Below are 57,671 nucleotides of genomic sequence, written 5' to 3' on the forward strand. Positions count from 1 at the left end.
GAGGGTCACTACCAAGTCATTGGTCAATATCAGCACAACAATAGCCAAGGCTTAAAAGCGGGTGAAAGCTATACGGCGACCATTCAGGCTAAACTACCGATTGGCGGTAATGGCAAATACTATGTGTTTGTGATCACCGATGCCAGTGTCGATAGTGACGGCAAGGTAAAGATTAAAAAAGAATTTAATAATACTTCACCGACAAATCGTAATGACGAGGGGCTAAGCCACTTTGGTGGTAAAAACTTTGGTTCACCTTATACCGGGTCAGTCTATGAAGGGCTGTTAAATAGCAACAACAGCAAACGCAGTGAGCTTAATATCACCTATCGTGAGCCGGATTTAGTCTTTGAAGACATTAAACTATCCAACCCAACCCCAAAAGCTGGGGAAGAGATTACTGTGACATGGACGGTGAAAAACCAAGGCACGCGGGAAACACGCTCAGGCTTTTGGTTAGATGGTTTATATCTATCAAAAGATGACGCGCTTGATAGAACCGACTTTGCCTTGGTTGACCGTGGCAGTGAGATTGAACGCAATACCAGAACTCGTGTCACTACGGTTAGCAGTGTGGATAGCGATAAAACCGTCCATTTAAAACCAGGCGAAAGCTATACGAACACTGCGACCTTTAGATTGCCCACCAATATCGGTGGTGACTACAAACTGATTTTAAAAACCGATACCGAGTTTTTAAACGACTCTGAACATTACGGCATTACCAGTACGATTCGTCCCGATCTTAATACGATTAAGGCCGAAAATATCAACAATGTGCTGGAATTTGCTGATGAAGGCAATAATGTCAAAGTCGTCGATCTGCCCATTACCTATGTCACGCCCCCGGATTTACAAGTGGTCAGCGTCATGGCCGACACGGGTGTCATTGCCGGTCAACAATTTAACCTTCAATACCGGGTGGTCAACAAAGGCGGCGATGTGCCAAGTGATCAGTATGGTTGGTTTGATAAGGTCTACCTATCAAAAGACCGCTTTTTAGACACCAGTAAAGACACCTATTTAGGGTACGTGGCACACCAAGGTGGACTGACTAAAGATGGCAGCTATGACGCCAGCTTATCGGTTAAAGCACCGATTGACTTTAGTGGGGACTACTACGTGTTTGTGGTAACTGATGCCGGCAATGATGTGGTGGGTAAAGTACGTGAATTTGAAGGCGATACCAACAATGACACCGCCGCTGAACAACCAATATTAATTACCCTACCACCACCGGCTGACTTGGTGGTCAATGACATTCAGCTACCGACCACAGCCAAGGTAGGCGATGAAATTGCCATCACCTATACCGTTAAAAATCAGTCTGACAACCAAGCTTATGGCAGCTGGTCAGATGCCATTTATATCTCCAGTGACAACAGCTGGGATAAAGGTGACATCCTACTGGGTCATGTGTCCCATACAGGCGGTTTAGCAGCCGGCAGTGAATACCAAGCTACATTAAAAAGCTATATTGACGCCAGTGGTAAACCCGTCAAAATCACCCTTCCACCGCTAAAAGACGGTAACTGGCATATCGTGGTACGTCCAGATGCGTACAATGAAGTATATGAAGGTAACATCCGCTACACTGAAACCGGTCTTATCAGCGATTCGGCAGAGGCTAATAACGTCACCAGTTCAGCGGCAACCGTGGCAGTCACGGTGCCGAGTATCACATTAGGCACGGCGCAAGAATTAAACTTGGTCAGTGGCGAGACCAAGCTCTACAAATTAAATGTCCAAGATGGTAAAACCTTACGTATCTTACTGAATTCTGCAACAAATATCGCCAATAACGAAGTATACGTGCGCTACGGTGACATTCCAAACGGCTACAATTATGATGCGGCGTACACCCAAGGGTTATCCGCTAACCAGACTGTCCTGATTCCAGCGACCAAAGCCGGTGACTACTACATCTTAGTGAAAGCACGGGACACCGGTAAAGACGAACAGCCGATTACCCAACCGCAAGTTACCTTATTAGCCCAAGCGATGCCGCTCAGTATCACCAAAGTCACCCCAGACCAAGGCGGTAGTGGTGATGATGCCCATCGCTGGGTCACCATGGACATCTATGGTACCCACTTTGCCGCAGGGGCGGTGGTAAAAATTAGCCGTCCGGGTGTATTTGAAATGGATGCGACGTTGGCAGGTTATCGATGCCACCCATATCCGAGCCATCTTTGACTTACGCCAAGTGCCCTTTGGTCTTTATGACGTTGTGGTAAAAAACCCCAATGGTGATACCGTAACCGAAGCGTATCGCTACTTGGTTGAGCGCATGATTGAGCCAGATGTCACCATCGGTATTGGCGGTAGTCGCACCCTTGAGCCTGGGGATAAAAATGACTACAGTGTCAGCTTACAAAGCCTAACCAACGTGGATACACCGTATGTGCGCTTTGACGTTGGTAGCACCGAGATGGGCTACAGTGAGAATCTCATTGAAGGCTTAGCCCTACCGTATGTCATCTTTGCCTCTAACGTCGCGGGGCGCCCTGATGGTCAGGCGGTGGATATTGCCAATAACCAGCAATATGGTCAAACGCCATTAACCGGGCAGCTACGTCAAGATGTGCCTTGGGCAGCGCTTGACAATGCGTTAAACACTAGCGGCTATAACTTAACCCCAGGCTACGCCTTTGACATGAACGCAGGCGGCTTTGTGGGAGCGACCTTTAACGTACAGACCTACCCTGGGTTAAAAGAGTGGTTAGCGCAAGACTTTGCCGGCTTACGCGACAAGCTGTATGCCATTCGTCCAGAGTGGAAAGAACAAGGCTTACTTGATGGTGGCGTCCAAGATTTAGATAAAATCAGCAGTGGCTTAACCCATAAATTCTTAACCATTGATGAAGACACCAAAACCAATCTGACGAAAAAAGAGCTGCTATCATTACCGTTTAGATTTGATGTGTTTGGTAGTGCAACGCCGATTACCCGAGCGGAGTTTATAGCTGATCAGACAGCGCACGCTGAAAAACTGCGTCAAGCCATTTTAGCCGATAGCGGCGCCAATGATGCGTTAAAACTACTGGCTGCCGATCAAACGCAGTGGCAGATGGGGTGGCTTGCGGCCCTTGAGAGTGCAGGGTTATTACGTCCAGAGAATGAAGCGCCACCAATTCGTAACGACGTTAAGGTGGTGAGTTTAACTGCTACCTTAGCCACCGGTATCCTAGTAGGTAAAGCGGGCAGTGAATACACCACCCAACAAGATTTGCTGGCGTTCTTTGCCAAAGTACAAGCTTGGTATGGGGATACGGCACGTTACTCGGGTGATCCACAGGCACAAAAGGCGCCTATTGACTATTATGAATCCCGTCAAGATCAAGAAAGTAACTTTGTTGAAGTGCCGGTGTTTAAATCACCCACGGCTGAGTCATTTGACTTAAATGCCGCAAAAGACACCTATTTCTTAGATTTTAACGTGTATGCCGGTAGCCGATCTGAGCTTGAGTACTTACGTCACACGGGTCAATTAGATAACGAATTTAGACCGATTGGACCTAAAGCGCTCAGCCTTACCCAATACTTAATGCAGCTAGCTCAGCAAAACACCGGCAGCACGGTGAGTATCAAAGGACCTAAAGCACTGGCGAATACCGAAGGGGTCAGCTACTTACCAAGTGGGGTATCGCTGCCTTATCAAATTAATTTTACCAATACCAGTGAACAAGGCGTAAAACAAATTCGCTTGGTCAGCCAGATCGATGACAGTCTAGATCCGTATCGTCTGCGTTTGCAAGACATTAAAATCGGAGATATCAACGTTCACTTACCGGGTGATAAAGCCGTGTTCCAAGGTGACTTTGACTTTACGGCCAGTAAAGGCTTTATCTTACGCGTGAGTGCTGGGGTAGATGCGGTGAACCGAGTGACCACTTGGCTGATTCAGTATCGATCCAAACACTGGCAATGTGATTGATATCGACAGTAAAGCGTTGTTAGAAAAGGGTGGCGCAGGATTTGTCAACTACAGTATCAGTGACCATATTGATGCGGTGCAAGATGGTGTGATTACCAGTCAAGCGCGTATCTTCTTTGACAACCAAACCCCGGTGGAGGCTGCACCGATTAGCTATCGATTGGATAAAATTGCGCCACAAAGCCGTGTCGTTGCCACCACACGACGCACGAGCGATGTACCGAGCTATGATGTCACATGGCAAGCGGTCGACAGTGGCAGTGGCGTGAAACATGTTACCGTGTATGTTGCCAAAGATGGCGGCGACTTCAAGATTTGGCAAAAACAAGTCATGGGCGATCACGGCCAAGCGGTATTTACCGGAGAGGCCGGCAGCCAGTATGAGTTCTTAAGCATCGCAACCGATTTAGCGGGTAACCAAGAGCAAGCTCAAATCAGCAATGCGGTGTTACCGGATGATGGTAGTCAAGCCAGCTTACTTGAGCAGCTTGGTGTACAAGAGGAGTTGGTACAAACCGCCCAAACCCCAACGGCACCTAGAGATCGCACTTATGAGAGCAATACGTTATTTGCCGAAGTGAAAAAAGGCTTGCCTGGGTTTATCGCTGATAAAGTGGTAACAGGCCTTAGCAAAACACATGACTTACAATCAATACTAGCGCCGTTTAGCTTACGCGGCTTTGCCACTGGCTTTGCAAAAAGTGCGGCCATGGGTAGCAGTGCCATGGTACAGCTAGCCAATGGCAACTTATTGGTTAGTGGTGGTGAATTACGTAACAGCGTTTATCAATTTAATGGTAAAGAGGGCGGTTATCAAACTCAGCCATTATTTAGCCTAGATGAGCCGATTTTAGACATGGCACAAGATGCCTTGGGTCAACTGTGGGTCATGACAGGTCGTGCCTTATTGCTGGTTGACAGTCAAACTGGTAGCTTCATTGACACTGTCACTTTAACCAATGATGCACCGCTTACCCATGCGCTGGCGATTGAACCACAAACCGGTAAAATCTATGTCTCAAGCGGTGATGGCATCGAAATTTACGATCCAAAAGCGTTGGATAAAACCAAAGCTTGGCAGCACTTTAGCAACTATCAAGTGCGTGACTTAGCCTTTGGTCCCGATGGTCGTCTATGGGGCGTACAATGGGATGGGAAGGATATTACTGATAGCCAGTATGGTCATACCCAAATCGTCAGCTTCCCAATGACTGGTCGAGAAATCGGTCGTGCCCAGTTTGAATACAGCCTATCAGGGGTGATTGACAGTATCGCCTTTGGTCAAACCGGCAGTGAACTTGCCGGGCTACTGATAGCTGGTAGCCAAACGGACAATGTGGTGACGCAAGGTTCAGCGGTCAGTCACAGTGCCAACCTGTGGATGATTAACTTAACGACCCGTGAGCTTGTCAGCGTTGCTCAAGGGGGGACGCGCGCAGAAGCATTGGTGACCACGCAAGATGGGCGTATCTTGGTGGCGCAAACCGGGTTTGTCGATGAAGTGGCACCGATTAAAGCGCCGAAAGTCGTTACTAGCTCGATTGCGGATGGTGCGTTACTACCCTTACCAGTCAATCAAATCACAGTCAGCTTCGATCAAAGCATGTGGACAGGCAGCAATGGTCAAGACAGCCAAGACCCAAGCAGTGTGTTAAACCCCAATAACTATCGCTTAGTCTCTGTTAGCAGTGGTAGTAGCCAAGTGATTAACCCAACGCAAGTCACGTGGGATGAAGGGTCTAAATCGGTCATTCTCACGCTGGGTAACCTCAATTCTGATCAATGGCGTTTAGAAGTGGACTCAAACGTGGTCAGCCGTGCGAAAGTACGCCTTGATGGCGTGTATGTGGTTGGCTTTACCACGGTAAGCGACTTGACCAATCAACTCAAAATCGACTTTAGCAACACCCGAGCCGATCGTTTAACCGGTAGTATTAGCTATGATGTGAATATCACCAACCTAGGGGTGGATAACTTAAAAGGGCCGCTCATGCCGCTCATTGACCCCGGTCAATACTTTAGCGGCAGCATCGATGGCAATGCGTTATCAGGTGCACAGCAGGGGCTATGGGTGATCGATGCCAGCGCGGCACTCAAACAATCTGGTGGCAAGCTTGCCCAGGGTCAAACCTTGAAAAATATCACAGTGACCGTGGTCAGCCCCCAAGACCTAAGTACCAGCCAAGCCGGTGGTACACTGATTAAAGCGACTTTAAGTCATCAAGTGTATGGTTTACCGTACGCCAACCTACCGCCTACGATGGCGGCAATGACCACAACCACGGTCGTTGATAGTGCGGGTGTCTCACAAACGGTCAGTGACATCAGCACCAGCAGTGAGCTTAATGCAGCACAAATCAATCAAGCGTGGCAAGCGAACTTAGTGGCAACGGACAGTGATGGTCAAGCGTTTAGTTGGGTATTGGTGGATGCGCCACTGGGCATGACGTTAAGCCAATCAGATCAAATCAGTACAACGAGCACAGGCGACTATCAAAATATCGCCACCTTACATTGGACCCCCACGGCGCAAGATTTAGCAGATACCAGTATCTTGGTTAAAGTCATTGATAGCCGTGGCGGCGTGGCGTTAAAACGCTTTAATATTTCGGTCACGGGCGGTAACCATGCCGTGGTCATTACCCAGCCACGCAATGTACGCTTGGGTGAAAACACCACGCTCACCTTACCGATTGGGGTCAGTGATGCCGACGGCGATGTCATTACCGTCAGCTTTAACAACTTACCCGATGGCGCGCAATACGATGCGGCAACGCGTACCTTAACGTGGACGCCAAGCTATGATCAAGCAGGTCAATACAACAACATTGAAATTATTGCTAGTGATGGCAAAACCATCAGCAAGCAGGTGTTTAACGTTGAGGTAAGCCAAGGCTATGCCAAACCGCAGTTGCCTGCGATGCCTACCCAAAATTTACGTGAAGGCGAAGCCTTTGGTATGCAATTGCCAGGCTTTATGCCAGGGGGGTTGGTGCAGGCCGATGGCACCACGGTCAGCCTTGAGTATTACATCAATGTATTGCCGGCAGGGATGACACTTGATCGTCAAACCGGTTGGTTAAGCTGGACGCCGGGCTTTACCCAGCACGGTAAAACCGAGCTACCGATTCGTTTAATTGCCACCTATCAACCAGCGGACGGCAGTCGTCCGGTCACCACCGTGGCCAGCCAAACCTTGGTACTCGATGTCGCCAATGCCAATGGCGTGCCGGTGTTTATGGACAATCAACCTTGGCAAATCATGGAAGGTCAACCGCTGCGCATTAGCACCTTTGCCATGGATCCAGACAACCCAAGCTTTACGCCCAAAGTGCGTTTCGCTGAGGGCAAACCTGCGGTTAGTGAAGATGGCACCGACGTACCGGCAACGGTTCGCTACGAGATTAAAGGCTTACCTGAGGGGGCAAGCTTTGATGCAGAAACCCTACAAATTAGCTGGACACCAACCTATCAACAAGCGGGTACTTACTATGTTGAAGTAACGGCAACCGACGATGGCGACGGTACAGGGGTGCCAGCGGTTGCTAAAATGATTGTACCGATTCAAGTGAATAATGCCAATCGTGCCCCCGTGTTTGGCAAGCTTGACAGCGTGGTGGTGAAACGCGGTGAGGCTGTCGATATCCCAGTGTCAGTCATTGACTTGGATGGTAATGACATTAACTTAGCCTTATCAGGGCTGCCACGCTTTGCCAGCTTTACTCAAACCTCGGTGGAAAATACGACCAAAGGTCGTGTGATATCAGGGGTTATTCATTTAGCGCCAAGCGCTGGCGATCGCGGCAGTTATACCATAGGCTTAACTGCCACTGATGATGGCGATGGTGATAGCAATGCCGCTCAGCAAACCAGCACCGCATTTGTGGTCACGGTACAAAGTGAAACCGAGGCGCCTGTCATTGCGATGCCACGTCAACTGATAGCTGTCGCTGGCTAAAAACTCTCAATCCCCGTGAACGTCAGTGACCTTGATCAAGACGCATTAAGCTATGTACTCCAAGGGTTACCGGCGGGTGCTAAACTGGTTCAAGGTGTGCGTTATGGGGAGGCAACCATTGAATGGACGCCAACCACTGCCCAGATTGGTCAATATAACGCCACCTTGATTGTTAAAGACAGCGGCTTACCAGCCGCAAATTCTGGGTATGCCACACCCGAAAACCCCGTGGTCAATGTCACCAGTGTGGACTTTAGCATTCAGGTTAAAGCAAGCAATACCGTTCCTGGGGTGCTGAGTATCAGTGCCAATGGTCAGTTGGTGGAGGACACCAACTTAGCCGCCCCGTTGACAATTGCCGCTAAAGAGGGGGAAGCCCTCAATTTACAAGTGATTGCCCGTGATGGCGATGGTGATAGCTTATACTGGAGAGCCACTGGCTTACCCAGTGGTATGACCTTAGATAGCACGTCACAAAGTAATGGTCAAAGCACGCTAAGTTTAAACTGGCTACCAGGCAGCTTTGCGGCGCAGCTAGACAATGGTTTGGGTAAAGGTAGTTACCTAGTCACCTTAACCACCAGTGATGGTATGGCAAGCTACGAGCGTCAAGTGCGCATTGATGTCGCCAACACCAACCAAGCCCCGGTGTTACTACCGATGCCGATGCAGCTCGTATATGAAGGTCAAACCTTAGGCTTTAGTGTCATGGCGCAAGATGCCGATGGGGATGCCTTGCGTTATAGCTTGGTTTACGATGACACCACCCCCAAAGACGTGCAATTTAACCCAACCACCGGTTACTTTGAATGGACACCAACGGTTAACACCGTGGATAACGCCACAGCCAAAGATAAAACCTATCAATTTACCTTTGCCGCCACAGACGGACAAGCCCGTGTGTTACGCACGGTACAAGTGCGCGTACTCGATGTTAATCGTGCGCCGACGATTAGCGCCAGCAATCATGCAGTGGTGGTGGGTGATACCTTAAGCTTGCCGATTGTAAAAGGTACCAGCCAACCCACAAAAGCGGGGATTTACCTACAAGATGCGGACGGTCAGCGGCAAACACAGGGCTTAACGGTCAGCTTTAGCCACTTACCCGAGGGGGCAGTGTATGATGCCAGCCGTGGCGTACTTGACTGGACGCCAGACCCGGGCCAAATCGGGGATTATCAAGTGACCGCCACAGTCAGTGATGGTCGCAGCGAGACCTATCAAGTCTTTACCTTGCGAGCGGTTGCCGATAAAGACAGTATTCAGCCTGATATTTTAGTCAATCTCACCCCGCAAACCCCAATTCTACCAGGGCAGTTAGCGACGTCTACCATTCGTGCCCAAAGCTATGCCGCCATTGCAAGCGTGACAGTACAAGCACGAGGCGCCGGTATCGGTGCTAGCGACTGGCAAACCGTTGAGCTTGATAATGCTGGACGCTTACGCTTAACCCCCGCTTATCCAGGGCTAGTTGAACTGCAAGTCACCGCCACCGATATTGATGGCTTTAGTCACACCACCACCGAGCGACTAAGGGTGAAAGACCCAGCCGATACAAGTGCACCGCTACTACAATGGACAGGTGCCCTACAAGGCCTACAAGCAGGTAGTACGCCGCTGCGTATCAGTTACAGCACGGCCATCAGTGCACGGCTTCAAGATACCCAATTGATGGGTTATCGCTTGGAGATTGCCCCATCTGTTGTGGGTCAATCCGTGCAGAGCTTGGTATGGCAAAGCTTGGGTGAAAACGATTATGCTGCCCAAGCGATAGATGCACAAACTGCCCTTGCCACGCTGGACCCTCACACCTTGAATAACGGGGTGTATCAATTACGTCTCACCGCGTGGGATTTAGCGGGTCGTAGCACCACCCAAATGGTTTCGCTGCTCATTGACAGCAGTGAAAAGACTCAAAGGGTTACCACCACCGACAGCCTATTTAGTGTTGGTAATCATACGCTGGCGTTAACGCGTGAGATGATGCCGGGTAGCACGCAGCAGGATGCGGGAAATTGGCGATTACCGCTACTTGATAGCCAGCTCACCCATGACCAAGCACTTAAAGATGCGACAGGTGCTACCGCACCTTGGCGTCAGGGTACCAATGTTTGGTTACAACTGCCAACGCTGGCGAACAACGATCAAGCTGCTGTAAACTTAAGCTTTAGCTTAGGGCTTGAGCCGCTGGGAAATAATTTATACCGCCCGGTGTTTAGCCAAAGCCAAGGTTGGCAGCTCAGCGTAGGTGACTTAAATGCCCAGTCGGTGCAACTCACCTTACAAGGGGGTCGCTTATACAATGCCGCGACCGGTCTTGCTTGGGTGCCAAGCGGCTTTGTAGCGACCGATAAGGTAGGCAATCGTTACCAATTATCGGCGCAAGGTAAACTTAGCCAAGTGGTCTTTAATGACAATACCCAGTGGCTGGTATCCGACAGTGGCGTTACCTTGGTGGGCGATGCCACCCAGCAAGCCCGTGTCCAGTTGATTCGGGATGACAAGGGTCGTATTGAGCGGATTGTTGGTATGGACAGTCAAGGGCAATTACAAAGCATTGTGTATCGCTATGATGCACAAGGTCAGCTGGTGACGGCTCGAAGCCTCGTCGGCGATAGCGTCAATCAGCGGTATGGCTACCAAACCGACGGCAGTTTGCTGACAGCGCAAACGGCTGGCTATTTAGGTGCTGCGGTGAATTGGGGCGATACCACCCAAAATACGTGGCAGGGGACTCTAACGGCAACGCCTACGTATTTAACCTTTGGGGTGCGGGAGAGTGAACTCGCTTCAACCCGTAAAGCCCCTGGTAGCACGGGCAGTGTGATTGTTGCTGTGCATAGCACGGGCAATGCCAGCGTGGGGGTTGACGGCCAAGGCACGCATGTCTTAAGCCAGTCAACCAATGCCCAAGGGGTCACCACGACCTTAATCCGAGTCACTGAAGCAGGCTTTAAGCGACTTACCTTAACGGGCAGTGGGGAGACCCGCCTCGATCTGGTATTAGCGGGTGATATCAACCGTGATGGTAACATCGACGGTTTAGATTCTGCTACCTTGGAAAAAGCCTTAGCTTCTCAAGATGCGAGCTTAGACACCAACATGGATGTGAATGGGGATGGGGTCGTTAACGCCAGCGACCGTCAGGTGCTGTTTAGCAATTATGGCTTTAAAGCCAACCAAGCCCCGGTGAATGTGTTAACCAGCGAGCAGCAACAGCAGTTTGCTAAAACCCATACCGATTTGGGTAAACAAGCAAGCCTCGATGGGGTTGCCCAAGATTTAGAGGGCGACCAAATCTTCTGGCGCGTGGTCGGCGGCAGCCATGGGGTTGCTAGTCTCAATGCCGATGGTAAAACTTTAAGCTTTAAGCCAGAGGCTGGCTTTAGTGGTACGGCAACGGTGGTGGTACAAGCCGATGACGGCTTTAGCCGAGCAGCACCGATTGAATTAAGTTTTACTGTTAGCGATGCGAAGTTGGTACTGATTAATATTGAGCGCATTCAAGGCTTGGCCTTGGGTAGTGGCGATAAGCTGCATGTAACCGGTGATTTCGCCGATGAGAAAGGGGTTGCGCTGCCTGCCGATTATGTGCGCTTTGTGTCCAGCAATGATAAGGTCATATCGGTAGATGCACTGGGTAATGTCCGTGCCACTGGGATGGGTCAGGCGGTGGTAAAAGTGATTGCCCGGGGTATTGAGGCGGTCAATGTGTTTAGCGTATCGGTGGAGCAGCCACAAGCCTACAGCGGGATTGAGGTAGATGTGTATCCTCTGGCGGTGAGCCTGCCAACCAATGGTCAGCGTCAGTTAAAAGTGACCGAGTATGATGGCACCCGTATTGATGCGGCTAGCAAAGGCTCAACGTATTTTATTAGTGATAGTACAATCGCAGATATTACCCCAGATGGCCTTATCATCGCCAAAAAAGCGGGTAACGCGAAAGTGTCGGTGATTAACAATGGTCGCCAGTATGATTTGGTACTACATGTGCAAGAGCCTGTCGTGGGTACGGGAAGGGTTTCGGCTGCCGATGGCGCTGTGGTAAAAGACGCTAAAGGCAATCAGTTGATGGTGGCACCGGGGGCGTTAAAAGATGGCACGAAAGTGTCCATTAATGAGATTAGCTTGAGTGATGTGGGGATGCCGCTGCCGGCTCAAGGGGTTGTCACTTCACTTAAAGCATTTGAAATTAAAACAGGGAATGAGAAATCTGGTTTACCACTTCAACTAGCTATTAATGTTAGTGATTTGAAAGATGATAAAACAGGAAACGCTTATTCTGTTGGTACTGAGGTGATGTTCTGGCGTAAAGGCACGATTACCGATGCTGATGGTATTACCCATGATACTTGGTGGTTAGTCGATAATGGCTACGTTGGGGCTGATGGCGTAGCTCGTACTGCAAGTCCGCCTTATTCCGGCATTAATTACCAAGGCTCTTATGTTGTAACTAAATCTGAATTTGATGCTAAGACTGGTCAGATAAAAGTTAGTGGTGCGGCTCTTCGTTGGGATGCATTGTGGTCTCAGGCTGCTATGATTGCATTTGCACCCACACCAATTATGGCATTATCGGCAATTGGTATATTTGCTTCAATGGCACAGCCAATTCAAGCGATCAATTATACAATTTTGGGAGCATACCAAGCGGAAGTTCCTAAAGAGTCATTGACACCTGAAAAAATTTCATCTGATTTTCCAAAACCGCCTGAAGTTGACACATTAAAAGCTATTCCAAACTTAACGAGTTTTGAATATGACCCAGCTAATCAAAAAATCAAAGTTAAGGGTAAGTATTTTATACCTGAAGGACAAAAACCTGAAAACTTTGATTTAAAAGTTTATTTGGTACCTAGAGGTGAAGTTATTTCAGATATTCAGGAAAAGGATGCTGAACCTGTTAAAGGATTAATTTGGCAGGGATTTACTGGAGAGTATAAATATGACGTAAGCAATGATGAACATAGTATAGAATTTAAGGTTCCTGATCATGTTGCATTATCACAACATATGATATATGTTCAACGTATTGCTAAAGTTTCAAGTGATGCTCCGAAAGCCAGTGTTTCAGAATTACCAATTCAAAGTATTCCTGTACAATTATGGACAGTTGGTACGAATAATGTGGTTGTTACGCAGCTACATTCTATAGATATATTTAAAACTAATGAACCTGTACCTGTACCAGATAACAGCCATAACAATTCTACAGATACCAACAAAAAAGTAGTGATAGACAATTCATTGACTCAAGTGAATAAGATTACTAAAGATGAGAAAGGCAATGATATTGCTATGTGGGGTGCCTACTCCGATCAAATTGTTTTTAGTAACGATGGTAATTTAGCATTTGTTGCAACTGACAATGCTAAGATTTATGTCGTTGATATGATTAGTAATTCTATTGTCCATACTATCACTATACCTAAAGTAGACGATATTAGTGGCTTGTTGATACATAACAATCAACTGTTTGTATTAGAAAGAAGCCAGTCTAATGGTCGTTTATTTAGAGTTGATATTAATCCTTATAGTACTGGCTATTTAGAAGATATCCAAACAATTGATTTTGGTAAGAATATCAATAGTGGTTTTTATGATATGGCAATTAATAACGGTACTTATCTAGCCATTACGTCACCGACAAGGGGAAGGGTATTTGGTTGGGCAAGTAATATTACGCCTGGTAATGTTTATTTCCTTGATATTACTCATATTGATGATAAAGGTGTGTTAGACCCTAAATATGTATTAACACTTGATGCACCAAAACTTACTTCAACGAATAATGCAGGTAAGTCACCACGTTATATTACCAGTGGTTCGGATAATGGTGAATTTTTACTCTCAAATATCGAAGATAATAATAAAGGTTTTATGTCAATTAAGCTTAAAACTGACAATGACGGTAAATTAACGGGTGATTTCATTACTAAAACTTCTTTATTAACGCCTAGTGCTCAAGGTACAAACCAAGGTTGGTCTGCAAAACAACTTCAGTTGAATCTACAATCTGCATCAGGCAACGTATTGGTTAGAGCATATGATGCAAAAGAGAAAAAATATATTGAATATGCGATCGTAGCTGATGCCTATGATTTGATGCAAGACCCAAGTTGGAACTGGGATGATGGCTATGGCGTAGGTAAACAAATGGGCGGGAAGTTAGCTGTAATCAAAGACCCATTTGATAAACTCGGTCTTTACGAGTTCTTAGGTACAACAACGCCAATTCAAGGCGGTATGATTGAAAGTTTATCTATTAATCAAGATGGTAAAATTTTTGGTAAAGCTTGGATAGATGAGCCTATTGAGAATGGTTGGTCACTAGCACAGCATGTATTAGTTTGGGACGCTAGTAGCTTAATCACGGTAGCTGAAGCTAATAAAGAAATTTTTAAAAATTCAACAATCAAAGGGGCTAATCTTCTTGTGCCAATTGATAGACGACCTAAAAAAACATTAGATACTTATCAGCTAACACATCCAAATCCCTTAAATTTTGAGCAGATACCTGAAGCTACACCAATCAAGTACAGTGGTTATGGAAGTAAAGAAAATGGTGAGGAGGATAAATTTGGTTGGATATATGGTATTGGCTCTTACACACTGCCATCAAGCACAGTAACGGTATCCTACAATCCTGATATTGATTACAGCGTTTATAACGATATTGCAAAAGCCATGCAAGACCAAGCTGCAAAAGATGAGAAACAAAAAAATGCCTATGTAGAGAAAAACTGGATTACGGATTCATTAGGTATTGATGATGATACTGTTGAAGCCCAAATGGCAAAAGCAGAGCAAGGTGCGCTTAGTGCAAGTTGGTTTGTTGCTAAAAAGATGTTTTATGATGGAATTAATCTAGTCACTTTTGATTCTGCAAAAAGTCATGGTCAATTAACAGAAGACTGGTTAGATGGCAAAATTACGGATGACCAATATTCTAGTGGCAATTATGTTGTATTAGCAAAAGCCTTAGCAGGTGTAGCCATGACAACAACTGGCTTAGGCTCTGTAGGTACGGCGGTTAGTGGTGCTATGGTTAAAAAAGTGGGCACTTCTGCTCTTGGATTAGCGGTAGATGGGGCTATTTATGATATGACCTATCAGACATCAAATATCGCAGCAGATAGGGCGATATATGAGCTTACTAATGGACAGTCAGGTGCCAAAAAATCACTAGATGACTTCTCTGTAATTTCTGTTGCTCAAAGTGCGGCGATGGGTGCAGCTTTGGGTGTCGGTATTATGGGAATGAGTTGGTTTGGTAGTACTGCTTGGGGTAGTAAGGTTATTTTCAAATTAAGTACGGAAGGCAGTATTTCACCGATTACCATGGCAATGTCTGTTGCACAAAAGATAAAAGCTAAGTTTGCTAGTCCATTGGCTGATACGACAGGCTCGCAAGTGTTGCGTAATATTCATGGCACTTCATTTGCCATTAAAGGTTCTGAAAAAATTCTAAAAATCCCTGCTGTTAGGAATCAAAGCTCAATTGATGCCCTAGATTATGCGATTGAGAATATGCCTTTATTAAAAGCTAATATTAATAAAGAGTTGAGTAGCTATGAGCAACTAGCGCAAGCAATGAAAATCCACAATGACTTTGTTAGTACTTCACGTTTAAGTATTTTTGATGAAGATGTGGTGAAACAGCTTAATGATAGAGCTCCTATTATTAATGATATCGATGAGTTAATTAACTTTTATCGTACGGATAAGGCTATTTTAAAAAGACAACCTGATTTTAAAAATTGGCAAGGAGATAAACTTCACAAAGAAATTTTGGATGATTTATTCAAGAAAGATAATATTGAGTTTCAGTTGAAGTATCAAAAAGCTTGTTTTGTAGCGGGTACACTTGTTCATACGGATAAAGGTTTAGTGCCTATTCAAGACATTAAAGTCGGAGATATGGTGTTATCACGAGATGAGTTTAATCCACAAGGTGATTTACAATATAAACCAGTATTAAGTACCTTTAAATCTCAGCAGAAAGAAAGAATTTATAAGGTCGAATATCCAACTAATGATGGTATGGAATATATTTTCTGTAACGCACTTCACCCATTTTGGTCTGCCTATGATCCTAGTGGAAAAACAGGAAAGTGGGAAGCCGCAGAGGACTTGTCTGGGACATTCTTAGTTAATTTATCAGGTGAAACTTTTGGGCTAGATAATGTGCCATTTATGCCCGTCCGTACATTACCAAATTATCCTGAAGGCTGTGCATATGTGCAGTTTGTTGAAGACCCAGATTTTTGGGAAAATGGTGGTGGACTTATTGAGTTTGTAAAATTTGATTCAAATGGTTACCAATTTATCAGTTTAGCCGATAATGAAGAAGCCTTTGATGAAGAAATTAAAACCTTAAATCGCAAAACTTTAGATGCGAAGTTACGGTTGACGCCCAAAGCCAATTTTCTAGTGGATAAAGAACTATACAAAACCCTAAACGTAAGGCTGGGTCAGGATATAAACGCAGATACGCATACTGCTCAAAAATTCATTGAAGCAAGTAATAAGCCATTGATCTTTGAGGGTAAAATTGTAAGAGAAAATAGTATCGCAGATGAAGAACTATATAGAAAAGCATTAAAAAATATTGAAACCTATGGAGATGCAACAGGTTTAACAGAGATGAGCTTACATGAAGCCATGATAAGTTTTGATATGCCTGCACCAAACCCTTATGAGGATTTTGTCTATAATCTTGAAGTTGATGGAAATCATACTTATTTTGTTGGTCATGATGGCATTTGGGTTCACAATACAGACTGTCGGACAGAGCTTGTACCTTATAATGCTGGCGACAAAGCCAATGATTTTATTGAAAGTACCGTGCTTAAAGATAATGATAAAGCACTAAATGATAAACTTCATGAACAACTTATTACGACAGATGCTTATGGTACATCCAAAGCAGTCTTATTAAATAAAGATGGTGAAGTGATTTCCAAAGAGTTAAAAGATTCAGAGATTATAGGAGCAGATGTTAAATATGAATCCACTTCTCCAAGTAAAACCAGTGGACAATTATGGGACTTTGTCAAGAAATTTTTCTATAATACCAGTCAAGTCGTAAATGATGTAGGGGGGCTTTTTGTAAGACAAGAGAAGGTCAGCTCAAACAAGAGGTCATGGAATCTAGCTGAAGAAAATACTGCAGGTTATATGATATCTGAGACAGGCTCTAAGTTTGAAATTGTTGCCTTATATAGAGAATCAGATTTACCATTCCTTATAAAAAATGCTGAGGGTAATTTAGTTCCTAGAACAACAGCATTAGCACCTGGCAAAACATTTGAAGGACATCGTATCTATGTCAATGATAAAGGAGAAACAGTAGTAGAGTTGATTGATACAAAGAATTATTTTAGTTTAGGTAATAAAGAAAAAGGTACTACTGGCAATGTATTAGTAGTTGGTAACAAAGCTGGATTTTTCAAAGCTAATGAAAATGCCATTGGTGCAACTAAGTATTTAGATGAATTATACAAGATGGCATCCATTGTCAATACGGCACCTAAAGTTGGTAGTTTGGGTACAGTAAAACTGGAAGCAACTTTAAAATTTGATAGCACCAACTATAAATGGCAATCATCTGCAGACAATTTATCTAATACTGTTGGAAGTAATTTTGATGAGTGGTTATTACAACCCCTAAGAGATGGCTTAAAAACTGGAAAATATGAGGTAACTTTTGAAGTAGGAGGAAAAACTCAAACTCTTGACTTAACAACTTTAATGAAAGATATTGGTGTTAAGGACTCAAATGGAAATATTATAGTACGTACAGCCAAAGAACAGCTTGATATGATTGCAAAGGCAGTTGATGATAATTTGATTAAGGCTGTATATCCGAAGAAACCAGGAGTGGATTATACAAAATATCAATTGGTAAATGCTATTGGGACTCAAGCAGAAAAACAGCCTTTATCCCAGATACAGTTAGACACAGTTTCTTTAGCAGCAAAACAATATTGGCTTCAAGCTGGAGCAAATCCTGCTCAATTAGCTGATATTGAATTTAATATATCTGACTTAAGCAAGTTAGCCGAAACTGATAACTATGCCATCGCAATTACTCAAGGCAAAAAAATCACCATAGATAGTACTGCCAAAGGTACAGGTTGGTATGTGGACTCTACGCCGTTAGATAGTTCAGAATTCCAAAAACAGGATTCAGAATACCACTTAAAAGCATTAACAAATAATCAAAGTGCAAAAGGTATAGACTTATTAACAGTGTTGATTCATGAAATAGGAAATGTACTAGGGGTTGGACATCAAGTAGACAATGATGTCATGACGCTTCGTATAGAAGAAGGAGAACGTAGACTACCAAGCTTAGAGGATATGAATTACCTATCATGGGCAAATGGCAACTATACTTACTCCGCTATTAATCAGACCACAGGCAATATGCAATGGCAATCAGTTAATGCAAATTTAACCATTCGCAACAACGATTTTTCAAATGATAAAGAGAGTTGGTTAACAAGCGGTGATATTATCTTTAATAGAGATAGGCACAGTGCCACCCTCTCCGAAACGGCAAACACCCAAACCAGCCTACGCCAAGCCTTTAGCCTGACCGCTGACAACCGCATCCTAAGCTTCACCATTGCTGACAAAGACATCAAGACAAACGCAAACCAAGCAGGTGACGCCTTTGAAGCGGCTCTGTTAGATGCACACACAGGACAAGCCCTTAACAAAGTCACTGACCTCACCCGTACCGACAGCATGCTTAACCTCCAAGCTGACGGCACAGAGCATTTGGCCACAGGTATCAGCAAAGTTGCTAATGGCGATGGCACCAGCACCTACTACATTGACCTAACCCAATGGTACGCCGCCCAAACCACCGCAGGCAAAGCCACCGACGTCATGTTAAGCTTTGACCTACTCGGCTTTGGCACGGCGGACAGTCACGTCACCATCCGTGACATCAACCTCACCCGTGACCCTGTTGCCGTCAATGACCGCTACACCTTTGATGAAGACACCCCACTAACAGGTAACCTCATCAGCAATGACGTCTTAGCAGGCACACAGGTTAGCCAAGTTACCCTACAAACCCAACCTGCTCACGGTACCGTCACCATAGACGCAAACGGTAACTTTAACTATAGCCCAGATGCTAACTACAATGGAGAAGACAGCTTTAGCTACCAATACACCGATGCCAATGGCTACACCAGTAACATCGCAACGGTTAAACTGGCTATCAGCCCAATCAATGACACCCCAATCATTGATAAGACCAAACTACAAGGCATCATCAATGGACAAGAAATCATTGCAGGTACGCCAGTAAGCTTAAGCCTAACAGCTACAGGTAGTGACGTTGAAGGTGATACACTCTCCATCATCATCACCGAACAACCAAAACACGGTAGCATTACCCAGCAGCCTGATGGTAGTTACACTCTTATCTTTGATATCGACTATGAAGGACAAGACAGCTTTAGCTACACCATCACTGATGGTAACAGCCAAGCGACACCTGTCAGTGCCACTATCAACGTCTTACCATCCAACAAAGCACCGATAGCGATAGATGGACAATTCACCCTTAATGAAGATGGTACTGTCACATTGACCATTGACCAACTAGGCAATGACCCAGATGGTGACCCAATGACCATCACCATCCATCAAGCACCGGAGCACGGTACGCTTACTCAGCAAACCAACCCTGATGGTAAACTAGAACTTATTTACACCCCAGATGCCGACTACAACGGTACAGACAGCTTTAGTTACAGTCTAGCCGATGCCAAAGTGAGCTCAAGTATTGCGACTGCAACACTGGCCATCAATGCGGTCAATGACGCACCTGTGGTCACAGACACTACCGTCACCACGAATGAAGACACACCAACCATCATCAATGTCAAAGCAACGACCATGGACATTGACAATGACGTCAGCAATCTAACCCCAGTCATTTGGGTACAAGCCCATCATGGTAAAGTCAGTATTAACACTGATGGTACCATCAGCTACACACCAGATGAGAACTACCATGGTACAGATAGCTTCAGCTATATCATGAATGACGGCCAAGAAGACAGTAAGCTCGCAACGGTGACTATTAACATCACCCCAGTCAACGATGCCCCAGTGTTACAAGGACAAAGCTTAACCATCGCTGAAGACACTAACCTGATTATTCGCCCACTGCAAACCGCTAGCGATATCGATGGTGACATCTTAACCGTAGTCATTAGCAAACAACCTGAACACGGTACGTTGTTGGCGCAACAAGACGGTACCTATATCTACCGTGCGGCTGACAACTACAATGGCACCGACGGCTTTAGCTACTATGTCACCGATGGTCAATTAAACTCACCGGAACGTGTCATTAATGTCGGGGTTACTGCCGTAAATGATGCCCCAACAGCGACGAACAGTTTAGTAGTGGGTGTCGAAGACCATATGCATAGCTTACGTTGGACAGACTTTATTATCCAAGACGTTGAGCATGATGTACTAAGTGTACAAATCACTGAGCTACCAACGACAGGGTTATTGTTAAAACAAACGCTTACTAATACTTGGACACTCGTACAAGTTGGCGATCGCTTTACCCAGGCAGACTTAGATGCTGGATATCTTATCTTTGTTCCACATCCAAACCAATCAGGTGCTACAGGCTTTAGTCAAACAGGCTTTGGTGACCAACATAATCACTATGACCGTATTGGCTATCAAGCCTTTGATGGCAAAGCTTTCAGTAACACCACCCATATCATGGTTGATATCACGGCAGTGGCTGATGCGCCAACCTTATCACAAGGCAGTCAGTCTGTTACCAATGTCATCTTTAACACTGACTTTGAGAAAGTGACTAACCCTAATAGCAATTCAACCTTACTAACCCAAGACTACTTTAGTGGCTGGAAACTCATTAAAGAAGATGAAAGTCAGTGGGAGCAGTGGAAACGCTTCTTTACCCAAGGACATCTACCTTACGGTAACGACGGCTTTGAAATCTGGCAAACCGGTGACATGCTAGCGGATAACTGGGGTATTAAACGCCCAATGACTGCAAGCACCACCACGGCGAATAACCAGTCTTGGTTAGAGCTCAACGATGCCGCAGCGGGTCAAAGCCAAACCTTAGGTGTTGAACGTGAAGTACAAACCATTGCAGGGGCTAATTACAGTCTAAGCTTTGATTATGCCGGTCGTAACGGGTTTAGTGAATGCTATACGGGTATTAGCGTGTACCTAGGTGATACTTTAATCAAGCATTACCAAAACATCAGCCCTGCTGACAAGCTAAACTGGCAGCAAGTCTCAGTTGACTTCACCGGCACGGGTAAAGCAGAAACCCTACGTATTGTGATTGATAGCCATATCAATGGCTTGTTAGGTCGTGGTGCGATGGTGGATAATATCAAGCTTACCGAAGCAACTACCACTAATATCGGTCGTGAAGACCAAGCAATTGCGTTAAATCGTATCAATGCCAAACTAACCGATACCGATGGCTCTGAGCAATTAACCTTAAGTATTGCAAGTCTACCAGTTGGCACACAACTAACCGATGGTATCCATCAGTTTGTTGCTACTCAAGACAATACCACCGCCGTGGTCACTGATTGGCAGCTTGATAAGCTAAGCTTATTGCCACCACAAAACTTTAGTGGTAAACTCACCTTACAAGTCATTGCTACCAGTACCGAGCTAAGCTCTGGCAGTGTAGCAACGCAAACCCAAACGATGTTTATTGATGTCATTGCTGTTGCTGATACACCAATCCTTACACTACAAGCACGTGATATCACCACTCGTCAAATTGCCTACACAAGCTTTGAGAATGTATCAAACCACAACCTCGATAGCGATAAGCTATATTGGTTTGACACGGGTGCCACCGGTGGTGATATTTGGTCAGCCACAGCGGCTAAGTTTGGTAAGGTTATTGGCTTTGAGTTCTATACTGAGGGGGACAAAGTCACTCAAGGCTCAACCACCACGACCTTATCAGATTCTGCATATGGTAAGAGCTGGATGATGTTACATGATGGTCGTGGTATTGATGGTAAGGAAAAAGGCTATCAACTGCTTGGCGTTAACCGTAGTATTAAAACCTTATCAGGTATGACGTATCAAGTGAGCTTTGACTTTGCAGCAATGCCAGGCGTTACCCATGAGGATTTAAGCCGTATCCAAGTGTTTGCCGGTAATAAGCTGTTAGGCACGGTCCAAGGACTGATTGGTGATAGTCTAAACTGGCAACATGCAAGCTTTGACTTTGTGGCAACGACTGATAATACGCCAATTCGTTTGTTATTAGATGGGGTTGCCTTAGGCGATAAAGAGGCGAAAGGTCGTATGTTGATGCTTGATAACTTGTCAGTGGTTGAGATTTTAACCAATACCATGACGACAACCGGTAGTCATATTTATGCCATTGCTGGTATGGCAAATGCCTTGCCAAGTATTGCGATTAGCAGTAGTGATACTGATGGCAGTGAGCAGTACTATTTAGCACTGCAAGGCGTACCTGCAGGAGTGACGATTAGTGATGGTGTTTATAGCATTACTAATACAGGCTTTGAACCGATTACCATGCAACTTAACGGTATGGATTTGACCAAGCTAACCATTAAGACCAGTGATTGCTTCTGCGGTGATATTGATTTGACATTGCTTGCTTATAGCACTGAGTCAAGTAATCAAAGCACGGCACTGTTAAGCTATAATATGACTGTCACCGTGTTACAAGGTGAGCCTGCAGTGCCACAAAGTGGTTATGTGTCAGCAAATTACATTGATGAGACGAGCACGACCGTACAAGCACCGACCATAACGCAAGATACGTTAGCAACCCCAACCTTGACTGTGTCGACTTCTCAGCCAGTGGCAGTGATACCAGTCTCATCTGATGCATCATTGACGGTGACAGTATTACCGACAGCACCTGTCAGAGCAGATGATAAGCCTGTGACGGATGAGTGGTTGGCTAGCCTTGAGAAGCAAGCGTTGGCGAAGTGGGCGGTTTGATTATTTTCAATCATAATAACTACTAAAGGTAAAGGTTTTATTTTACTTTAGTAGTTATTATCAAATTATATTTATGATGAGGTATCTATATGTGGAATGAAAATTTTTACGTCTTTCCACCAGAACTGTTTGATCCAAGAAAAAGTAATGATCCAACGAAATCGGTTCATCAGCAGCTTAGTATCACTACTGATACTAACTTACCTAATGCTATCCATGACATCATGAATAACGCCATCAAGGAATGGCTAACCCAAGAATCCTACAAAAAACTAAAAGATACAGATGCCATCAAAACTTATCAAGACATGTTAGAGGACTATAACCCTAACTTAAAAAAACTGCCGTATTATTATCTTGAATGGCAACCTGGTATGAATTTTGATGTCAAAGTTTGGTTGGTACCTCGTGGTAATCAAATTGATAGACCTTCTGACTTAGATATTAAAAAGAATGAATATCCAGATCCAGATAGAGGACTCATTTATCAAGGATTCCGTATAGATCCTCATCCAGGTATGGGATATGAAGGTAGAACAGATACACTTAAATTTACCTTGCCAATCGGTACATCTTTATCCATGCACGATATTTACATTGAACGTATTGCGAAGAAGAATGTCGATGGTATGGATGAGTTTATTAGCCTTCCAGTAGCCAGCGATCCTATCCAAGCTTGGCAAATTGGTACAGAAGATGTCATTTTGACCACTGCTAAAGCAATCCATATTTTCAGGAGCGTTGTTGAAAAGGAAAGTGATGCAGAAAATGCCCCTAATTTACGTAGAACTAAGCTCGTTAAATCGATTGAAAACTATCAATTGGGCAAAAATTCTGACAAGAAAAATATTGATATTCGTGGCTTTGCAACAAATCAAATTGCCTATACTGATGATGGCACGTTAGCCTTCATTATTAATATGACGGTAGGTAATGAAGTGTCCCGTCCACCGTGGATACCCTTGAATAAAGCATTTGCTAACCTAAAAACTAGCAAATGTTTTCTAAAAATATCTTAGCTTATTATAAATCAAGTTCATTCATAACTCTCAATTAATCATATATTTTTCTCATTTAGACAATTTTGAACATTTCAGCAATTTCCGCTTTTTTCTGTTACCATAACGCCACACATACTCAGGTATCTTCCCATCGATACCTTGATGTGGACGGCAGTAATTATACCAATATACAAATCTATGCAACATCTGTTCAAACTGAGAATTATTTTGAAAACGATACAATCGTAAAATAGATTTTAACGTACCAAATAATCTCTCGATTCGCCCATTACACCAAGGAGAAGCCTTTGGTATTGGCTGATGTACGACATTAACAGATTTTAAAAAGCTCTTAAAAATTCGGCTATTAAATATCGCTTCATTGTCTGTACGGATTTTATTAGGTTTACCATATTTTGCCATTGTTAGACATAGTAAAGACAATATCATCTAACTAGATTTTTGTTTTAGTGGTATCAGTCCCAATACTTTTCGAGAGCCATGGTCTAGAATCCCCAAAAAAGCAATGTTGATATGATTATCGAGGGTGTAAAAGCTCAAATCAATTGCCCATATATCATTAACTGCCGTTTGATAGGGTGGGGTTTGTTTAATCTTGCGTCGTTGTTGCATAATTTCATATTGATGTTTTTTAATGATATTTGCAACATAGCTTTTACTAACGCTTTGATGTTGATGGCGTTGGTTAAATGTTATAGCAATTCTACGACATCCTGCATTTTTACCCATGATAGCTTTGAGATGGATTATTTCGTCTTTAACCCATTGCGGTTTTGGTTGAGTAAATCTTTTTGTTGGGGGCTGGTGGTTTTTTTCTACGGTAGTGGGAGGTATGATGAACTGTTGACGTACTAGTAATTAGACCTCTTTCCAAACTAACCCAACTCGAAATTATAAATGGCACAAATCAAATTAACCCTTAAGCCAAAGCGTTTTCTGCGATTACGATAACGACAGGCTAGGATTTTAAAACGTTTGATTTTGCCGATAACATGTTCATTGGTTACCCGTTCAGAAGCTAATTCTCGATTGGCTTGTTTGTCAACTTTAGATAGTGGATTAAGCTTGGTTTTCTTTTTTGGGAATTTGCTATTGGCATGGTGTTTGTGTATGCCTTGATAGCCCGAATCTACTTGGATTAAGATACTAGGCTTTATACGCATTTTTGAGTATTGGTAAAGTTTAAAGTCATGGGTTTTACCTTTGCTAAAATGGGTACAAAGTATTTTTTTGCTGTTTTTATCGACAACGATTTGTGCTTTTAAGGTGTGGTGTTTCTTTTTACCTGAGTATTGCCTGCGTTGCTTTTTTTGGGTCGCTCACAAGGTACTTCGGTTGCGTCTATCAGTACGGTTTCAAGGTTTGGGTCTTGCCATAAAGCCTTTTTGCTAGGTAGGGCAAAGTCTTTGTGGGCTATCAGTATGCTTTCTACCCATTTGATGGTTTTACAGACAGCACTTTCACTGATACCAAAGTCTTGCCCTAGGTGAAATTGGGTGCGATATTCTCGGTAGTAACTCAAAGTCAGCATGAGCTTGTTTTCTAGGCTGATTTCATTTTTCCTGCCACCTTTTTTGTGTTGTTCGTTGTATGCTTCTTGTAGTATGGTGAGCATATGAGTATAGGTACTTCTTTGGATGCCAAAGTAGCGTTTAAATTGTGCGTCACTGAGTTTTTCTGCTTGTTCGGGTATCATGCTTTTGCTGTTTTTTCTAAAAATCAGTATTATACCAAATCACTATTAAGGTTTGGAAAGAGGTCTAATGGCTTAGTTTGAGTTTGCACACGGTAATTGTCATATTAATGGCACTGAGAGCTTTTGGAGTTTTACTAAAAGAAGGCTTGCCAAATTTAATGGTGTAACCGCAAATTTTGAGTTTCACTTAAAAGATGAGAAACATCGTTTCGCAAGGTGGCGTTGGAATAAAGATTTGAATGAATTACAACGCCATTTATGGGATTTGATTAAGTGAGTTTTTTAGTTCTTGATAGTCTAGAGCCTTATTTTAAATTGACACAATCATTCCCACTCAATCGTCGCAGGCGGTTTACTACTCACATCATACACCACACGAGATACGTCCTTGATTTCATTCATGATACGAGTTGAGATTTTATCCACCAACTCATACGGCAAATGAGCAAAACGAGCGGTCATAAAGTCCACCGTTTCCACCGCACGAAGTGCAATCACCCACGCATAACGTCTGCCATCGCCCACCACGCCAACAGATTTGACAGGTTGAAACACGGCAAAGGCTTGAGCGGTTTTATCATACCAGCCAGACGCACGAAGTTCTTGCATAAAAATATCATCGGCAAGGCGTAAAATATCGGCATACTCTTTTTTCACTTCACCCAAAATACGCACGCCTAGACCTGGTCCTGGGAACGGATGGCGATAAATCATGTGGTGCGGAATGCCAAGCGTTACACCAAGTTTACGCACTTCATCTTTAAATAAATCACGAAGTGGTTCAACAAGTTCAAACGCCAAATCATCAGGCAAACCACCAACATTATGGTGCGATTTAATCACATGAGCCTTGCCTTGTTTGCTTGCCGCCGACTCAATCACGTCAGGGTAAATCGTGCCTTGTGCCAAAAATTTAACACCGTCCAACTTGCGAGCTTCTTCTGAAAACACTTCAATAAATTCCTTACCGATGATTTTGCGTTTTGCTTCTGGGTCGGTTACACCTGCCAAGGCGGTTAAAAAGCGATTTTCCGCATCTGCACGAATGACGCGAATGCCCATGTTATCTCTAAACATTTGCATGACTTGGTCGCCTTCGTTGAGACGTAACAAGCCGTTATCCACAAATACGCAGGTCAATTGGTCGCCAATGGCTTTGTGCAAAAGTGCCGCCACCACCGAGCTGTCCACGCCACCAGACAAACCAAGCAACACTTTTTGGTCTCCAATTTGTTCTTTTAATTGGGCGATGCGTAAGTCGATGATGTTTTCAGAATTCCACAAATTGCCACAGCCACAGATGACGTGGACAAAGTTACTAATCAACTGCTCGCCTTTTGCCGTGTGCGTTACTTCTGGGTGAAATTGCACGCCATAAAATTTACGATTTTCATCGCTGGCAGACGCATACGGGCAGCTGGGCGTGCTTGATGTGGTGGTAAATCCGTCTGGCAATTTTGCTACTTTGTCGCCATGGCTCATCCACACTTGGGCTTGGTTTTTGTCGTTGGGGATTTTGCTTAACAAGCGGTCTTGGTGTAATACGTCAATCTCGGCATAGCCAAATTCATGCACCGTACCTGCTTCGACCTTGCCACCTAACTGTTCAGACATGGTCTGAAAACCATAACAAATGCCAAGCACAGGCACACCAAGTTCAAATACAATTTTAGGAGCACGAGGCGAACCTGCTTCGTGTACGCTTTCAGGACCGCCCGATAAGATGATACCTTTTGGATTAAAGGCTTTGATGTCTTCATCAGACATATCATAGGCGTACATTTCAGAATATACGCCTGCCTCACGCACGCGGCGGGCGATAAGCTGGCTGTATTGTGAGCCAAAGTCTAGGATTAAAATGCGGTCTTGGGTGATATTATTCATAGTTTGCCTTAAATGTTTTAAAAAATAAGGTTATTTTAGCATTTTTAACGCATAAATCCTATGACTAGAAATGATTATTCTACAAGTGCTACCATCAATTTTTTACAAAACTTGGGTAAAAGTATAATAACATCTACCTTTCTTATGATTTTGTACATTTTTTAACGTGAATTCATATAATTACGACAGATTTTACCAATTTGTCACCGACATGATAGGCGGTTTTTTATAATATATCATGCAAGCAATCAGATTGCACAAATAACGATAACCAATTATTTGGTTATTTTTAAATTTTAAACAAAATTAGAGAAGTTTATGTTTCGTTGGGCTATTATTTTCGCAATCATCTCATTAGTTGCCAGTTTTTTAGGCTTTGGTGGTGTCGCAGGATTATCTGCTAACTTTGCTTATATTTTCTTGGCGGTGGCTGTGATTTTGTTTATCGTTGCCTTTATCAGCCGTAAAGTGTAATTAAATTACCCCACAAAAACCCCCCGATACCGTACATAAGCCTGCCAAACCAAACACAACAATATCCAAAATGATAAGTTTTTTCAAAACCTTGCGAAGTTTTTTTTGACTTGACTAAATCCTTGATTTTACGCATAAATTTTCTTTCTTATCAAACTAAAACCATCTTTAATCCAATACCCATTAATACCAATCCGCCAAAAATTTCCGCTTTACTTTTCAAATACGTCCCCGATTTTTTACCCAAAAACACACCCACGAAACTAAAAACCCCCGTTACCACCGCAATTATTACACATGACAGATACGCATTAACAGACATTAAATTGAGCGTAAAACCCGCCGCCATCGCATCAATGCTTGTGGCAATGGCGAGCGTTGTCATGGTTTTGTGGTTAAGGGGTAATTCGGTTTGATTGGCTAAGTTTAACTTATCGGTATCGGGTTCATCATCATCGCTAAAGGCTTCGTATAGCATTTTTCCGCTAAGCCCAAGCAAAATCACACAAGCGATATAAGAGGCAAAATTGGCGATAAAACCCAAAATCGTACGTCCGCCAAGATAGCCGATTAACGGCATTAACCCTTGAAACACGCCAAAATACACGCCTGCCATGACAGCGATTTTGGCGGTGTGGTGGCGGTGCTTTGCCCCAAGTCCGATAGACACGGCAAAAGCGTCCATAGATAACGCAATGGCAAGTAAAAGAAGTTCTAACATTTTTCACCTTTTGGCTTGTGGACTTATATTTAATTAACATTTAATCCACTGGCTGACTTTTGGTGAATTTTAGCACAAATTTTGTTAAAAATTTAATGTTTTAGTAGGTTTAACGATTGTTTTTGTTCAAATTTTTTCCACGCTTTCTCATGAAAGAAAAATACAATCGTGTTAATCGTTGGCTCAAGCAAAGCAATTAAACCGCCAATCAACAAACTCCCTGTCAATATATAAGCCACGCTAAACGCCACGCCAAAATGTAATACAGCAAAAGACAAGGTTTTTATCAATGCTTGACGGTTCGTTTTGGTGATGTGGTATAAGGTGTTTTGAACGGTGGTGGTAGGGGACATGATTTTTTCTCTTTTTAATTGATAATAATTATCATTATCTTAATAAAAATTTCTAAAAAATCCAGTTGTCTTTGTTAATTTTTATGTTTTGTTTTTTAAATCATTCATAAAAAATTCATAAAAAAACCAAAATTATCAAATTTTGGTTTTTTTATAAAAATTTTTACAAAAAATCAAATATCCAAATTCGCCACCGTCAAGGCATTTTCTTCAATAAACGCACGTCTTGGCTCAACGTCATCACCCATCAAACACGAGAATAAATGGTCAGCGGCAATCGCATCTTCAATGGTAACTTTCAGCATATGGCGATTTTCTGGGTCCATCGTGGTTTCCCACAATTGGTCGGCATTCATCTCGCCCAAGCCTTTATAACGCTGAATCGCAAGCCCACGGCGAGCGTCCGCCATGATAAACTGCCACAGATACGCCATATCAGCGACAGGAAGTTTTTTCTCGCCTTTTGCGATGTAGGCGGTATCGCTTAACATATCTTTCCATTCGCTTGTCAAACGGTGCAAACGCCCATACTCGCTAGAGCCGATAAAGGTCGTATCTAGCAAGTATTGATGTGGCAACTGATGAACAAAAATCGTAATGCGTGGCAAATAATACTCAACCGTTGTTTCGCCATCTTGTTTAGTAAAGGTTTCCAATTCTACTTGCGGATTGAGTTTTTCTGATGTTTTGGTTAATTCGGTTTTAAGTGTATTTAACCAATTTTGCATGACTTCTTTATTTTCAATCTCTGCCAAACCGATTTTTGGAATAACTGATAACGCATTTAGCACGCTTTCAGGGTATTTTAATTGTAAACGAGACTTGACAATTTGCGTTTGGTTATAATCGTTTAACAATTTTTCCAACGCTTGTCCGCTAACCGCAGGGGTATCATCAGTCAAATGCAGTTGCGTATCGTCAATTGTTGATGATAATAGATAGGCTTTTAACGCTTCATCATCTTTTAAATACAGCTCTTGGCGACCCTTTTTCACTTTATACAGCGGTGGTTGAGCGATGTAAATATGCCCACGTTCAATGAGTTCTGGCGTTTGACGGAAAAAGAAAGTCAATAAAAGTGTACGAATATGCGAGCCGTCCACGTCCGCATCGGTCATGATGATGATTTTGTGGTAACGCAATTTGTCTGGATTGTACTCGTCTTTGCCAATGCCTGTGCCAAGTGCGGTAATCAGCGTGCCGACTTCTGCTGAGCTAATCATTTTGTCAAATCTTGCACGTTCCACATTCAAAATTTTACCTTTTAACGGCAAAATTGCTTGCGTTTTTCGGCTACGCCCTTGTTTTGCCGAACCACCTGCCGAGTCCCCTTCCACAAGGTACAATTCGGACAAGGCAGGGTCTTTTTCTTGGCAATCGGCTAATTTACCAGGTAAACCTGCAATATCTAGCGATGTTTTACGGCGTGTGAGTTCTCTTGCTTTTCTCGCCGCTTCCCTTGCACGGGCTGCGTCAATGATTTTCCCTGCGATAGACTTGGCAAAATTTGGGTTTTCCAATAAATATTCATTAAATTTATCACTCATTGCTGATTCGACAGCGGATTTGACTTCGCTAGACACAAGTTTGTCTTTGGTTTGGCTAGAGAATTTTGGGTCTGGTACTTTTACCGATACAATGGCGGTCAAGCCTTCACGAGCGTCATCACCTGTCACCGCCACTTTTTCTTTTTTCATCAAGTTTTCGCTTTCCATGTAGTTGTTTAAACCACGAGTCAAAGCCGAGCGAAAACCTGATAAATGTGTACCACCATCACGTTGTGGAATGTTGTTGGTAAAACACAACACTTTTTCGTTATAACTGTCCGTCCATTGCAAAGCGACTTCCACACCAATGCCGTCATCTTGCTCACTGCTAAAATGAAACACGTCATTTAGCCCTGCTTTTCCAGCGTTGATATAATTGACAAACTCGGACAAACCACCTGCGTGTTCAAATTCGTGTTTTTTGTCGCTACGTTCGTCTGTGATGACAATGCGAACGCCTGAGTTCAAAAACGACAATTCACGCAAACGTTTTGCCAAAATGTCAAAATCAAAAATCGTACCTGTAAAAATCTTATCGCTTGGGTAAAAGCGAATTTGCGTGCCTGTTTTGTCAGTTGGTTCAAGTTTTTCAATATCTGCTAAGGGTGCACCATTGCTATAAGTTTGGCGGTAATGATAGCCTTGTCGCCAAATCTCTAACACCAATTTTTCTGACAACGCATTGACCACCGACACGCCCACACCATGCAGACCGCCCGACACTTTATAACTGTTATCATCAAACTTACCGCCTGCGTGAAGCACCGTCATGATGACTTGTGCCGCTGACACGCCTTCTTCTGGGTGAATGTCCACAGGAATGCCACGTCCGTTGTCGCTGACGCTGACCGATTCATCTTCGTGGATAATCACGTTAATCTCATCGCAATGCCCTGCCAGTGCCTCGTCAATGGAGTTATCCACCACCTCAAACACCATGTGGTGCAAGCCTGTGCCATCATCAGTATCGCCAATATACATACCAGGGCGGACTTGCACCGCTTCCAAGCCTTTTAAAACACGGATACTGTCCGAGCCGTAATTGTCTTGGGCGTTGTTTTGAGTGGTGGTGGTAGTGTCAGTCATAGCGACTCCATTTTGCATTTGTGTTGTGCGTTTATCGTTAAAAAGTTATTTTTAAAATATTTTAAAACCGTTTTAAAATCAATAACTTATCAAAAATATTATCAAAAATTTTTGTCAAAAAGAACAAGCCATTATTTTAACAGATTTTGGCTAAAAAGTCATGAATTATCTCAATTTTGCCATAGATTAGCCGACCTTATTTTATAAAAAATGGCAATTTTAACAAAAATCACAAACTTTTGATTATACAATAGCAAAGAAAAATGTATAAAAAATGTGTTAAAAATTTTTAATGAAAAATCAAAACCTTACAAAAAATTACAAGCCCGTTAAAAGCTATTTTTACTATAAAAAATATTGTTAAAATTTGAATATTGTTACTATTTTTGTTAAGGTAAGATAAAATCTTTCACTTTTTTATCAATTTTTCATAGATTTTGATATTTTTTATCATTTGAGAATATTATGTTTTGTATAAAAAAATTTATCTAAACCATAATATTCCAAAATTATAGGAATAATATATGATAATCAAAACTTTTTTACAGGATAAGTCATCATTTAACCCAATCGTAACGGGCATTACCTTGTTACTTGTGGTGTTGTTGGTGATATTTACCTTGTTGTTACCTGAACAATTTCAAGCGATTTTGGATATAGCCAAAGCGGGAATTTTTAAAAATTTTAGCTGGTTTTATATCGTTATTTGCTCTATCTTTTTGTTTTTTCTGATTTTTACTGCATTAAGTGATTTTGGTAATATCAAATTGGGTGCGGACGAAGAGACGCCTGAGTTTGGTTTTTTGTCGTGGATGGCGATGCTATTTGCGGCAGGTATGGGTGTGGGTTTGATGTTTTTTGGTGTGGCTGAGCCGTTGTCGCATTTTAATTCAACAATTAGTATCGGTTCACCTGAGCAAAAAACCCAACAAGCCTTGCTACATACCGCATTTCACTGGGGGATTCATGCTTGGGCGGTGTATGGCGTGATTTCACTCGCTTTGGCGTATTTTGGTTTTCGCTATAAGTTACCGCTTGCGTTACGTTCGTGTTTTTATCCTTTGTTAAAAGATAAAATCCACGGCAAAATGGGTGATACCATTGATATTATGGCATTGGTGGCGACTTTATTTGGTATTATCACCACGCTTGGCTTTGGCTCGGCACAGCTTGGTTCTGGCTTGGTTGAGATGGGCTGGGTAAGTGAAAATAGTTTTACCTTGCAAATCGTGGTGATTGTTACGGTGATGAGTTTGGCGGTGGGTTCTGCGATATCTGGCGTGGGTAAAGGCGTGAAGATTTTGAGCGAAACCAATCTGATATTAGCCATTTGCTTGTTGTTATTTGTGTTGTTTACAGGACCAACTTTGTATTTATTGGGTGCATTTAGCGATAATATTGGTATTTATTTTAGCAATTTGGTGAATTTAAGCTTTAAAACTTATATCTATGAGCCACAAAATACCGAATGGTTTAACGGCTGGACGGTGCTGTATTGGGCGTGGTGGTGTTCTTGGGCACCGTTTGTCGGTTTGTTTATTGCACGTATTTCAAAGGGTCGTAGTATTCGTGAATTTGTGTTTGGTGTGCTGGCTATTCCCACGATTTTTTCTATTTTGTGGTTTACTGTGTTTGGTAACAGTGCGGTTTGGTTAGATACGCACGTGGCAAATGGGGCATTGTCGGCTTTGACAGGTTCGCCTGAGATTTTGTTATTTCGCTTTTTGGATTATTTGCCGTTGTCTACTGTTACCAGTTTTGCTGCCTTGTTAAGCATTGCGTTGTTTTTTATCACATCTGCGGACTCAGGCATTTATGTGTTAAACAATATCGCTTCTCGTGATAAAAGCTTGGCTTCACCTGCATGGCAAACCATCATGTGGGGCGTGCTGATGTCGGTGGTGGCGATTACGTTGTTAGCGTCTGGCGGTATTGGCACGTTACAAACAGTTACCTTGATTACTGCTTTGCCGTTTGCGTTATTGATGTTTATTATGTGTGTGAGTTTATTTTTGGCGTTAAATGCCGATAAAAAATATTTTAGCAGTAGCTTTACTGAAAGTTCGGCAACGTGGACAGGTGAAAAATGGCGTGAGCGTCTCAATGCCATGTTAAACCAAAAAGATGAACAAGCCACATTAGCCTTTTTGAAAACCACCGCCTTGCCTGCGATGAGTGAGTTGCGTCAAGAATTGGTGAATAAATACGGCTTAAATGTGGATGTGGATACGTTGTTTGACGAAGAAGAACCTGCGATTGAGTTTATCATTCACCAAAATAGCGTGCGTGATTTTAAATATGGTATTCGTTCGGTTCGCCGTGAATATATTGAATCGTTGGTGCAAGATGAGCATTTGCCACATATTCAGAGCAATGAAAGTTATCAGCCTTTGACTTACTTTTTTGATGGGCGGACGGGCTATGAAGTGCATTATATGACGCACAATGAGCTGATTAGCGATATTTTGAAGCATTATGAGCGTTATTTGTCGTTGATGGGCGATGTCGGTCAGCAGATTATGGCACATGATGAAACGCATTTGGCAGAGTGATTTTTATTATTTTATGTCAAAAAAGCAAGAATTTTGGTTCTTGCTTTTTTTTGTTATCATCAAATAAACAATCGTTAATTTGGCTGACAGGTGATACAGGCGATAATTGTCAAAATGTAAATTTAAAGTGGTTAAAAGTAATTTTTTCATAAAATTTCCTTAATCAAAAGTTAAATAATTGATAAAATGATAACATTATTCAAACCCACTTTCCATTTCTTCAAGTGCCATCATATTTTCCATCAAACGCTCTTCAATCTCACCGATCTGGTTTTTTAAAGTCATTTGCTCATCAAGCAATTTTAACAACTCCACTTTTTTGCTATCGTCATACAGTGAAGTATCGGCTAATTGCTCTTCAATTGTTGCCAATTTTTCGCCCAATTTCTCAAGCTGTTTTTCATCACCTTCAATTTTTTTACGAAGTGGGGCGGTCAGATTTCGCAATTCGGCATTTTTTTTGCGTTGTTCTTCTTTGCTTAACGTTGGTTTTTCATTTTGGCTTTTTTCTTGATTTTGGTTAAATGTTCCACGTGGAACATTTTGATTGTTTTCTTTTTCAATATTTTGGGCGGTTTTATTTTGATTTTTGCGAGTTTCGGACAGCCACGCACTATAATAGGCGATGTCATTGTCAAAAACTTCGCATTTGCCGTCATGCACCAGATACAGCTCATCGCAGACGGTGGCTATCATCTCACGGTCGTGCGATACCAAAATCACCGCACCACTAAAATTTTGCAAGGCAAGGCTTAACGCTTGTCGCATTTCTAAATCCAAATGGTTGGTCGGCTCGTCAAGCACTAGCACATTGGGGCGTTGCCAAACGATTAACGCCAATGTCAATCTCGCACGTTCACCGCCAGAAAACAGCTTGCTCGGCGTGTCAATCCTATCACCACGAAAGTCAAAACTACCCAAAAACGCACGTAAATCAGCATCAGACGTTTTACCTGCTAAGCGTTGCAACATTAACATAGGCGTGGCTTCACCGTCTAAACTGTCCATTTGATGTTGGTTAAAATAACCCAAAACTAGACTATCAGCGACTTTGCGTGTGCCGTTTAAAGTCGGTAATTCGCCAACCAAGCCTTTTATCACGGTGGATTTGCCCGCACCATTCATACCCAATAGCCCAATTCGGCTGTCAGGGGTGATTTGCAAACGGATTTTGTTAATCAACGGCACATTGTCATAACCCACGCTGACATTATCCATGACAATCAGCGGTGAAGTCAGTTGATTTGGCTCATAAAATTGAAAAGTAAACGGATTGTCCGCCATAACAGGGGCAAGCTCGGTCATGCGTTCAAGCTGTTTGATACGGCTTTGGGCTTGCTTGGCTTTGGTCGCTTTGGCTTTAAAACGGCGGATAAAATCTTCAAGGTGAGCTTTGGTCGCTTGTTGTTTTTCAAAAGCCTGTTGTTGTTGGGCAAGACGCTCGCTACGAGTACGTACAAAAGTTGTGTAATTACCTGTGTACAACATCATCGTTTGGTTTTCAATGTGCAAAATCCTCCCAACGACATTGTCCAAAAATGCTTGGTCGTGCGAAATCATCAAAAGCGTGCCGTCATAGGCTTTGAGCCAATCTTCAAGCCACAAAATCGCATCCAAATCCAAGTGGTTAGTCGGTTCGTCAAGCAATAACAAATCGGCTCGGCTCATCAAGGTTTTGGCAAGGTTTAACCGCATTCGCCAACCGCCCGAAAAACTGCTAACAGGTTGATTTTCTTGAATAACGCTAAAGCCCAAGCCTGTCATAATTTGCGATGCTTTTGACGGAATGCTATAACCGTGAATATCATCAAAGCGTGCGTGAACGTGGGCGATTTCGCTTTCGGTTAAATTTTCGTGGTTGTTAATTTTTTCGTTTAACTCAAAATATTCTTTATCACCACTTAACACAAAATCAATGGCGGATTGGTCGCTACTTTCAATTTCTTGTGCCATGTGTCCGATTTGCCAATTGCTCGGCATGGATATTTCGCCTGTGTCCAAGCCCAATTCACCCAACAGCACCGCAAAAAAACTCGATTTTCCTGTGCCGTTGTTGCCTGTTAAGCCGATTTTAAAATTTGGGTGAATTTGTAAATTGACATTGTGAAATAAAATGCGTCCGTCTCGGCGAACGCTGGCGTTTTTTAGTTCTATCATGGATTGCTCGTTTTAAAATTGAAAAAATAAATGATAAAAGCTAGTTGCTAAAATGTTTTAATAACCACAGCACAAATAAGGTCGGCAAAATCATTAACATCAAAAGTCCTTCAGCACCGATGGCTAAATTTCGCATTTCATGGTCTGTTGTCATACGTTTTAGGGCGAAATATCCAGCTACCATAAAAATAATGCCAATCACTAATAGCCAAATGTGCATTTGGGTTTTGACAGCCATTAGATAAAGAAAAATGATAATGCAATTGATACCAATGTATAAGGGTAAAAATTTGGCAAAATAAAGCCCTGCGATAACGCTTATGATTTTTAGATATTGCCAAATAAATTTGAGCATAATGTTTTTCCTAAGCAATTGAAAAAATTGAAATTTTTCTGATTTAAAATACCATCTTGAGCAAATTTTCACAAAAAATGGTATGTTTTTAATATCTTGCAAGGTAATTTAATCATATAAATTCTTGATAGTATAAAGTATTTGCCCCATAATATAAAAAAGTTTTTAACAACATAAAAAAATAAAGGTAAAAATAATGAACAACACCATGACACTCACTGATAAAGCCGCCAACAAAGTCCGCAAACTCAGAGAACAAGAAGGCAACCCAAACTTAATGCTCCGTGTCTATGTAACAGGCGGTGGCTGTTCGGGATTTTCGTACGGCTTTAACTTTGAAGAAGAATTAGGCGATGACGATGCCAACTTTGATAATGGCGATGTTAGTCTAGTGGTGGACAGTTTGAGTTATCAATATCTGCACGGCTCAACTATAGACTATACCGAAGGGCTAGAAGGCTCACGCTTTGTTGTCACCAACCCAAACGCAACGACAACTTGTGGCTGTGGTTCTTCTTTTTCTATTTAATGGTTATTTTAAATAAACTAAATAAAAATACCGTTAAACTGCTAATTTTTACCAATCATAATGCTTATCGTAAAAAAAAATACGCTTGTCCGATTCAACTTGCATGATAAACAAATTTTCATTATAATACACACATGAAACATTAAAGGTAAACTTTAAATCAGGATACAGCAAAACACTTATTCATATAATCTGTTTTGTCTTTACAAATTTTGGTTGATTTATTTTCTAAAAATTACTATTTGAATAGTTTGTTTTTAGTCAATTATCAGCAAAAATTTTAAATTTAAAACCTAGGTTAAAATTGGAGCATACCATGGCTAAATTATCATTAGACTCACTAAATAAAATTGACGGTTTCGTAGCAGCTGCATTGGTTGACAGCGAATCAGTCCTTTCTTTGGCTGCTATCGGTACAGGTCTTGACCTTGAACTAGCTTCCGCTGGTAACACCGAAGTGGTACGTGCAAAACGTAAAACTGCTGCTGCATTGGGCTTAAAAGACGGTATTGAAGATATTCTAATTACTTTAAGCTCACAATACCACTTACTCCGCCCATTGGTTCGTAACGAAAACTTGTTCTTGTACCTAGTACTTGATCGTCAAAAATCTAACCTAGCAATGGCTCGTCACGAGTTGAAATCTTTTGAAACTGAATTAGACTTTTCTTAATTTAGTTAGTCAAAAAAGTAGCATAACGCTAGGAAAAATTGATTTAATCAGTTTTACCACACCCACAGTACCTCCTTCTGTGGGTGTTTTTTTGTGTAAAAATCACCCTGCAAACTTATTAAAACGATACTTTTTTACTAATCAACACTATTTATTTTTTGCATTTAGTGTCATAATTTGCCAATTTTATAAAAATTAGGAACAACCATGACAATTTCTGCATTTAACACCCAAAAACCAACTTGGCTTACCACAGACACATTAACAGGCATGATGCGTGGCATTGAAAAAGAAGGCTTGCGTATGCGTCCTGACGGTTTTATTGCCGACAGCTTTCACCCAACAAAACTTGGCTCAAAACTCACCCACCCATTGATTACCACCGATTATGCCGAAAGCCTGCTAGAGCTGATTACCGAGCCACAGCCTAGCCCAAAACAAGCCCTTGCCATGCTCCGAGAACTGCACATCGTGGTGCAACAGTCGCTGGAAAATGACGAGTTATTTTGACCACTCTCCATGCCGTGTATGCTGTCGGATAATGACGATGATATTAAACTTGCCGATTATGGCACGTCCAATGTTGGCAAGTTAAAAACCTTGTACCGTCATGGTTTGGGCGTGCGTTACGGTCGCCGTATGCAGACGATTGCGGGTTTGCATTATAATTTGTCGTTTGGTGATAATTTATTTGAAAGTTGGCAAAAAGCGATTGATGATAAACAATCGTTAGCCGATTTTAAAAATGAAAAATATTTGGCGCTTATTCGCAATTTTAAACGTTTAAGCAGTTTGGTGTTGTACCTATTGGGGGCAAGTCCGAGCGTGTGCAAATGCTTTTTGACAGGGCGAGCGCATCATTTGCAAGCGTTAAACAGTTCTAGCTATTATTTGCCGTATGCGACTTCATTGCGTATGGGCAAATTGGGTTACCAAAATAGCGTGCAGGACGATTTGGATATTCGTTACAACAGTTTGCCAGAGTATATCAAAGGCTTACGCCAAGCCATTCACACACCAAATGCCAGTTTTAAAGCATTAGGCGTGGACGATAAAGACGGCAATCCAATCCAAATTAACGACCACATTTTGCAAATTGAAAACGAATATTACAGCCCAATCCGCCCAAAACAAGTCGCCAAATCAGGCGAAAATCCAAGCGATGCGTTGGCAAATCGTGGTATTGCTTACATTGAATTTCGTGCGATTGACCTTGACCCATACAGCGACATTGGCATTCGCTTATCAACAGCGTGTTTTATGGAAATTTTGGCGTTGTATTGCTTAATCAACGCAAGTCCAGACTTATTGCCAGATGAAGAAGTTTTAATCAGCCAAAATCAAGAAAAAATCGTCAATGAAGGGCGAAACCGCAATTTAACCATTCAAACCAACTCAGGCGAAATGCTGTTTAGCCAATGGATTAGCCAACATTTGACAGCTATGTTACCGCTTGCCGAACTGCTTGACAGCGTGTATGGCAACAACGATTACCGCAACGCCTTAACCTTTATGTTTGGCAAAGCCCAAAACCCAGACTTTACGCTATCGGCACAAGTGTTAAAAGACACCGAGCGTTACGGTAGTACTTGGAAATTGGGCAAGGCATTGGCGGAGCAACACGCTATTTTGTTAAAAAATCAAAGTTTAGGCTGTGAAAAAGACGAATATTATCAAAAACTTGCAGAAAAATCTGTCGTTGAACAAAGTGAACTTGAACAACAAAACACGCAAAGTTTTTATGACTATATTCAACAGTATCGCAATTTTGCCAAAGTGTAGGGAATGAGATGAATAATATCAAAGCTGTATTATTTGATTTAGACGGTACGCTCATTGACACCGCCCCAGATTTTATCCGCATTATCAAGGTGATGTGTGCCAAACACAATTACCCATGCCCAACAGACGAGCAAATCCGTGAGCAAGTCTCGGCAGGGGCAAGGGCAATGGTCAAACTTATGTTTGGCGAATTGGCAAGCGTCAGCGATGATGACCCAAAACTTTTAACATATCGTCAAGAATTTTTGGACACTTATGAAGCCGATATTTGCGTGGATAGTTGTTTATTTAGCGGTTTAGATAAACTGTTGTTAAACTTAGAGAGTAACGGTATTTTGTGGGGTATTGTTACCAATAAGCCATGTTATTTGACCGAGATTTTATTGGAAAAATTAAACTTAACCGAGTGTTGTGCGGTACTTGTTTGCCCTGATGATGTCAAAAATACCAAGCCCGACCCAGAACCAATGTTTTTGGCGGTGGATAAATTAAACGAGCGATTTAATCTTGATTTAACCGCTGAAAATTGCGTGTATGTGGGCGACCATATCCGAGATATCCAAGCAGGCAAATCGGCAAATATGCGGACGATTTTGGCAGGTTACGGCTATATTCCGCCAGAAGATAAAGGCAATTTGTACGGCTGGGGGGCGGATGTGGTGATACATTCGGTTGATGAGTTGGTGGATTATATTGCGGATTGGACAGGCGTATGATAACTTTTTTGACAGGCGATATTTTTGCTGTCAATTTGAATTTTTAACCAATTTAACCAAAAAACTTAAAATGTCCCAAACTAAAGCCAATCAACCACGCACCGCCAACGCCCTATATATCGCCGATGAGCCGATATATATCAGCCAGTTTCGCCAAGATTTGCTCGCTCGTGGGCTATCCACCCAAACTCGCAATGCCTATATCAAAGACTTGATTCTCTGCGAAAAAACCAACCCAAAAGCTATCACCCAATGGCAAGCCAATGATGTGTTGCATTGCCTTACCACCCTACACCAAGACGGCAAATCCGCTCGCAGTCAAGCTCGTGCCTTGTCCGCTTTAAAACAGTTTTATCTGTGGCAAATCAACAGCAACCAACGCACCGAAAACCCTTGCGAACATATCAAAACCCCAAAAATCGGTCAAAGCCTACCCAAAGATTTATCCGAACAGGACGTGGACGCACTACTCGCCAGTCCAGACACCGCCACGCCTTTGGGTGTGCGTGATAAAGCCATGCTTGAAGTGCTGTATGCGTGCGGTTTGCGAGTGTCGGAGTTGGTGCATTTGTCGTTAGGTGAAGTGAATTTGAACGCAGGTTGGCTACAGATTATGGGAAAAGGCGACAAAATTCGGCTTGTGCCATTGGGCGAAGTGGCGATTGATGTGCTAAATGACTACTTAAAACACGCTCGTCCGCTATTATTGTTAATGAAAAACGGCAAACAAAGCCAATGCCAAGCGGTCTTTTTGACAAAACAAGGCGGTTATATGACACGCCAAAATTTTTGGTACACCATCAAACATTATGCCAAACAAGCAGGCATTGACAAAGCCATCTCACCGCACACGCTTCGCCACGCCTTTGCCACCCATTTGCTTAATCATGGGGCGGATTTACGCAGTGTGCAGATGTTGCTTGGACATAGCAACCTATCCACCACCCAAATTTATACCCATGTGGCGACCGCTCGGTTGCAACAACTGCACCAAGACCATCACCCAAGGGCTTGATTTTAATGCCAATTTCAAATTTATTGCAAATGATTAATGGTTAAAACCACTTTATAACCATCAGGGTGAGCAATGTTAATGCGTTGCGGTAACGTACCATCTTTATAAGTAAAAGTCGCCGTCCAGTCACCATTTACCGCCGTTGTCAAACGGTTGTTATCATCTTTGGCAATTTGGCTATCGCTTGGAGCGGTGTCGCCCATTATCCAATACGGCAACTGCGAAATAGGGGCTTGCCAACCTGTCGCTTTCAACAACAATTCTTCAGGATTGTCCGCCGTCATCTCGCCTTTGGCACTGGTGAGTGTGGCGGTTTGGCCGTTGTAGTTGATATTGGTCTGTCCTGCGTTTAACGCCCCAGACAGCTCAATGCCAAAATTATTGCCCTTTTGCGACCACACATAAAACGCACTGCCCGTTTGCTGTGGCGTGGTAAGTCCGATTTTGCCATTGATGTTAAAATCTTTTGGCAAGGTGGCAACCGTTGCGACAGTAGCTTCGGCTTGTTTTGGTTGGGTTAATACCGTTGTGGTGGTGGTTTGGCTTGTGGTTTTGGTGGATTGACAAGCGGTTAATACCAAAACGCTTGTGCTAATGACAGCGATATTTTTAAAAAATTTTACAGATAACATTTAATAATCCTTAACTTAAGACGTTGGATAATTTAATTCAGTTTTTAAAATTTGGCTAATTCTACTTTGCTCTTGAGTATTGCCAAGATTTTTATACGCTTGTTCCAACAAAAGTCCGCTAATCACATCAGGCAAAATATCAAAATTATCCGACAACAACATCACCACCCGCCCATTATCACCCAAATGCAAGGATTGTTGAGCCAAGATTTGGCGAGCCTTTAGCCCCACTTGGGTATCATTGATAAAGGGCATGAGCAAGTTTTCCACTTCGTCCGCATTTTGTTTTTGATTTACCAAAGTTTGGGCGTATTCTAGTTGATATTCAATATTATTGGGGGCTACACGGCGTAATTGGGTCAATAATGCCAAGCGTTTTTGTTGAAATTCAGGCGAATTGTCAGGCAAAATCAACACTTTGGCAAACAAAATATCAGTATTATCAGGCAGTTGTTTTTGGGCGGTATCCAGCAGGGCAATGGCTTTATCACGCTGATTGTTTTTGTTTAAAATGGTCGCTTCCATGATGTAGCTTTGCGGTACAAACTCGTCAAATTGCTCACGCAATCGTTGCACGCTCACAATCGCATCGGCAAACCGCTCTTGACTGGTTAAAAGGTTCACTTGATTTTGGCGAGCGGTCATCACAAGGTCAGGTTGCATCACCTTGCCATAATACTCAATCGCTTCGTTAAAATGTTGCTGACGTTCGGCACTAATCGCTAAATAATAATAGGCTTGGTCTTTATAATTGGGGTTTTTGGTTAAAGCAAGCAACAACATATCCGCTTCGTGATGACGCTGATTGTCCACGCCGACCAGCCCTGCTAACAACTTAATCTCATCATCTGCCAAAAATTGTTCGTTATTTTTGGCATTTAACACTTGCCAAACTTGGTCGGTTTTGCCTTGATTAATCAGATAACGGGTTTGGTATAAAAACAGATTTTTGTTATCAGGCAAGGTTTTGCGAGCCTTTTCAATAAAAGCCAACACATTTTTTGGCTCGTCAATACTTTGCAAAATGTCTGCTTTTAAGGTCAAAAATGCCGAATTTTTGGGCTGTTTTTTTAACGCCTTGTCAATTTCTTTTAACGCCTGTTTGCCTTGCTCAAACTGCAACAACAAACCTGCCTTCATCACCAACAAAGACATGTTGTCTTTGGTGTCCATATTTTGCAAAATGTTTAACAACTCGGCTTGGTCGTTGCTGTTGGTCGGATAAATGCCCACTAAAATCTGGCTCAAATCGGCATCAGGGTCATATTGCAAAATTTGGCTCAACTTTTCGCCTGCCACATGATAATCGTGGGCTTTTAACGCCAAATGCGTTACATAAAACAACGCAGGCATATGCTCTGGGTTATTTTGTTGCCAATAATTGGCAAAAATAAGCGATTGTTCTGGTGTTTCATGTTGCAGAGATAGGCTTAAAGCACGCTCAAACACAGGGGCTGTGTGGTCTTTTTCGGCTTCTTTTTTGTACAAATTTAACGCCGTTGGTATATCTTGCCTATCTGCCGAAAATTCTGCCATCATCACCACCATCAAACTGGGCTGACGCTCGGCAGTGCTTATATTGACAGCGTTGTCAAAGGTAGTAGAAGCCGATTTTAAAGGAATGGCGTGGCTGGCAAGTGGATAAAATGCCAATGCACACAGCCCCGACCGACCGACCACGCACCAGCGTGATATCGTAGCAAAAGGCAAATAGTCGGTCAAAAAGCGGGTTGGCATGACATTTCAACAATTTAAAAACTAAAAAATTGTAACAGAATTTTTCTTTGTATAAATAACCGTCTATTATAACGAGGTTTTTGGCTAAAAAATATATTTAAACTGTTAATTTTTTATTGCCAAAGGCTTGAAATCATTTAAAACGGTGGCATAACTAGCCTTTCATCGCCAAAAAATGCTATAATACACCTTTTTTATGGCAATTTTTGACACACATTCAAGTCGTTATCACTTTGACAATCTTTGATAACATCGCACGTTTTCTCATTGGGCTTTTTGTTTATGCAACTTTTGGTTCTCGGTCTTAATCACAAAACAGCACCTGTTGCCATGCGTGAGCGATTGGCATTTGGGGCGACCGACTTGCCAATGGCATTACAATCGTTAAAAACCCTGTGCGAAGGGGCAGTCATCGTGTCCACTTGTAACCGCACCGAGCTGTATATTTTGGCATTTGAACAAGAGTCTCTCAAAAATTTAAGCGAGCGATTGATTGCGTGGTTGGCAGATTTTAAAAATTTATCTGCCAATCAAGTTGCCGAACATTTGTACATTTATGAAAATAATCTTGCTTTGACCCACTGGGTGCGTGTGGCTTCTGGACTGGATTCCATGATTTTGGGCGAACCGCAAATTTTGGGACAAATCAAACAAGCGGTAGAGCTTGCCAAACAACAAAACAACATTCCCAAAAAATTAAGCTGGATAATTCAACAGGTTTTTGCCACCGCAAAACTGGTAAGAAACGAAACAAAAGTCGGCTCACAAGCAGTGTCTTTGGGTTTTGCTGCCGCCAAACTGGTTACTCAAATTTTTAACAAACCACAAAATAACACGCTGTTGGTCGTTGCCGCAGGCGAGATGAATCGCCTTGTGGCGACCAATTTGGCGGGGTTAGGCATTAGCCGTGTCATCATCTGTAACCGTAGCCTTGAGCGAGCCAACATTTTGGCAAACGAATTGGCAACGCACGGACGCACCATTGATGTGGTTAGCTTAGACCAGCTTGCCAATGTGTTGCCACAGGCGGATATTATCACCAGTTGTAGCGGTAGTTTGCACGCTTTGATTGACAAAAATATGGTCAAACACGCCCTAAAAATCCGCCGTCATCAACCCATGCTGATGATAGATTTGGCAGTGCCACGAGATATTGAGCCAAGTGTGGGCGATTTGGACGATGTGTATCTGTACTCCATTGACGATTTACAGCACGTCATCGCAGGCAACCTAGAACAACGTAGACAAGCCGCCGTAGAAGCCGAACTGCTCGTCAGCCAGCAAGTCGTCAATATTGAACGCAAAATGATTGAAAAAAGTGTCGGACAACACATCGGAGTCTACCGAGAACAAGCCCACGCCCACGCCAACGAGCTACTACAGCACGCCTTGCACCGTATCGCCACAGGCGACAATGCCGAGCAAGTGGTGATTGAATTGACCCACAAACTCACCCAAACACTCACCCACGCACCGAGCAAAATGCTAAGAGCGGTTGCAAGCGAAGAGTCTGCCGAAACTGCCCATTTTATCAGCGAACAATTGACACAAGCGTTTCGTTAAAGAATTTAGCAAAAAAATAAAAAATATTGACAAAAAAATAAGGGCTTATCAAAGCCCTTATCTGATGTACAGTCATCAAAAACTAGCTTACCTTTGGTAATTCATTGTTTTCAATCACATTTTTATCAACTGTTACCGTTTTTTGCCCTGCCATAGATGGCAATTCATACATGGTATCTAATAGGGCGTTTTCAATGATAGAGCGTAAACCCCTTGCCCCAGTTTTGCGTTTTAACGCTTGTTGGGCGATGGCGGTCAAGGCATCTTGGGTAAATTCAAGTTTTGCTTCTTCCATGTTAAATAAATATTCGTATTGTTTGGTTAAAGCATTTTTTGGTTCGGTTAAAATTTGGATTAACGCTTCTTCATCAAGCTCTTCTAGCGTTGCAATCACTGGCAAACGCCCGATAAGTTCTGGAATTAAGCCAAATTTAATCAAATCTTCAGGTTCAACTTGTTTAAATAATTCACCGATTTTTTTATCGTTGTCTTTGGATTTGACATCGGCATTAAAACCAATACCTGTTTTTTCGGTACGTTGCTGAATGACTTTGTCAAGCCCAGCAAACGCACCGCCACAAATCACCAAAATATTGCTGGTATCAACTTGAATGGTTTCTTGGGTTGGGTGTTTGCGTCCGCCTTGTGGTGGTACGTTGGCGACTGTGCCTTCAATCAGTTTTAACAAGGCTTGTTGCACGCCTTCGCCTGACACATCACGAGTAATAGACACATTTTCACCTTTACGGCTAATTTTGTCAATTTCATCAATATAAATAATGCCTTTTTCGGCTTTTTTGATGTCGTAATTGCAAGACTGTAGCAGTTTTAGCACAATATTTTCAACGTCTTCACCGACATAGCCTGCTTCGGTCAAGGTGGTCGCATCGGCAATCGCAAACGGCACATCAATCAAACGAGCCAAAGTTTGGGCAAGCAAAGTTTTACCAGAACCAGTCGGTCCAATCAACAAAATATTACTTTTTGACAATTCAACTTTGTCTTTGTTGGCGTTTAATTGAATAAATGGCTCTTCTTTGAGTTTTGAGTCCACTTTTAGGCGTTTGTAATGGTTATACACCGCAACGGCAAGGATTTTTTTGGCACGGTCTTGACCGATGACATACTCATCAAGGTGTTCACGGATTTTTTTGGGAGTTGGCAGTTCACGATTTGCCCAGCTTTCTTCGGTCGCTTCGTCTGTTTCACCGCCGACACTTTCGTCTGTGTCATCAATCATCAAATCTTCGCAAAGCTCAATACACTCATTACAAATATTGGCATCTGTGCCTGCGATGATTTTTTTGACTTCATGTTGGGCTTTGCCACAAAAGGAGCAATGCGGTTCAATCTCTTTTTTCATGGGATACTTCTAAGGTTTTGGTTAATTTTTTGTCAAAATACGGTTAATTGTTTAAATCAATTTATTTAAAATTAAGCGATTTTTGGACGTTTTGACAACACTTCATCAATCAAGCCGTACTCTTTGGCTTCGTTGGCATCAAGCCAATAATCACGCTCCACATCACGAGCGATTTTTTCTAGTGGCTGACCTGTGCGTTCTGATAAAATTTTGTTTAAACGCTCACGGATTTTTAGGATTTCACGTGCATTAATTTCAATGTCGGTGGCTTGACCTTGTGCACCGCCTGATGGTTGGTGAATCATCACACGAGAGTTTGCCAACGCATAACGTTTGCCTTTTTCGCCTGCGGCAAGCAAGAACGAACCCATGCTATACGCCCCACCCATACAAATGGTTGATACGTCAGGCTGAATAAACTGCATGGTGTCAAACACCGCCAAGCCCGCACTCACCGAACCACCCGGCGAATTGATGTATAAATGAATGTCTTTTTCTGGGTTTTCCGCTTCCAAAAATAGCAACTGAGCGACTGCTAAATTTGCCATATGGTCTTCTACCTGTCCTGTAAAAAACACCACACGCTCACGCAATAGGCGAGAGTAGATATCAAACGAACGCTCACCACGAGCCGACTGCTCAATTACCATCGGTACAAGGGCGTTCATCGGGTTGTGGCTAGTTAAGCCACGAGTCAGCGTATTTTGTACTTGACTGGTCGCAAATGGTGAATCTAAAAATTGTTCTAACATATTTTTTCCTTTTTGAATAAGCAAAAGCCCTTATATTTATAAGGGCAATGCAAATAAAAAACAATTAAAAATTTCAACAAATTTGTATTTTTTGTAAAATTACATTAAACCTTGTTGTTGGCTTGCCAATAAATCTTGGTAAGACACTTCTTTATCGGTTACTTTACCTTTTGACAAAATGAATTCAACCACTTGGTCTTCTAGCACAACCGCTTCAATGTTGGCACGTTCTTGAGCGTTGTTGGTGTAGTACTCAATCACTTCTTCAGGCTCTTCATAGTTTTCTGCCATCTCTTTGATAAAGTTGGTAACACGCTCTTGGTCTACGCTAAATTTGTTCGCTTCAATCAAACTTGACACCAACACGCCTAGACGTGCTGAACGCAAGGCTTGGTCTTCAAACAATTCATTTGGCAACATATCTTTGCTAAAGTTTTTCGGATTTGCCCCAAACTGCTGTGCAAAACGGTTTAACATCATATCACGCTGACGGTCAATCTCTTGCTCAAGCATGGCTTGTGGAATTTCAATTTCATTTTTCTCAAGCATTGCGTTAAACGCCGCTTCTTTGACTTGTGAACGACCTGCGTTTTTGATTTCACGTTCCATATTTTTGCGAACGTCTGCTCTTAGTTTGTCCAAACCGCCTTCTTTTACGCCAAACACTTCAAAAAATTCGTCATTTAGCTCTGGCAGTTTAGCTTCTTCAACTGATTTCACATTGATTTTAAATTGGGCTTGTTTGCCTTTTAGGTTTTCAGCTTGGTAATCTTCTGGGAAAGTTACGTCAATGGTTTTTTCTTCACCAGCTTTCATGCCTTTGATACCGTCTTCAAAGCCCGGAATCATACGACCACTACCAATCACTAGGCTAAAATCTTTGGCAGAACCGCCATCAAATTTTTCACCATCAATAGAACCTTCAAAGTCAAACTTGACTTGGTCGCCTGTGGCAACTTCACCATCTTTGGCAACATAAGTTTGGCGTTGTTTTTGTAGATTTTCAATCATCACATCAACGTCTTTGTCATCAACGCTTGCCACTTGACGCTCAACTTCTACTTCTTCTAAGCCTTTGACTTCCACTTCTGGGAACGTTTCAACAGTCGCCTGATAAACCAAAAAGTCATTTTCAAGCTTCACATCGTCAATGTTTGGCATACCCACAGCACGGATATTTTCTTGGCGAATGGCATCAAACACGGTATCACGAATAGTATCGTTAATCACTTCTTGTTGAATACCTGCACCATACTGGGCTCTGATGTGTGAAACTGGCACTTTGCCTTTACGGAAACCGTCAATTTTGGCAGTTCTTGCCACTTGTTGAATACGTTGTTCCACACGAGTTTGAATGGTGGTAACAGGTACTTTCACTGTTAATTGGGTTTCTAAATTTGAAGTTTTGTTAGTCGTGATTTGTAAATCTGACATGGCGTTTTCCTTTAAAATTTTAAAAAAATAAGATGTTTTTTCAATCATTTATCCAATAAAATATCATAAATGATTAAAATTGTAAAAATTGGTTGGCTTATTTTGGTTGTGAATGAATGATAAATCGTCAAAATTCACAAGCAAACGTTAGCCGAAAGTCTTACATTATAAATTAAAACTTGCCTAAAGTAAAAAATTATTTATTTAAAAGATTTTTTGGGCAAAAAGTTGCTGTAATAACTGGCTCATCGCCTGTCCACGATGGCTGATTTTATTTTTTTCAATCTTGGTTAATTGAGCAGACGATTTTTGCAAATCTGGCAACCAAAATAACGGGTCGTAACCAAAACCATTTTCACCGATTTCGTTTGGCAAAATTTCGCCTTGCCAAATGCCTTGAGCGATAATCGGCAATGGGTCATCGGCATGACGCACCAACGCCAACACACAGACAAATTGTCCGATAATTGGCTGTTGTAAGCGATATTTTAGCAAATCATGTAACAATTTTTTATTATTGGTTTTGTCTTTGTTTTGCAAAAATTGTTTGGCAAAAATTGGGTCATCTTTGGCAAAACGAGCCGAATAAATCCCCGGTTGTCCGCCCAAAATCGGCACGCACAAGCCAGAATCATCAGCAATCGCAGGCAATCCGCTAATTTTACTGGCATGGCGAGCCTTGATTAACGCATTTTCAATAAAACTTAAACCATCTTCCACCGCATCGTCAATATTAAGTTGTCCTTGTGGAATAACCTGAATATTTAAGTTAGCATTGTCAAATAAATGCTGAAATTCGGCAAGTTTGCCTTGATTATTACTAGCAAGGACGATTTTGTCAAAGGTTTGCATAAAAAATTCCAATTAAAAAAATGAAAAAAGTTATCATAACAGATTTTTATCACAGTTTTTTACAAAATTTAATAAAAAGTTTTTATTTTTTAAAATCAATTAGTTAATAAAATTTTTTAACATTTTTGTAATTCCTTACTTTGATTAAGGTTAATTTTTATCAAAAATTGTGGCATTATATAAGGCTAATGTGAGTTTGTTTGGCATAGTTGATAGGTAAGTTATGATTAAATAATAAAAATTCTTAAATATATCAACTTGTTATACAACTGTAAGGACTGAAATTATGAAAAAAGTCAGTATTTTAGTCGGTAGCTTGCGAAAAGGTTCGTTCGCACGCAAAACCGCATTAGCCGTAAAAGAAATGTTCCCAGAAGGCTATCAAGCCGAAATTGTAGAAATTGGACATTTACCGCTTTACAATTTTGATTATGACGACCCAAACGAAAGCGATTTTCCTGTACCGACTGCTTATGCAGAGTTTCGTGAAACGCTAAAAGCATCAGCTGGCGTGCTGTTTGTAACAGCGGAAAACAATCGTACCGTACCTGCTTGCTTAAAAAATGCGGTGGATATTGGGTCAAAACCGAATAGCGATGTCGCTTGGAAAAATCTACCTGCGGGCATTATTAGCCATTCGGTCGGTAAAATGGGCGGTTATAGCTCACAAAAAAATTTACGCCTTGCCTTGTCATATTTTAATATGCCATTGACAGGACAACCAGAAGTTTTTCTTGGTAATTCGCCAACATTATTTGATGAAAATGGCAAATTAACCAATGAATCTACTCGGGATTTTTTGCAAGGTTATATCAATCAATTGGTTGATTTAATTGAAAAAAACCCAAAATCTTAATTTAGCTTTATTAATTTAAGATTAATTTAACCTAGTGTGATAAATTATTGCGATTTATCATAAAAATGTACCCAGCCAAACAGTTATTGTTAGCAAGGAAAAAACTATGTCAAACATCACATTACCAGAATTACCATACGCAAAAAATGCGTTAGAACCACATATCAGTGCCGAAACTTTAGAGTTTCACCACGACAAACACCACAACGCCTATGTGGTAAAATTGAATGAATTACTACCAAACTCAGGTTTCGAAGGCAAAGAGCTTGACGAAATCATCTTGGCAACTGCCAAAGATGACAGCAAAGCAGGTATGTTTAACCAAGCGGCACAAGTTTGGAATCACACTTTTTATTGGAACTGCATGACTCCAAACGGTGGCGGTGAGCCAACTGGCGATTTAAAAGCCAAGATTGAAGAAGCGTTCGGCTCTTATGCAAAATTCCGTGAAGAGTTTAAAAACGCAGCCGTTAGCCAATTTGGTTCAGGTTGGGCTTGGTTAGTTGCGGATAAAGTAAACGGTTCATTGTCTATCATGAAAACCGCTAACGCAGACACACCAATGGCTCACGGCAAAGTTGCAGTATTGACTTGCGATGTGTGGGAACACGCTTATTATATTGATTATCGTAACCGCCGTCCAGATTATGTGGATACTTTCCTTGATAAATTGGTAAATTGGGAATATGCAAATGCCAAATATCAAGGCAAAGACGCAGGTGTTGAAAAATAATTTTTTCACTTGTTAAACAAAAAACGTCCATTTTTGGACGTTTTTTTATGTTTGTTTTTTATCTATAAATCAAACACTCGCCCCAACTTTGCGAGCAATGGCAATGCCTTCGGCAATGCTTAGATAAGTAGGATTGTTTGGCGTATCTTGATACACCACCGCCCCATCACGAAATACCAAACATTCATTGACGGCAAGCTGTTGCCATGCTTCGTTGCTGGTTAGGGGAATTGTTACCAAAATAGTAACTCGGTCGTGATTACTCGTAACTTGGCTAAAATCAATACTTAACTCATCATCAGCGAGCATAGCTTCACCAAAAGGGGCTTGGCGAGTCAAATAAAACAACAGACTGCCCGTAAATGCCAATTGCCAATCACCATTGGACAACAAACAATTAAACAGCCCATAATCGGACAATTCTCGGCATTTGTCTTTTAAAAAAGCAAACAAAGTTGTATCATCTGGACGTTCGTCAAAGGTGCTTTTTAACTCATTTAATAGATAACAAAACGCCATTTCAGAGTCAGTTGAGCCGACTGCTTGATAAAAATGGACAGAATTTTGCATTTTTTGTTGAAAATTTTGGCAAAAATTCACCGATAACTGTCCGTTATGTGCAAAAACCCACTGTTCGCCCCACACTTCACGCACAAAAGGATGCGTATTAACAAGACAATTACTGCCTTGTGTGGCTTTGCGGATATGAGCAATCACGTTCATCGCCTTGATGGGGTAGTGATTGATTAAATCGGCAATCGGCGATGAGTAGCTGGGCTTGTCATCGTGAAACAGTCGCAAGCCCACGCCATTTTTGTTGTGCGGACACGGGCTTTTTTCAAAAAACGCAATGCCAAAGCCGTCTTCATGGTGGTCAGTCAGTCCGCCACGCTTTCTAAATCCTGCAAAACTAAAGCCGATATCAGTCGGCACATTGCAATTCATACCCAATAATTGACACATTTTTTATCCAATTTTTTAAATTAAAAATTATGTATTTTTTGTTAAAAATGGAATACACGCAAAAAACGCATCACAGTTTTGCGAGCGTTCTTTGTGTATATAAAAATCTTCCACTATGCGAGCCTGTTGCTCCACGCCATACGCCAAAAATGGCTTACCTAAGGTCAAAACATAGCTGTATTTGCGGTTAAACAAGGCTTTTGTGAACACATGAATGCCTTGTTGCACTTGCCAAACGTGGGTCAATTCATGAATGAGCCACGCCCTTTTTGCCAAACTTAAATCGGCAAAATCCGCTTGCCAATCGTCTGGGTGATAATAAATATTCCCATTTGGGCTGACCGCATAGTTTTTTAGCACCCACCAAGCGGTTTTTAGGCGAATGTCATCAAGTTGTAAATGTTCGCCAAACACGCTTTTTGCCATGCGTTTTTCGCCATCGGTCAAAGGGCGAGATTTGACAGGGGCAAGGCGATTTTGCCAAAAAGTTTGCCATTTTTTGCGAAAATTTTGCAACACTTATTTTCCTTATTTGCTTCCTTTTTTAGCCCATTTTTAAGGCTTAAAAACCGCCATCATATAATTGACATCAACGTTTTGGGCAAGCCAATAGTTTTTGGTAATCGGATTATAATGCAAGCCAATCAAATCTTGACGTTTAAAGCCACTACGCTCAGCAAAGCGGTCAAGCTCGGCAGGCGTGATAAATTTGTTATAATCGTGCGTACCTTTGTCAAGCAGTTTTAGCACGTATTCCGCCCCAATAATGGCGAACAAATACGCTTTGGCATTGCGGTTAATCGTGGATAGCACCAACACGCCATTCGGCTTTAACAGCTCAAAACACGCATTGATAATTGATTGCGGATTTGGGACGTGTTCCAGCATTTCCATGCACGTTACCACATCAAACTGTCCTGCATGGGTTTTTGCCAATTCTTCTACAGAAATACATTGAAAATCAATGGTTTGATTGGTTTTTTCGGCATGGATTTTGGCGGCTGCGATGTTTTCTTCGCCCAAGTCAATGCCTGTTACCGTTGCCCCACGCAACGCCATAGAGTGTGATAAAATACCGCCTCCACAGCCCACGTCTAGCACTTTTTTGTTGGCAATTCCTGCGTTTTGGCGAGTGATGGTTTGCTGTTCAATCCAGTTTAACCGTAACGGATTGATGTCGTGCAAGGTCGCAAATGCCCCGTTTTTGTCCCACCATTCATTGGCAAGATTGGTAAATTTGTTGATTTCGGTAAAGTCGGCGTTTTGTGCGGCTGTCATGATGTTTCCTAAAGTTTTTAAAAATGTGATTTATTTTAACAAACTTTTGACAAAAATACTTTAGCGAAAAAGTAATAATCAAATTTTTCTAAAGTTATTTTTATCAGTTTTAAGAAAATTTGATAAATAATATTGCCTAATTTTTGCATTTGTGTAGTTTTTTTTAGTGTTTATCAGAATTTAGTACACGATAATTTAAAAAAATGCTAAGATAACGCCACTTCAACCGATTTTTATTTAAGTTTAGGAAAAAAGTTATGAAAAAAATTGCATTTACTTTATTAGCCACCGCCGTTGGTTTTACGACTTTATCAACCCAAGCAGCCGATTTTGTATCTGGCAAAGATTATACCGTTTTGGCAAATCCTGAAAAAATTGAAGGTAACAAAATTATCGTGCGTGAGTTTTTTTGGTATGGTTGTCCGCACTGTTACAACCTTGAGCCACATATGCAAAAATGGGCAAAAACCAAGCCTGCGGACGTGGTATTTATGCAAACCCCTGCGGCGATGAACCCTGTTTGGGAACAAAATGCCCGTGGTTTTTATACCGCTCAATTGATGGGCGTGCAAGAAAAAACTCACCAAGCCATGTTTGACGCATTACAAAAAGACCGCAAAAAACTGTACGACCAAAAATCTATCGGTGAATGGTACGCATCTCAAGGGGCGGATTTGAACAAATTTAACAGCTTGTACAATTCGTTTGCGGTAAACACCAAAATCGCTCGTTCACAAGAAGCGGCAAAACGTTACCAATTGTCAGGCGTGCCTGTGGTTGTTGTTGATGGCAAATATGTGGTATCTGGCGAAGATGGCAAAGTGCCACAAGTCGTTGATTTTCTAGTCAAAAAAGCTCGTGCAGAACGTGGCGGTAAATGATTTTTTACCAATCTTAAAAAAATAGACCCATGGCGGTCTATTTTTTTTTGCAAATTTTTTGACAACAAATTTTTTAATCAATTGACAAACGATAATCCACCACCACAGGGGCATGGTCGCTAAACCATGCGTCTTTGTACACCCACGCACCGACAATTTTGTCTTGCCAATCAGGTGTGCAAACGTGATAATCAATCCGCCAACCAACGTTTTTGGCACGAGCTTGTCCACGATTTGACCACCACGAGTACAAAAACGGCTCATCACGCACCGCACGAAAACTGTCAATATAACCAAGCTCATCATAAATATGGTCAAGCCACGCTCGCTCGTGGGGCAGACAGCCAGAAGCTTTTTGGTTGCCAGACCAGTTTTTGATGTCAATGCGTTTATGCACAATGTTATAATCACCACAGATTATCATGGATTGGTTGTCATCTCGCCATTGTTTTAAAATCTTGGCGTATTCTTGTAAAAACACGTCCTTGCGAGCTTGAGCGTCATCGCCAGAACTACCAGACGGCAGATACAGCGAGGCAATGTTCACATCAATCCCAATCCCAAAATCAAAGGTCGCACAGATAAATCGCCCTTGCGTGTCGGCAATGTCAAAGCCAAGCCCAGTTTTCACCGATTTTATCGGCAATCGGCTATAAATCGCCGTCCCTGCATAACCTGCTTTTTGGGCGGGAAACAGGTGCGTGTGCCAACCTGTCGGTTTAAATTTGTCCGTCCATTGTTCAGGATTAATGCGAGTTTCTTGCATACAGACCACGTCCGCATCAGACGTGGCAAGCCAGTCAAATAAGCCCTTTTTCTCGGACGCTCGCAAGCCGTTTACGTTAATGGACACCACTCGTAAAACTTTTTTGTCATCTGCATAGGTGGATTTTTTTGGGATAATATCGTTGTCAATAATCGTCATGTTATCAATGTTGTTAAAAGTTAAAAAATCATTGTTAAATCAATGGTGTATTAATCAAACGCTTGCCAATTTGTGGTGCGTTGTCATTTACCATTATGGGGGCAAGTCCGTATTTTTCACGGATTTTATTTAAAATGCTATGGCGTGGTTCGCTAATTTCGTTAAAAATATACGCAGGTTTTAGTAGATTTTTTGCATGTAAATCCACCATTTTTGTCAAATTTTTAATCACCGTTTCACGCTGTACCATATTCGCCCATTGGATAGCGTCCATTTTATCGGTGTTTAGGGCTTGTTTGGTTAAACGCTCGCTGTTAAAAATATCCGTGTTTAACAGACTGCCATTAATCAAACCACTGGGGCGCACAATCGTCAAATTCTTTTGCCAAAACGCTTGATAAAGCTGTTCGGCACTGTATAAGCAGCTATCTTTTGCCATGCGTGGGGATGGCGTGGTGTCAATGTCCACCGTCTCACCAGCATTTTGCCCATACACGCCTGTTGATGAGATATAAATCAAGTGTGACTGTTCACAAAAAACGGCTTGGCTAATGGGGCGAACGCTCTCCACATAGGCGATCGCATACCCTGCGATACTATGGTTATCAGGGCTTAAAATCACATAAATCAAGTCAAAAATGGCATTGTCAAAATCATCTTTATTTAAATTTTTTACATCTTTGACAATTTGACAAACGCCATCAATGTCTTTTTTGCTACGGCTTACTAAGGTGATTTGGTGGTGCGATTTTAGGCGATTGGCTAAGGGCAAGCCCAATTTTCCTGCACCGATGATTAAGATTTTCATACATTTTCCTACAGCTTTTTCGCCACCATCACCGCACGTTTTGGGCGTGGATAGCCTTCTAGCGTTTTGCTGTTGTCATTTGGGTCTAAAAAATCTGCCAATGAATGATAATCCATCCACGCTGTTTTTCGCTGTTCATCAAAAGTGGTAACATTCACGTCCACACATTTGACATCAACAAAACCCGCCTTTTGTAGCCACAAAGTCAAAGCAGGAACGGACGGCAAAAAATAGACATTATTCATCTGAGCATAGCGGTCTTTTGGCACAAGCACGGTGTTTTCATCGCCATCAACCACCAAAGTCTCTAGCACCAATTCACCGCCTTTTAACAATTGATTTTTTAGTTGTAATAAACAATCAAAAGGCGATGCACGGTGATAAAGCACGCCCATACAAAACACGGTATGAAACAGTTGTTTATTGTTTTCAGTGGTAAATGGTAAGTTTTCTAACGCCACAGGAATAAAATGAAGGTTTGGCGGATTGTTAAGACTGCCTACAAAATTCCGTATCGCCATAAATTGATAATAAAACAAACAAGACGGGTCAATCACCACCACTGTTTTTGCCCCTGCTCCAAGCATTCGCCAACCGTGATAGCCAGAGCCACCGCCCACGTCCAGCACTCGCTTGTCAGTCAAATCGCTGATAAACGGCAGTACCCTATCCCATTTTAAATCGCTTCGCCATTCGGTGTCTATGTGTATGCTTTGCTCGCCTTGTCCGATGACAAATCCGCCTTTTCGCCACGGCATTAGGTTTTTTAAAAGTGCGGTGGTTTGTTTAATTTCACCTTGCGAAAGTGGGACATCAAAGGTGATGTTTTGGGCGGTAAAATCGGTGCGAATGGTTTTGCCGTCCATATTAGGCAAGCGTTCCACTACCGATTGATAATAAGGGGCGTTGGCGTAGCGTGCTTTGTCTTTGATGTGGGCAAGCCAATTTGGCAAGTTGGCAAGCCAATCATTTGCTATAGGGTATTTTTGGGCAAGGTCTAAAAGGGTGAGATAAAGCTCTTTTTCGGCTTGGGTGATGGTGGACATGATAACCTTTTTTTTAATTTGATAAATTAACGTGATATTGTAAAGAAAAAACAAGCAAAAGCAAAATTTTTTACAACATTTTTAAACGACACCAATTGTCGTAAACCTCACAATTTATCTTTTCTAATTTGACTTTTTGGGTTAATATAAGAACCTGTTTACGATTAATTATTGACAAATAATAAAAAAAGGACAGTCATGTCGCTCACGCTACAAACGGTACAAAACCTTGCTCCAGATGCTTCGTCTTTGGCGGCCGCCAAAAAACTGCTCAGTCCTACCAAATGGTCGGCACACGGCTTTGCAAAAGAGTTGGATTTGATTTGGGCTCAGTGTCAAGGTTCTGGCTCAACCCCTT

37 protein-coding genes and 2 pseudogenes (2 of these 39 cut by a window edge) are annotated in these 57,671 nt (G+C 42.2%); 18 read left to right on the forward strand and 21 right to left on the reverse strand.

The genetic code is table 11. The annotated features are described in order from the left end of the window. The 5 genes from ACGTJS_RS04900 to ACGTJS_RS04920 form a co-directional block, all read left to right on the forward strand. Positions 1 to 2,196, forward strand: the 3' portion of a protein-coding gene (locus ACGTJS_RS04900) for a CARDB domain-containing protein (RefSeq protein WP_410472990.1). Its footprint begins 1,719 nt before the window's first position; 2,196 of the gene's 3,915 nt are visible here — the last part of the coding sequence; its start codon lies beyond the left edge, outside the window; its stop codon occupies positions 2,194 to 2,196. Continuing rightward, the gene (locus ACGTJS_RS04905; protein ID WP_410472991.1) at positions 2,147 to 3,937 is read left to right on the forward strand and encodes a hypothetical protein; all 1,791 of its coding nucleotides are present in this window, start codon (positions 2,147 to 2,149) and stop codon (positions 3,935 to 3,937) included. The genes ACGTJS_RS04900 and ACGTJS_RS04905 overlap by 50 nt, the downstream gene beginning before the upstream one ends. Beyond that, positions 3,930 to 7,895, forward strand: coding sequence for a putative Ig domain-containing protein (locus tag ACGTJS_RS04910; RefSeq protein ID WP_410472992.1), 3,966 nt, complete (start codon positions 3,930 to 3,932; stop codon positions 7,893 to 7,895). Before ACGTJS_RS04905 ends, ACGTJS_RS04910 begins: the two co-directional genes overlap by 8 nt. 165 nt (positions 7,896 to 8,060) lie before the next feature. Beyond that, a complete protein-coding gene (locus tag ACGTJS_RS04915; RefSeq protein WP_410472993.1) occupies positions 8,061 to 22,928 on the forward strand; it encodes a tandem-95 repeat protein in 14,868 nt (4,955 codons plus the stop codon). A gap of 89 nt (positions 22,929 to 23,017) precedes the next feature. After that, positions 23,018 to 23,947 carry a hypothetical protein gene (locus tag ACGTJS_RS04920; protein WP_410472985.1) on the forward strand — a complete coding sequence of 310 codons (930 nt, stop codon included), beginning with the start codon at positions 23,018 to 23,020 and terminating at the stop codon, positions 23,945 to 23,947. Between the two features lie 51 nt (positions 23,948 to 23,998). On the opposite strand, the gene ACGTJS_RS04925 is transcribed toward ACGTJS_RS04920, so the two are convergent. The 3 genes from ACGTJS_RS04925 to ACGTJS_RS04935 all read right to left on the reverse strand — a co-directional run bounded on the left by ACGTJS_RS04925 (position 23,999) and on the right by ACGTJS_RS04935 (position 25,646). Beyond that, on the reverse strand, positions 23,999 to 24,379 hold the full coding sequence (locus ACGTJS_RS04925; protein WP_410472986.1) for an integrase core domain-containing protein: 381 nt from the start codon (positions 24,377 to 24,379) through the stop codon (positions 23,999 to 24,001). Continuing rightward, complete coding sequence (locus tag ACGTJS_RS04930; protein WP_410472994.1) at positions 24,380 to 24,679, reverse strand: hypothetical protein; 300 nt, start codon at positions 24,677 to 24,679, stop codon at positions 24,380 to 24,382. 146 nt (positions 24,680 to 24,825) lie between these two features. Next, positions 24,826 to 25,646 (reverse strand): IS5 family transposase gene (locus ACGTJS_RS04935; RefSeq protein ID WP_410471559.1). Its coding sequence is split into 2 segments (ribosomal slippage): positions 24,826 to 25,262 and positions 25,262 to 25,646, totalling 822 coding nucleotides; the frame shifts between segments, so codons are not numbered across the junction. A 79-nt stretch (positions 25,647 to 25,725) separates the two neighbouring features. Between ACGTJS_RS04935 and ACGTJS_RS04940 the strand changes: the two are divergent. Continuing rightward, positions 25,726 to 25,923: pseudogene (locus ACGTJS_RS04940) on the forward strand (IS1595 family transposase); the annotation flags it as partial. 47 nt (positions 25,924 to 25,970) lie between these two features. Here ACGTJS_RS04940 and guaA read toward each other — a convergent pair. Then, entirely contained in the window at positions 25,971 to 27,530 is a 1,560-nt protein-coding gene (gene guaA / locus ACGTJS_RS04945; RefSeq protein WP_410472995.1) for a glutamine-hydrolyzing GMP synthase, read from the reverse strand. 318 nt (positions 27,531 to 27,848) lie between these two features. On the opposite strand from guaA, the gene ACGTJS_RS04950 reads away from it, so the two are divergent. Next, a complete protein-coding gene (locus ACGTJS_RS04950) occupies positions 27,849 to 28,004 on the forward strand; it encodes a DUF1328 domain-containing protein (protein ID WP_315043258.1) in 156 nt (51 codons plus the stop codon). A gap of 151 nt (positions 28,005 to 28,155) precedes the next feature. Here ACGTJS_RS04950 and ACGTJS_RS04955 read toward each other — a convergent pair whose 3' ends face one another. The 3 genes from ACGTJS_RS04955 to gyrB form a co-directional block, all read right to left on the reverse strand. Beyond that, positions 28,156 to 28,725, reverse strand: a complete 570-nt coding sequence (locus tag ACGTJS_RS04955; RefSeq protein ID WP_410472996.1) for a manganese efflux pump MntP family protein — start codon at positions 28,723 to 28,725, stop codon at positions 28,156 to 28,158. Between the two features lie 92 nt (positions 28,726 to 28,817). Then, positions 28,818 to 29,078 carry a DUF2061 domain-containing protein gene (locus ACGTJS_RS04960; RefSeq protein ID WP_315043256.1) on the reverse strand — a complete coding sequence of 87 codons (261 nt, stop codon included), beginning with the start codon at positions 29,076 to 29,078 and terminating at the stop codon, positions 28,818 to 28,820. A 173-nt stretch (positions 29,079 to 29,251) separates the two neighbouring features. Beyond that, complete coding sequence (gene gyrB, locus ACGTJS_RS04965) at positions 29,252 to 31,711, reverse strand: DNA topoisomerase (ATP-hydrolyzing) subunit B (RefSeq protein ID WP_410472997.1); 2,460 nt, start codon at positions 31,709 to 31,711, stop codon at positions 29,252 to 29,254. Between the two features lie 524 nt (positions 31,712 to 32,235). Here gyrB and ACGTJS_RS04970 point away from each other — a divergent pair. Beyond that, positions 32,236 to 34,263: a BCCT family transporter gene (locus ACGTJS_RS04970; RefSeq protein ID WP_410472998.1), complete on the forward strand. Its 2,028-nt coding sequence runs from the start codon at positions 32,236 to 32,238 to the stop codon at positions 34,261 to 34,263. Between the two features lie 195 nt (positions 34,264 to 34,458). Here ACGTJS_RS04970 and ACGTJS_RS04975 read toward each other — a convergent pair whose 3' ends face one another. Together ACGTJS_RS04975 and ACGTJS_RS04980 are read right to left on the reverse strand one after the other, a co-directional pair. After that, positions 34,459 to 36,420 (reverse strand): ATP-binding cassette domain-containing protein, encoded by a 1,962-nt coding sequence (locus ACGTJS_RS04975; RefSeq protein WP_315043253.1) that lies wholly within the window; start codon positions 36,418 to 36,420, stop codon positions 34,459 to 34,461. A gap of 40 nt (positions 36,421 to 36,460) precedes the next feature. Continuing rightward, on the reverse strand, positions 36,461 to 36,775 hold the full coding sequence (locus ACGTJS_RS04980; protein WP_315043252.1) for a hypothetical protein: 315 nt from the start codon (positions 36,773 to 36,775) through the stop codon (positions 36,461 to 36,463). Between the two features lie 196 nt (positions 36,776 to 36,971). Here ACGTJS_RS04980 and erpA point away from each other — a divergent pair, with 196 nt between their 5' ends. From erpA to xerD, 5 genes and pseudogenes are all read left to right on the forward strand, one after another. Beyond that, entirely contained in the window at positions 36,972 to 37,304 is a 333-nt protein-coding gene (gene erpA, locus ACGTJS_RS04985; RefSeq protein WP_315043251.1) for an iron-sulfur cluster insertion protein ErpA, read from the forward strand. A gap of 316 nt (positions 37,305 to 37,620) precedes the next feature. Continuing rightward, complete coding sequence (locus ACGTJS_RS04990; RefSeq protein ID WP_410472999.1) at positions 37,621 to 37,977, forward strand: roadblock/LC7 domain-containing protein; 357 nt, start codon at positions 37,621 to 37,623, stop codon at positions 37,975 to 37,977. 207 nt (positions 37,978 to 38,184) lie between these two features. Beyond that, a pseudogene (gene gshA, locus ACGTJS_RS04995) lies at positions 38,185 to 39,759 on the forward strand (glutamate--cysteine ligase). Between the two features lie 17 nt (positions 39,760 to 39,776). Beyond that, on the forward strand, positions 39,777 to 40,475 hold the full coding sequence (locus ACGTJS_RS05000) for an HAD family hydrolase (RefSeq protein ID WP_410473227.1): 699 nt from the start codon (positions 39,777 to 39,779) through the stop codon (positions 40,473 to 40,475). Between the two features lie 70 nt (positions 40,476 to 40,545). Further along, entirely contained in the window at positions 40,546 to 41,490 is a 945-nt protein-coding gene (xerD, locus tag ACGTJS_RS05005; RefSeq protein ID WP_410473000.1) for a site-specific tyrosine recombinase XerD, read from the forward strand. A 20-nt stretch (positions 41,491 to 41,510) separates the two neighbouring features. Here xerD and lolB read toward each other — a convergent pair whose 3' ends face one another. Further along, positions 41,511 to 42,122: a lipoprotein insertase outer membrane protein LolB gene (lolB, locus tag ACGTJS_RS05010; protein ID WP_410473001.1), complete on the reverse strand. Its 612-nt coding sequence runs from the start codon at positions 42,120 to 42,122 to the stop codon at positions 41,511 to 41,513. Positions 42,123 to 42,137: 15 nt separating this feature from the next. Next, on the reverse strand, positions 42,138 to 43,859 hold the full coding sequence (locus tag ACGTJS_RS05015) for a hypothetical protein (protein WP_410473002.1): 1,722 nt from the start codon (positions 43,857 to 43,859) through the stop codon (positions 42,138 to 42,140). Between the two features lie 282 nt (positions 43,860 to 44,141). Between ACGTJS_RS05015 and hemA the strand changes: the two genes are divergently transcribed. Beyond that, positions 44,142 to 45,422, forward strand: a complete 1,281-nt coding sequence (gene hemA, locus ACGTJS_RS05020; protein ID WP_410473003.1) for a glutamyl-tRNA reductase — start codon at positions 44,142 to 44,144, stop codon at positions 45,420 to 45,422. Between the two features lie 82 nt (positions 45,423 to 45,504). On the opposite strand, the gene clpX is transcribed toward hemA, so the two are convergent. The 4 genes from clpX to rdgB form a co-directional block, all read right to left on the reverse strand. After that, the gene (clpX, locus tag ACGTJS_RS05025; protein ID WP_410473004.1) at positions 45,505 to 46,785 is read right to left on the reverse strand and encodes an ATP-dependent protease ATP-binding subunit ClpX; all 1,281 of its coding nucleotides are present in this window, start codon (positions 46,783 to 46,785) and stop codon (positions 45,505 to 45,507) included. A 71-nt stretch (positions 46,786 to 46,856) separates the two neighbouring features. After that, a complete protein-coding gene (gene clpP, locus ACGTJS_RS05030; RefSeq protein ID WP_315041793.1) occupies positions 46,857 to 47,453 on the reverse strand; it encodes an ATP-dependent Clp endopeptidase proteolytic subunit ClpP in 597 nt (198 codons plus the stop codon). Positions 47,454 to 47,636: 183 nt separating this feature from the next. Then, positions 47,637 to 48,971: a trigger factor gene (gene tig / locus ACGTJS_RS05035; protein ID WP_410473005.1), complete on the reverse strand. Its 1,335-nt coding sequence runs from the start codon at positions 48,969 to 48,971 to the stop codon at positions 47,637 to 47,639. Between the two features lie 204 nt (positions 48,972 to 49,175). Continuing rightward, complete coding sequence (gene rdgB, locus ACGTJS_RS05040) at positions 49,176 to 49,823, reverse strand: RdgB/HAM1 family non-canonical purine NTP pyrophosphatase (protein ID WP_410473006.1); 648 nt, start codon at positions 49,821 to 49,823, stop codon at positions 49,176 to 49,178. 286 nt (positions 49,824 to 50,109) lie between these two features. Between rdgB and ACGTJS_RS05045 the strand changes: the two genes are divergently transcribed. Continuing rightward, positions 50,110 to 50,679 carry an NADPH-dependent FMN reductase gene (locus ACGTJS_RS05045; RefSeq protein ID WP_315041772.1) on the forward strand — a complete coding sequence of 190 codons (570 nt, stop codon included), beginning with the start codon at positions 50,110 to 50,112 and terminating at the stop codon, positions 50,677 to 50,679. A 106-nt stretch (positions 50,680 to 50,785) separates the two neighbouring features. Beyond that, a complete protein-coding gene (locus ACGTJS_RS05050) occupies positions 50,786 to 51,412 on the forward strand; it encodes a superoxide dismutase (RefSeq protein WP_410473007.1) in 627 nt (208 codons plus the stop codon). Positions 51,413 to 51,481: 69 nt separating this feature from the next. Here ACGTJS_RS05050 and ACGTJS_RS05055 read toward each other — a convergent pair whose 3' ends face one another. From ACGTJS_RS05055 to ubiG, 3 genes are read right to left on the reverse strand one after another with little or no spacing between them, the layout of a single operon-like run. Beyond that, complete coding sequence (locus ACGTJS_RS05055; RefSeq protein ID WP_410473008.1) at positions 51,482 to 52,375, reverse strand: class II glutamine amidotransferase; 894 nt, start codon at positions 52,373 to 52,375, stop codon at positions 51,482 to 51,484. 27 nt (positions 52,376 to 52,402) lie between these two features. Continuing rightward, a complete protein-coding gene (locus tag ACGTJS_RS05060) occupies positions 52,403 to 52,894 on the reverse strand; it encodes a type IV secretion protein Rhs (protein ID WP_410473009.1) in 492 nt (163 codons plus the stop codon). A gap of 36 nt (positions 52,895 to 52,930) precedes the next feature. After that, positions 52,931 to 53,653, reverse strand: coding sequence for a bifunctional 2-polyprenyl-6-hydroxyphenol methylase/3-demethylubiquinol 3-O-methyltransferase UbiG (gene ubiG / locus ACGTJS_RS05065; RefSeq protein ID WP_410473010.1), 723 nt, complete (start codon positions 53,651 to 53,653; stop codon positions 52,931 to 52,933). Positions 53,654 to 53,910: 257 nt separating this feature from the next. Between ubiG and ACGTJS_RS05070 the strand changes: the two genes are divergently transcribed. Further along, on the forward strand, positions 53,911 to 54,534 hold the full coding sequence (locus ACGTJS_RS05070; protein ID WP_410473011.1) for a thiol:disulfide interchange protein DsbA/DsbL: 624 nt from the start codon (positions 53,911 to 53,913) through the stop codon (positions 54,532 to 54,534). 73 nt (positions 54,535 to 54,607) lie between these two features. Here ACGTJS_RS05070 and ACGTJS_RS05075 read toward each other — a convergent pair whose 3' ends face one another. From ACGTJS_RS05075 to cmoB, 3 genes are read right to left on the reverse strand one after another with little or no spacing between them, the layout of a single operon-like run. Then, the gene (locus ACGTJS_RS05075; protein WP_410473228.1) at positions 54,608 to 55,438 is read right to left on the reverse strand and encodes an exodeoxyribonuclease III; all 831 of its coding nucleotides are present in this window, start codon (positions 55,436 to 55,438) and stop codon (positions 54,608 to 54,610) included. Between the two features lie 55 nt (positions 55,439 to 55,493). Continuing rightward, on the reverse strand, positions 55,494 to 56,267 hold the full coding sequence (locus ACGTJS_RS05080; protein WP_410473012.1) for a hypothetical protein: 774 nt from the start codon (positions 56,265 to 56,267) through the stop codon (positions 55,494 to 55,496). An 8-nt stretch (positions 56,268 to 56,275) separates the two neighbouring features. After that, entirely contained in the window at positions 56,276 to 57,313 is a 1,038-nt protein-coding gene (cmoB, locus tag ACGTJS_RS05085; RefSeq protein WP_410473013.1) for a tRNA 5-methoxyuridine(34)/uridine 5-oxyacetic acid(34) synthase CmoB, read from the reverse strand. 198 nt (positions 57,314 to 57,511) lie between these two features. On the opposite strand from cmoB, the gene ACGTJS_RS05090 reads away from it, so the two are divergent. After that, positions 57,512 to 57,671 carry the beginning of an SWIM zinc finger domain-containing protein gene (locus tag ACGTJS_RS05090; RefSeq protein ID WP_410473014.1) on the forward strand. The gene runs 1,364 nt beyond the window's last position, so only the first 160 of its 1,524 coding nucleotides appear in the window; the start codon lies at positions 57,512 to 57,514; the stop codon falls past the right edge of the window.

This window comes from Faucicola mancuniensis (genome assembly GCF_046523945.1).
GTDB lineage: Bacteria > Pseudomonadota > Gammaproteobacteria > Pseudomonadales > Moraxellaceae > Faucicola > Faucicola mancuniensis.

Excerpts from the sequence above, each read along its gene's own strand:
- ACGTJS_RS04905 (WP_410472991.1), top strand. The coding sequence starts at position 2,147 with ATGCGACGTTGGCAGGTTATCGATGCCACCCATATCCGAGCCATCTTT.
- lolB (WP_410473001.1), bottom strand. The coding sequence starts at position 42,122 with ATGTTATCTGTAAAATTTTTTAAAAATATCGCTGTCATTAGCACAAGC.
- gyrB (WP_410472997.1), bottom strand. The coding sequence starts at position 31,711 with ATGACTGACACTACCACCACCACTCAAAACAACGCCCAAGACAATTAC.
- hemA (WP_410473003.1), top strand. The coding sequence starts at position 44,142 with ATGCAACTTTTGGTTCTCGGTCTTAATCACAAAACAGCACCTGTTGCC.
- ACGTJS_RS04960 (WP_315043256.1), bottom strand. The coding sequence starts at position 29,078 with ATGTCCCCTACCACCACCGTTCAAAACACCTTATACCACATCACCAAA.
- ACGTJS_RS04955 (WP_410472996.1), bottom strand. The coding sequence starts at position 28,725 with ATGTTAGAACTTCTTTTACTTGCCATTGCGTTATCTATGGACGCTTTT.
- ACGTJS_RS05045 (WP_315041772.1), top strand. The coding sequence starts at position 50,110 with ATGAAAAAAGTCAGTATTTTAGTCGGTAGCTTGCGAAAAGGTTCGTTC.
- xerD (WP_410473000.1), top strand. The coding sequence starts at position 40,546 with ATGTCCCAAACTAAAGCCAATCAACCACGCACCGCCAACGCCCTATAT.
- ACGTJS_RS04925 (WP_410472986.1), bottom strand. The coding sequence starts at position 24,379 with ATGATATTGTCTTTACTATGTCTAACAATGGCAAAATATGGTAAACCT.
- erpA (WP_315043251.1), top strand. The coding sequence starts at position 36,972 with ATGAACAACACCATGACACTCACTGATAAAGCCGCCAACAAAGTCCGC.
- ubiG (WP_410473010.1), bottom strand. The coding sequence starts at position 53,653 with ATGACAGCCGCACAAAACGCCGACTTTACCGAAATCAACAAATTTACC.
- clpX (WP_410473004.1), bottom strand. The coding sequence starts at position 46,785 with ATGAAAAAAGAGATTGAACCGCATTGCTCCTTTTGTGGCAAAGCCCAA.
- tig (WP_410473005.1), bottom strand. The coding sequence starts at position 48,971 with ATGTCAGATTTACAAATCACGACTAACAAAACTTCAAATTTAGAAACC.
- ACGTJS_RS05070 (WP_410473011.1), top strand. The coding sequence starts at position 53,911 with ATGAAAAAAATTGCATTTACTTTATTAGCCACCGCCGTTGGTTTTACG.
- ACGTJS_RS05055 (WP_410473008.1), bottom strand. The coding sequence starts at position 52,375 with ATGTGTCAATTATTGGGTATGAATTGCAATGTGCCGACTGATATCGGC.
- ACGTJS_RS04975 (WP_315043253.1), bottom strand. The coding sequence starts at position 36,420 with ATGATAGAACTAAAAAACGCCAGCGTTCGCCGAGACGGACGCATTTTA.
- guaA (WP_410472995.1), bottom strand. The coding sequence starts at position 27,530 with ATGAATAATATCACCCAAGACCGCATTTTAATCCTAGACTTTGGCTCA.
- rdgB (WP_410473006.1), bottom strand. The coding sequence starts at position 49,823 with ATGCAAACCTTTGACAAAATCGTCCTTGCTAGTAATAATCAAGGCAAA.
- ACGTJS_RS04930 (WP_410472994.1), bottom strand. The coding sequence starts at position 24,679 with ATGGGTAAAAATGCAGGATGTCGTAGAATTGCTATAACATTTAACCAA.
- ACGTJS_RS04920 (WP_410472985.1), top strand. The coding sequence starts at position 23,018 with ATGTGGAATGAAAATTTTTACGTCTTTCCACCAGAACTGTTTGATCCA.
- ACGTJS_RS05050 (WP_410473007.1), top strand. The coding sequence starts at position 50,786 with ATGTCAAACATCACATTACCAGAATTACCATACGCAAAAAATGCGTTA.
- ACGTJS_RS04950 (WP_315043258.1), top strand. The coding sequence starts at position 27,849 with ATGTTTCGTTGGGCTATTATTTTCGCAATCATCTCATTAGTTGCCAGT.
- ACGTJS_RS05015 (WP_410473002.1), bottom strand. The coding sequence starts at position 43,859 with ATGCCAACCCGCTTTTTGACCGACTATTTGCCTTTTGCTACGATATCA.
- cmoB (WP_410473013.1), bottom strand. The coding sequence starts at position 57,313 with ATGTCCACCATCACCCAAGCCGAAAAAGAGCTTTATCTCACCCTTTTA.
- ACGTJS_RS04970 (WP_410472998.1), top strand. The coding sequence starts at position 32,236 with ATGATAATCAAAACTTTTTTACAGGATAAGTCATCATTTAACCCAATC.
- ACGTJS_RS04980 (WP_315043252.1), bottom strand. The coding sequence starts at position 36,775 with ATGCTCAAATTTATTTGGCAATATCTAAAAATCATAAGCGTTATCGCA.
- ACGTJS_RS05080 (WP_410473012.1), bottom strand. The coding sequence starts at position 56,267 with ATGAAAATCTTAATCATCGGTGCAGGAAAATTGGGCTTGCCCTTAGCC.
- ACGTJS_RS04990 (WP_410472999.1), top strand. The coding sequence starts at position 37,621 with ATGGCTAAATTATCATTAGACTCACTAAATAAAATTGACGGTTTCGTA.
- clpP (WP_315041793.1), bottom strand. The coding sequence starts at position 47,453 with ATGAACGCCCTTGTACCGATGGTAATTGAGCAGTCGGCTCGTGGTGAG.